The 57,671-nt window shown below is 49.0% G+C and carries 47 protein-coding genes and 1 pseudogene (2 of these 48 only partly in view); 30 read left to right on the top strand and 18 right to left on the bottom strand.

Annotated features, from left to right (window positions below):
- Both B160_RS0123635 and B160_RS0123640 read left to right on the top strand, forming a co-directional pair.
- A protein-coding gene (locus B160_RS0123635; protein WP_018630431.1) for a LutC/YkgG family protein crosses the window boundary here: on the top strand, window positions 1-136 show its 3' portion. It extends 506 nt beyond the left edge of the window; only the last 136 of its 642 coding nucleotides appear in the window; its start codon lies beyond the left edge, outside the window; it ends in the stop codon at window positions 134-136.
- Between the two features lie 9 nt (window positions 137-145).
- Complete coding sequence (locus tag B160_RS0123640; RefSeq protein ID WP_018630432.1) at window positions 146-562, top strand: gamma-glutamylcyclotransferase family protein; 417 nt, start codon at window positions 146-148, stop codon at window positions 560-562.
- An 86-nt stretch (window positions 563-648) separates the two neighbouring features.
- On the opposite strand, the gene B160_RS0123645 is transcribed toward B160_RS0123640, so the two are convergent.
- Complete coding sequence (locus tag B160_RS0123645) at window positions 649-2,172, bottom strand: sulfatase family protein (protein ID WP_040680370.1); 1,524 nt, start codon at window positions 2,170-2,172, stop codon at window positions 649-651.
- Between the two features lie 210 nt (window positions 2,173-2,382).
- On the opposite strand from B160_RS0123645, the gene B160_RS0123650 reads away from it, so the two are divergent.
- From B160_RS0123650 to B160_RS0123660, 3 genes are all read left to right on the top strand, one after another.
- Window positions 2,383-3,231, top strand: coding sequence for a UDP-2,3-diacylglucosamine diphosphatase (locus B160_RS0123650; protein WP_018630434.1), 849 nt, complete (start codon window positions 2,383-2,385; stop codon window positions 3,229-3,231).
- Window positions 3,228-4,037, top strand: a complete 810-nt coding sequence (locus B160_RS0123655) for a hypothetical protein (RefSeq protein WP_018630435.1) — start codon at window positions 3,228-3,230, stop codon at window positions 4,035-4,037. Before B160_RS0123650 ends, B160_RS0123655 begins: the two co-directional genes overlap by 4 nt.
- Before the next feature lie 88 nt (window positions 4,038-4,125).
- Window positions 4,126-5,232: a mechanosensitive ion channel family protein gene (locus B160_RS0123660; RefSeq protein WP_018630436.1), complete on the top strand. Its 1,107-nt coding sequence runs from the start codon at window positions 4,126-4,128 to the stop codon at window positions 5,230-5,232.
- A gap of 154 nt (window positions 5,233-5,386) precedes the next feature.
- Here the strand turns inward: B160_RS0123660 and B160_RS0123665 are convergent, their stop codons facing one another.
- Together B160_RS0123665 and B160_RS31430 are read right to left on the bottom strand one after the other, a co-directional pair.
- Entirely contained in the window at window positions 5,387-5,911 is a 525-nt protein-coding gene (locus tag B160_RS0123665) for a thioredoxin family protein (RefSeq protein WP_018630437.1), read from the bottom strand.
- A gap of 122 nt (window positions 5,912-6,033) precedes the next feature.
- The gene (locus B160_RS31430; RefSeq protein ID WP_018630438.1) at window positions 6,034-6,735 is read right to left on the bottom strand and encodes a MerR family transcriptional regulator; all 702 of its coding nucleotides are present in this window, start codon (window positions 6,733-6,735) and stop codon (window positions 6,034-6,036) included.
- A gap of 628 nt (window positions 6,736-7,363) precedes the next feature.
- Between B160_RS31430 and B160_RS0123685 the strand changes: the two genes are divergently transcribed.
- From B160_RS0123685 to B160_RS0123700, 4 genes are read left to right on the top strand one after another with little or no spacing between them, the layout of a single operon-like run.
- Window positions 7,364-8,071 carry a hypothetical protein gene (locus B160_RS0123685; RefSeq protein WP_018630441.1) on the top strand — a complete coding sequence of 236 codons (708 nt, stop codon included), beginning with the start codon at window positions 7,364-7,366 and terminating at the stop codon, window positions 8,069-8,071.
- Window positions 8,072-8,099: 28 nt separating this feature from the next.
- Complete coding sequence (locus B160_RS0123690) at window positions 8,100-8,744, top strand: hypothetical protein (protein WP_018630442.1); 645 nt, start codon at window positions 8,100-8,102, stop codon at window positions 8,742-8,744.
- On the top strand, window positions 8,726-9,535 hold the full coding sequence (locus tag B160_RS0123695) for a sensor histidine kinase (RefSeq protein ID WP_018630443.1): 810 nt from the start codon (window positions 8,726-8,728) through the stop codon (window positions 9,533-9,535). Before B160_RS0123690 ends, B160_RS0123695 begins: the two co-directional genes overlap by 19 nt.
- Entirely contained in the window at window positions 9,525-10,157 is a 633-nt protein-coding gene (locus tag B160_RS0123700) for a response regulator transcription factor (RefSeq protein ID WP_018630444.1), read from the top strand. Before B160_RS0123695 ends, B160_RS0123700 begins: the two co-directional genes overlap by 11 nt.
- A gap of 37 nt (window positions 10,158-10,194) precedes the next feature.
- Here the strand turns inward: B160_RS0123700 and B160_RS0123705 are convergent, their stop codons facing one another.
- The 3 genes from B160_RS0123705 to B160_RS0123720 form a co-directional block, all read right to left on the bottom strand.
- Window positions 10,195-11,685, bottom strand: coding sequence for a S41 family peptidase (locus B160_RS0123705; protein ID WP_018630445.1), 1,491 nt, complete (start codon window positions 11,683-11,685; stop codon window positions 10,195-10,197).
- Window positions 11,686-11,952: 267 nt separating this feature from the next.
- A complete protein-coding gene (gene polA / locus B160_RS0123715; protein ID WP_026309982.1) occupies window positions 11,953-14,787 on the bottom strand; it encodes a DNA polymerase I in 2,835 nt (944 codons plus the stop codon).
- Window positions 14,788-15,071: 284 nt separating this feature from the next.
- On the bottom strand, window positions 15,072-15,872 hold the full coding sequence (locus tag B160_RS0123720) for a TapB family protein (protein ID WP_040680374.1): 801 nt from the start codon (window positions 15,870-15,872) through the stop codon (window positions 15,072-15,074).
- Window positions 15,873-15,923: 51 nt separating this feature from the next.
- Here B160_RS0123720 and B160_RS30870 point away from each other — a divergent pair, with 51 nt between their 5' ends.
- A complete protein-coding gene (locus tag B160_RS30870; protein ID WP_018630449.1) occupies window positions 15,924-17,969 on the top strand; it encodes an OmpA family protein in 2,046 nt (681 codons plus the stop codon).
- A gap of 864 nt (window positions 17,970-18,833) precedes the next feature.
- Window positions 18,834-19,712, top strand: a complete 879-nt coding sequence (locus B160_RS0123745) for an alpha/beta fold hydrolase (protein WP_018630453.1) — start codon at window positions 18,834-18,836, stop codon at window positions 19,710-19,712.
- Between the two features lie 478 nt (window positions 19,713-20,190).
- Here B160_RS0123745 and dinD read toward each other — a convergent pair whose 3' ends face one another.
- The 3 genes from dinD to B160_RS0123765 all read right to left on the bottom strand — a co-directional run bounded on the left by dinD (window position 20,191) and on the right by B160_RS0123765 (window position 22,340).
- Window positions 20,191-21,033, bottom strand: coding sequence for a DNA damage-inducible protein D (dinD, locus tag B160_RS0123750; RefSeq protein WP_018630454.1), 843 nt, complete (start codon window positions 21,031-21,033; stop codon window positions 20,191-20,193).
- Between the two features lie 266 nt (window positions 21,034-21,299).
- Window positions 21,300-21,716, bottom strand: coding sequence for a hypothetical protein (locus B160_RS0123760; protein WP_018630456.1), 417 nt, complete (start codon window positions 21,714-21,716; stop codon window positions 21,300-21,302).
- Between the two features lie 87 nt (window positions 21,717-21,803).
- Window positions 21,804-22,340 carry a helix-turn-helix transcriptional regulator gene (locus B160_RS0123765; protein ID WP_018630457.1) on the bottom strand — a complete coding sequence of 179 codons (537 nt, stop codon included), beginning with the start codon at window positions 22,338-22,340 and terminating at the stop codon, window positions 21,804-21,806.
- Window positions 22,341-23,561: 1,221 nt separating this feature from the next.
- On the opposite strand from B160_RS0123765, the gene B160_RS0123780 reads away from it, so the two are divergent.
- Both B160_RS0123780 and B160_RS0123785 read left to right on the top strand, forming a co-directional pair.
- On the top strand, window positions 23,562-26,075 hold the full coding sequence (locus tag B160_RS0123780; RefSeq protein ID WP_018630460.1) for a P-loop NTPase fold protein: 2,514 nt from the start codon (window positions 23,562-23,564) through the stop codon (window positions 26,073-26,075).
- A gap of 31 nt (window positions 26,076-26,106) precedes the next feature.
- Entirely contained in the window at window positions 26,107-27,534 is a 1,428-nt protein-coding gene (locus B160_RS0123785) for a hypothetical protein (protein WP_018630461.1), read from the top strand.
- Between the two features lie 6 nt (window positions 27,535-27,540).
- Here the strand turns inward: B160_RS0123785 and B160_RS0123790 are convergent, their stop codons facing one another.
- Both B160_RS0123790 and B160_RS0123795 read right to left on the bottom strand, forming a co-directional pair.
- Entirely contained in the window at window positions 27,541-27,762 is a 222-nt protein-coding gene (locus B160_RS0123790) for a helix-turn-helix domain-containing protein (RefSeq protein WP_018630462.1), read from the bottom strand.
- A 31-nt stretch (window positions 27,763-27,793) separates the two neighbouring features.
- A complete protein-coding gene (locus B160_RS0123795; protein WP_040680376.1) occupies window positions 27,794-28,009 on the bottom strand; it encodes a helix-turn-helix transcriptional regulator in 216 nt (71 codons plus the stop codon).
- Window positions 28,010-28,743: 734 nt separating this feature from the next.
- Between B160_RS0123795 and B160_RS0123805 the strand changes: the two genes are divergently transcribed.
- The 8 genes and pseudogenes from B160_RS0123805 (at window position 28,744) to B160_RS0123845 (ending at window position 36,996) form a co-directional block, all read left to right on the top strand.
- A complete protein-coding gene (locus tag B160_RS0123805; RefSeq protein ID WP_245562276.1) occupies window positions 28,744-29,361 on the top strand; it encodes a hypothetical protein in 618 nt (205 codons plus the stop codon).
- A gap of 64 nt (window positions 29,362-29,425) precedes the next feature.
- Window positions 29,426-29,938 (top strand): hypothetical protein, encoded by a 513-nt coding sequence (locus tag B160_RS30875; RefSeq protein ID WP_018630466.1) that lies wholly within the window; start codon window positions 29,426-29,428, stop codon window positions 29,936-29,938.
- A gap of 157 nt (window positions 29,939-30,095) precedes the next feature.
- Complete coding sequence (locus tag B160_RS30880; protein ID WP_071597070.1) at window positions 30,096-30,422, top strand: four-helix bundle copper-binding protein; 327 nt, start codon at window positions 30,096-30,098, stop codon at window positions 30,420-30,422.
- A 55-nt stretch (window positions 30,423-30,477) separates the two neighbouring features.
- A pseudogene (locus tag B160_RS32620) lies at window positions 30,478-30,576 on the top strand (DUF4253 domain-containing protein); the annotation flags it as partial.
- A 302-nt stretch (window positions 30,577-30,878) separates the two neighbouring features.
- Complete coding sequence (locus tag B160_RS30025; protein ID WP_018630469.1) at window positions 30,879-32,276, top strand: sulfatase family protein; 1,398 nt, start codon at window positions 30,879-30,881, stop codon at window positions 32,274-32,276.
- Between the two features lie 649 nt (window positions 32,277-32,925).
- Complete coding sequence (locus B160_RS0123835; RefSeq protein WP_211218108.1) at window positions 32,926-34,983, top strand: TonB-dependent receptor plug domain-containing protein; 2,058 nt, start codon at window positions 32,926-32,928, stop codon at window positions 34,981-34,983.
- 11 nt (window positions 34,984-34,994) lie between these two features.
- Complete coding sequence (locus B160_RS30030; RefSeq protein ID WP_083927753.1) at window positions 34,995-36,074, top strand: HmuY family protein; 1,080 nt, start codon at window positions 34,995-34,997, stop codon at window positions 36,072-36,074.
- Window positions 36,075-36,093: 19 nt separating this feature from the next.
- Window positions 36,094-36,996: a DUF6607 family protein gene (locus tag B160_RS0123845; RefSeq protein WP_018630472.1), complete on the top strand. Its 903-nt coding sequence runs from the start codon at window positions 36,094-36,096 to the stop codon at window positions 36,994-36,996.
- Window positions 36,997-37,175: 179 nt separating this feature from the next.
- Here B160_RS0123845 and B160_RS0123855 read toward each other — a convergent pair whose 3' ends face one another.
- The 6 genes from B160_RS0123855 to B160_RS0123880 form a co-directional block, all read right to left on the bottom strand.
- Window positions 37,176-38,360, bottom strand: coding sequence for a glycoside hydrolase family 76 protein (locus tag B160_RS0123855; RefSeq protein ID WP_018630474.1), 1,185 nt, complete (start codon window positions 38,358-38,360; stop codon window positions 37,176-37,178).
- Window positions 38,361-38,387: 27 nt separating this feature from the next.
- Window positions 38,388-39,521, bottom strand: a complete 1,134-nt coding sequence (locus tag B160_RS0123860; RefSeq protein WP_018630475.1) for a SusE domain-containing protein — start codon at window positions 39,519-39,521, stop codon at window positions 38,388-38,390.
- Window positions 39,522-39,547: 26 nt separating this feature from the next.
- A complete protein-coding gene (locus B160_RS0123865) occupies window positions 39,548-41,161 on the bottom strand; it encodes a RagB/SusD family nutrient uptake outer membrane protein (RefSeq protein ID WP_018630476.1) in 1,614 nt (537 codons plus the stop codon).
- A 7-nt stretch (window positions 41,162-41,168) separates the two neighbouring features.
- Complete coding sequence (locus B160_RS0123870) at window positions 41,169-44,534, bottom strand: SusC/RagA family TonB-linked outer membrane protein (RefSeq protein WP_169540126.1); 3,366 nt, start codon at window positions 44,532-44,534, stop codon at window positions 41,169-41,171.
- A 193-nt stretch (window positions 44,535-44,727) separates the two neighbouring features.
- The gene (locus tag B160_RS0123875) at window positions 44,728-45,837 is read right to left on the bottom strand and encodes a FecR family protein (protein ID WP_018630478.1); all 1,110 of its coding nucleotides are present in this window, start codon (window positions 45,835-45,837) and stop codon (window positions 44,728-44,730) included.
- Between the two features lie 81 nt (window positions 45,838-45,918).
- Entirely contained in the window at window positions 45,919-46,482 is a 564-nt protein-coding gene (locus tag B160_RS0123880; protein WP_018630479.1) for an RNA polymerase sigma factor, read from the bottom strand.
- Window positions 46,483-47,169: 687 nt separating this feature from the next.
- Here B160_RS0123880 and ileS point away from each other — a divergent pair.
- The 3 genes from ileS (at window position 47,170) to B160_RS0123905 (ending at window position 52,180) form a co-directional block, all read left to right on the top strand.
- Window positions 47,170-50,592, top strand: coding sequence for an isoleucine--tRNA ligase (ileS, locus tag B160_RS0123895; RefSeq protein ID WP_018630482.1), 3,423 nt, complete (start codon window positions 47,170-47,172; stop codon window positions 50,590-50,592).
- 5 nt (window positions 50,593-50,597) lie between these two features.
- Window positions 50,598-51,560, top strand: coding sequence for a TraR/DksA family transcriptional regulator (locus B160_RS32160; protein WP_018630483.1), 963 nt, complete (start codon window positions 50,598-50,600; stop codon window positions 51,558-51,560).
- A gap of 140 nt (window positions 51,561-51,700) precedes the next feature.
- A complete protein-coding gene (locus B160_RS0123905) occupies window positions 51,701-52,180 on the top strand; it encodes a YcxB family protein (RefSeq protein ID WP_018630484.1) in 480 nt (159 codons plus the stop codon).
- 61 nt (window positions 52,181-52,241) lie between these two features.
- Here B160_RS0123905 and B160_RS0123910 read toward each other — a convergent pair whose 3' ends face one another.
- A complete protein-coding gene (locus B160_RS0123910; RefSeq protein WP_018630485.1) occupies window positions 52,242-52,670 on the bottom strand; it encodes a GNAT family N-acetyltransferase in 429 nt (142 codons plus the stop codon).
- Between the two features lie 166 nt (window positions 52,671-52,836).
- On the opposite strand from B160_RS0123910, the gene B160_RS0123915 reads away from it, so the two are divergent.
- The 6 genes from B160_RS0123915 to B160_RS0123940 form a co-directional block, all read left to right on the top strand.
- On the top strand, window positions 52,837-53,073 hold the full coding sequence (locus B160_RS0123915) for an acyl carrier protein (RefSeq protein ID WP_008587437.1): 237 nt from the start codon (window positions 52,837-52,839) through the stop codon (window positions 53,071-53,073).
- A 115-nt stretch (window positions 53,074-53,188) separates the two neighbouring features.
- The gene (gene fabF / locus B160_RS0123920; protein ID WP_018630486.1) at window positions 53,189-54,439 is read left to right on the top strand and encodes a beta-ketoacyl-ACP synthase II; all 1,251 of its coding nucleotides are present in this window, start codon (window positions 53,189-53,191) and stop codon (window positions 54,437-54,439) included.
- Window positions 54,440-54,445: 6 nt separating this feature from the next.
- Window positions 54,446-55,174, top strand: a complete 729-nt coding sequence (gene rnc / locus B160_RS0123925; RefSeq protein WP_018630487.1) for a ribonuclease III — start codon at window positions 54,446-54,448, stop codon at window positions 55,172-55,174.
- Between the two features lie 100 nt (window positions 55,175-55,274).
- Window positions 55,275-55,790, top strand: coding sequence for an LIC11966 family surface protein (locus tag B160_RS0123930; protein WP_157558206.1), 516 nt, complete (start codon window positions 55,275-55,277; stop codon window positions 55,788-55,790).
- Between the two features lie 59 nt (window positions 55,791-55,849).
- Window positions 55,850-57,028 carry a cysteine desulfurase family protein gene (locus B160_RS0123935; protein WP_018630489.1) on the top strand — a complete coding sequence of 393 codons (1,179 nt, stop codon included), beginning with the start codon at window positions 55,850-55,852 and terminating at the stop codon, window positions 57,026-57,028.
- A gap of 38 nt (window positions 57,029-57,066) precedes the next feature.
- Window positions 57,067-57,671: the 5' portion of an aspartyl protease family protein gene (locus B160_RS0123940; RefSeq protein WP_018630490.1), read on the top strand. 595 nt of this gene lie beyond the right edge of the window; the window shows 605 of its 1,200 coding nt (coding positions 1-605); it begins with the start codon at window positions 57,067-57,069; its stop codon lies off the right edge, out of view.

The raw sequence follows: 57,671 nt of genomic DNA on the forward strand, positions 1-57,671 counted from the left end.
TGGAAATACCCTTCCGTCCCTGATCACCTTTGCTACCGGACCCAGCCGTACAGCGGATATTGAGAAAACGCTTGTGGTGGGGGTGCATGGCCCAAAAGAAGTATTCGTTTTTTTAATTGATGACACCTCTGAATAACACCCTTTTATGCAAAGCAATTATCTTTTTGTGTACGGCTCTTTACTGAGCGGGTTCAAAAGTCCGGCGTACGAGTATATTACCCGTTATTTTGAATTGCTGGGATCTGCAACAGTACCCGGCACCTTATATGACCTGGGCGATTATCCCGCAGCCCTGCCGGATAACAGCGGTCGAAAAATCATCGGGGAGCTTTACAGGATACGTAACAGCAACCAGCTCTCCTATGCTGTTGCCCAGCTGGACGGGTACGAAGGGCTGAACCCCGAGGCCGGAGAGATTTCGGATTACAGACGTGAACTATCTGCCGTCCATCATGACCAGGAACAGGTCCATGCATGGGTGTACTGGTACAACCATTCCATACAGGACAAACCCGTAATCGAGTCCGGGGACGTGCTGGAATACCTGAAAACCCGGAAATAGGTTTTGGAGCCGGTCAAAAAGCGGTCATTTATCTTACCAATTGGCAGCGCCTGACCAGGTACACCATCACCCTTTCAGCTAAAGCCCTATTTTGTAGCATATACTTTCTTCCAGAGATCCACGGAGGTGTCATTTTTCTGGCGCTTGCCGGGAGTGCTCCTTCCCTCATTTACATATTGCTGCAGCAGTGCCATCAGCCGCTTTACCACTTCGGGGTGCTCCGCCTGCACATTGTGCTGCTCCCCGATGTCGGCCTCCAGGTCATACAGCTGCACAACAGGTAACCCCTGTTTAAACGCTTCCGCATTCCTCGGTTTTGCCCATCCACCGGAACCGGGACAAAGCTCCAGCTTCCATTTTCCCTGCCGGATGGCAAAATTGCCATCAATAGAATGATGAATGGTCGCTTCCCGGATCTCCCCGGATGATTGCCCGGTAAGATAGGGCAGTATATTATAGCTGTCTTCAGCTGCATTATCCGGCAATGGCTTATGAAGCATGCCTGCAACCGTAGCCATAAAATCGCTCAGGCAAACCGTATGGCCACTGGTTGAACCCGGAGGCACATTTCCGGGCCATTTTACAACAAACGGAATGCGGTGGCCGCCCTCCCATATATCCGCTTTATATCCTTTGTAGTGCATGCTCGGATAATGCCCCCGGGCTTCTACATCCCATGTTTTTAATACATACGGGGCAAATCCATTATCACTGGTAAATACGATCATCGTATTCTCTGCGATCTTTCCTTCATCAACAGCTTTCAGCAACTGGCCAACAGCCCAGTCTGTTTCCATTACATAATCCCCGTACTCCGTTACACCGCTCTTTCCTTTAAATGCAGCAGACGGTACAATGGGCGTATGCGGCGACGGCAGGGTAAAATACAGGAAGAACGGGCGCTGTTCCTGCGATTTTTCGCGAATGTATGCCACCGCTTTTGATGTGAGCTCCGGCAGGCAGTTGACCGCCTCAAAGTCGGCAGCAGCAGGTCCTTTGCGTCCCCATTTTTTAACCGTGGCAGGCTGCCCCACGGTATGATCGTTTTCGATAAAGATAAAGGGCGGCATATCCAGCGAAGCGGCAATGCCGTAAAAATAGTCAAAGCCCAACGCATTGGGACCGCCGGTAATGGGGCTGCTGTAATCGATCACCGGTTCCTTACCGGGCGTGATCACCTTCCACCCCAGCCCCAGGTGCCATTTACCGATACAGGCAGTGGCATAGCCGTTCTGCTGTAAAAGACGGGCCACCGTTAAACGCGAAGAGTCGATCAGCGGTTTATCATACCCATAGAGCACCCCCTTTGCCAGGCGGCTGCGCCAGGCATATCTTCCGGTTACAATGCTGTAGCGGGAAGGGGTGCATACTGCAGACGATGAATGCACATCGTCAAAGCGCATTCCTTCCCGCCCGATCCGGTCGATATTAGGCGTACGGAGCTTACCGTTCGTATTATACAGCTTCACATCACCAATTCCCAGGTCGTCGGCGAGGATATAGATGATATTGGGAGCCGTATGTTTCTTTTGTGCAGCAGCCGTTCCTGCGGTTATCAGCACTAAAACCAGTGCAGCAGCATTTTTCATCAACCTGTTGAAAACATTCATTGAACCTGGATTATAATTGTTAAAGAAGATCATGTATTTTCTGCCGAAGTGCATTCAATTTTCCGGATCACAGCATATGGAAAAGCCTGAACAATTTCTTTTATAAAAATAGAACCTAAAAACGCACGGTCGTCAACTTTTCTTTACCAATGATTCAATTATTTTACCCCCCGGGCCGCCCGGTCATACCCGGCCGTTTTCCCCGTAAACATGGAACCGTCTATCGGTCAGGCTGTTATTTTCCGGTTTAAGAACTACCTTTGCTCAAATTCATATGTCAATTTGCAAACGGGGAACCATATCTATTTTCTTTCTGATTTCCACCTGGGTGTACCCACCTATGAAGCCAGCCTGCAGCGGGAAAAATTGCTGGTCCGGTTCCTGGATGAAATAAAGGACCAGGCAGCGGAGATCTTTATTGTAGGCGATATGTTCGACTTTTGGTATGAATACCGCCATGTGGTACCCAAAGGATATGTACGCATCCTGGGAAAACTGGCAGAACTGGCCGACAGGGGCATCCAGCTTCATTTTTTTGTAGGCAATCATGACATGTGGATGAAAGATTATTTTCAGCGGGAGCTGAAAATGCCCGTTTATTTTGAGCCCAGGGCATTTGAGTGGAACGGCAAACGCTTCCTGATCGGCCACGGGGACGGATTGGGCCCGGGAGATCATGGTTACAAGCGGCTGAAAAAAATATTCCGGAATCCCGTCTGCCAGTGGTTGTTTGGGATCCTGCCTCCGATGGTCGGTATCGGCACCGCCAATTATATGAGCCGCAAAAGCCGGGCAAAGACCGGCAGCACCGAAGAAACATTTTTGGGTGCCGATCGCGAATGGCTCATCACCTACTGTAAAGAACAACTGCAGCAGCAGCATTACGATTTTTTTATCTTCGGACACCGGCACCTGCCCATCGACTTCCGGCTTACAGCAACGAGCCGCTACATCAACCTGGGCGACTGGATCAGCTTTTTTACCTACGCTGTTTTCGATGGCACGGACGTACAGCTGATCTCCTATTTAAACAAAGAAGAAAAAATAGTTCGCGGATGAGCCTTCGATCTTTCATACTGCTGTGCGTTTTAGGCCTGCCGGTGATGGCAAACGGCCAGCTAACGACCGAAAAGCTGAAGACCATACCGGGCAGCTACACCTCCGTGGCCGTGGATAACCTGGAGAGCATCTACCTGCTGAGCACCAATAACCAGCTGAAAAAACTGGATGAAAAGGGAGACTCTGTAGCCGTGTACAACAATGTAAAGAAACTGGGCACGGCCTCCATGCTGGATGTATCCAATCCTTTAAGAGTGCTTTTGTATTACAGGAATTTTGCAACACTTGTAATGCTCGACCGGCTGCTTACGCCGGTCAATATCATCGATCTCCGCCAGCAGCAGATCTTTAATGCAAACGCAGTGGGCCTTTCTTATGACGGCAAAATATGGCTGTACGACAACATGGAGGGCGTACTCAAAAAAATCGACGATAAAGGCAATATCCTGTCAAAAACGCCGGACTTCCGCCAGCTCTTTAATGCCCCGCCTGCCCCTCAGCAGATCATCGACCGGAACAAGCTGATCTATCTCTATGATACTGCCCGCGGCATTTATACCTTTGATTATTACGGCGCCTATAAAGGAAAAATAGCCATCACAAACTGGCAGAACCTCCGCATTACTGATAAATACATTTACGGAAATGATGCCGGGCGGTTCTACCGTTATACCCTCAATTCCCTGAAATTTGAAGAATGGCCCATCCCCGAAGGACTGAAGAATAAACGGCAATATATTTTTGAAGACGGTCTCCTCTATGTCCTTGACAGGGAAGGCCTCTCTGTTTACACTTACCGGTATTGAGCAGCCTGGCTCCGCGCCGCCGCCCTGCAACAATGCATATCCCCCGATGAAATTTCAAATCCCGGTTTAAATTTTTATTTTTGGTCCTATGAACGAGTTCTTAAACCAGGTCTATTTTAATAATTCAGTAAGGTCTTATGTTGCCGTAGGTACCACCATCCTGATCGTGATCCTGTTTAAACGGTACATTGCGCATTACCTGGCCCTTGTCATTTTCAAGGTCCTGAAGATCCGGTGGAAGAATATCGACTTTCCTGCGTTCCGGTCAATGGCCGCAAAACCGCTGGGGATCTTCTTTGCCGTGTTGATCACCGTAACCGCCCTGGATAAGCTCACGCTTCCTTCAGAGCTGGAATTCAGCCTGTACAAGATCACTTTCCGGGAGCTGCTGCGGATGACCGGTACGTTCCTGATCATCTTTACCTTTTTCCAGTTCATTTTAAAGCTGATCGATTTTGTGATGCTTATGGTGCAGGGTACCTATCTCAAACCGGTTGGCGGCACGGGCAGTCATCAGCTGATCTTCTTTTTTAAAGACCTGATCAAAGTGTTGATCGGGTTGATCGGACTGCTTTTTATTTTGAAGTACACGTTTGGGTACGACGTAAAAGGATTACTTACAGGCCTGAGTATTGTGGGCGCCGCCATAGCGCTGGCGTTAAAAGAGAGCCTCGAAAATCTCATCGCTTCGTTTATCATCTTTTTCGACAAACCTTTCTCCACGGGAGACGCGGTAAAGCTGAACGCTGTTTCAGGAGTTGTAGAAAAAATAGGGCTGAGGAGCACCCGCATCCGCTCAGATGCGAAAACGTATATCACCGTTCCCAATAAACAAATGGTGGACAGCATTCTTGATAACCTCTCAAACCGCCTTCAGTTCAGAGCAGCGCTGAAGCTGGAGATCCCCTCTGCAACCGGTCCCGAACTGGTTGAACAACTGCTGGGCGGCATCCGCAATATCTTAAGTGGAGAGGGGATCATCTCATCATCTGCCTTTGTTACCGGCATTACCGCCAACGCAATCATTATCCAATGCGAGTATTTTACCGGTGGGGATTTCAGAGAGCATAGCCGCATAAAGGAGGGCCGCACACTGAAGATCCTTGAGCTGATGGCAACGCTGAACATTACCACCGCCCAAAGCGTGAGCGATGTCAAGATCATCCGGGACGAGCCGCAAGGTCCGGCTGTTTAAGGATCAACTGCCACAGGTAATGAGCCGCAGATGCGCAGATTAATCGATAGCAAAAACGATCAATCAGCGGCAATCGAAGATCCGGATAGCGCGCCGCAAACGGGGCCCGGCAGTTAAACAGCAGTTATGACAGAAAGTGTCAGGGCTTATATATCTATTTCACCTTTTTTATAATAGCTGCCAGCTCCACATCAAATTTCCCCGTTTCTCCATACTCCACCACGCGGCCCAATTCCGTATCATGATGATAAACGATGATGGTAGGCACATTGGTGACCATCAGGCCTTCCGCAATTTTTCCTTTATCTTTCTTACTGCGGTCAACTGCAAGAAGAGAGACCTTGCCCTTATCAAAGTCCGCTGCTTCCAGTAATTTATAAAAACGGGGAATGATGTAGTGGGAGTCCGGGCACCAGGTGCCCATAAATACCTTAAACCAGATCTTTTCTTTATTCCGTTTGATCGTTTTTACAACCTCCGGGCGGGGCTCATATACCTTTTCTCCTTCCGCAAACCATTTAAAGGCCGTATCTGCCCTTAAGAGACTGTCTGTAATATGCCCCCGGTACATTTTCTGCTGCTTCCCGTTGTGGTCATCCACGATCACTTCATACTGCTGCTGGGCATGGGTTACTACTGCTGCGCACAAAAGCACGCCTGCTAAAATTACTTTTTTCATGCATTTGACAATTTCATCTTACAGAGACGCGCAACGCCGATAGTGCGTTGTACCACAAAAGAATCACAAGCTCCGGGATTCATAAGAAGTTGGGAAGACGGTACGCATTTATACATCGATGATCAGATTCCGGCCTTCAGCTCCAGGAGGAAGCTTTTTATCCGCTGCAGCGATTGCACGGCCGCAAATTTCTCATCCGCCTTTTTATTATTTCTTAAATATTCTTTAGCGCCTTCGATGGTAAATTTCCTGCGCCGCAACAGGTCATAGATCAGGAACAGGTTTTTGACGTCCTGCGGACGGAAAAAACGGTCGCCTTTCCCGTTTTTTTTGGGTTTCAGAATATCAAACTCCGACTCCCAGTAACGGATCAGCGAATGGCTTTCTTTGAACATGGCGGTCACCTCGCCCATGCTGTAATAGTGCTTTTTGAACAGGAGTTCCTCATCCGGCATTTCTACAGCGTCTGCTGCAATACTGTTCTCTTTTACCGATCTCCGGCCCCGGGTACCGGGAGGGCGGCGCTCCGGGGCACCAGCCACCTTTTCGGCCGGCTCCGCTCCATCTGCTTCATCTTCCTGCTCCGGTTCCTCCTCAGTTACTACGGCCACAGGGACCTCCTGTATGTCGTCCGTTTTTACTGTTACTTCCTGTTCCGGTACCGGTTGTGCACCCGTCTCCGCCGCGGGATCCTCTTCAGCCATTTCCAATTCGATATTCGCCGGAGGCCGCAGGACGTTCTTTTTTGGCTTGGGCAATGGCTCTACCTTTTCCACTTCATCCAGAAATGAAAAAGCTCCCTGGGGTTGTGCTGTCTTTGTCATGGGTGGTACAAATCTGGTAAATAAACAAAAAATAAAAGTAATCAATGAAATGTTAAGGCATCACAAAAAATACCACTATTGCAATTTAATCTTAAATACAGGGATATCCAAGTATTTGGATGCTCAACATCGATTCCGTTTCCTGATATCCTATTACCATCAAAAAAAGGGCCATCCCGATAAGCGGGACGACCCTCCGGGGTTTTTAGAGTTTAGCGGCGATTGCATTTCTGATAAGTCAGGTGTGTATTTTCAGTGCCCTTCAGAATCCGGAAATTACCGGTCTCTATTGTTTGTGATGTATGACTGCGAATATTATTTGCCGGACGGTTTCTTCAGTGAATTGCTATTCCGGCTCTCTACCACATTTGCTACACAAAGATGCCCCTTTGCGGGGCGTAAATCAATGTAGTAAATACCCAATTTCAGGGGGATTTTCCCTTTGTGGTTTACCGTATTTTTACGGATCCCGATCCAGGTTTGTTTTTAGAAAAAAATATTTCATGTAATTGATAGCAAGCCCTTTATGAACCGGCCGCGCATTATCTTTCAAACTAATTTTTTATCGTCATTATTTGAATATAGATTTATACTGCCATCCAAACAATAAAAACTAAAACCATTTGTTATGAAACGATTTCCTTCCTTTTTGCTGTTCCTGGTCATGCTTGCCGGTCTGATCTACCTGTTCCTCGAAAACCGGAAACTGCGGGAAGCCGGCAGTAATGATACCCGGTTCTTTGTATCTGAAGGCAGCGTTGATCCCAAGGACATTAAGCTGAACTATGTGCAAATGGATAAAGCGCTGGAGATGACCAAAACATTCCGGGAATTTCAATACCGGTTCATCACCGAAGGGCTCAACCGGTACCTGGGCAACAGGCCGGACAGCATGCAAAAGACGTTCTGGGATTCCCGGCTGACCACTTTTTCGCTGGACAGCATTAAAAAACTGGTATTCACCATGGACGGGCTGGTAAAAAGCGGTAAGCTGGTAAAACCAGACGGCGCCCCGGTAACGAGCTCCGAGCTGGGTATAAAGATCTATGATGCCGCTTATCCGGGCCTCGATCCAAAAAATGCGGACTATGCCAGTCTCAAGGGCCGGCATACCCTCATCCTGGTGCCGGCCTACAAGGATCTGAAAACAGCCGTGTACCACGATTTTCTTCCATCCGGTGAGATCCTGGAAAAAGGAAAGCGCATCCATACCTTGCTGGCGCCTGCACAAAACCGGAAAACCGTAATGACCATGAGCTTTTTTGCGCCTCCTCCAAGCGGCGTGGACGTGGGTTTGAACCAGGGCGGCGCATGCCCTCCTCCCGGTGTAGAGTAGCGATCCGATTCCTTTAATCCCTCTTAAAATGACATTCTTCTATATCCTGATCTTTTTAGAGTGGGCCAGTTTTTTAACGGGATTGTTTTTTTTGAAAAAGGGCAACCGGAGTGGCGCATTGATCGTGGTGTTCCTGGCTTCCGTGGTAACCGCAGAAACGGTTGTGTATTTTGCGCGTATCTTCCTGCGCCCGAACGCGTTGATCGGCTTTACCAATACCTGGTATAACTGCATGCTTCCGGTACAATGCATCAGCCTCTTCCTGTTCTTTTACAGGAAAACAGGACTTGTTTACTGGAAACATGCGATAAAAGGGTTTATCAGCATGGTCCTTTTTATAACCCTGCTGCAGTTCCTGGTAAGCGATGTCAACCGGTTCAATACATTTAATTATACGCTGGAAGCCATTTTCATTGCCGCCTGCAGCCTGCATTACCTGTTTGAACTGATGAACAGCGAGGAAATTGAGGAGGTAACCCGGGATCCGTTCATGTATGTTTCCATCGGGCTCCTGTTATTTTACCTGGGGACGCTTCCTTATAACATTACAAAGTTTTACCTGTTTGATACCTACCCCCGGCTGTTTTATATCTATTATTACCTGTTCTTTGCTTTTAATTATTTTTTATATGGCATCATAACCTTTGGATTCCTATGGGCGAAAAAGAAATAAACGTTTTTTTCCTGTCGGTGATTTTAACCGTATTGCTGCTGGTAATGGCGGTCTATTTCATCATCATCAGCATCCGCCGGCGCAATATCCTCTATAAAAAAGAGCGGGAGGCCAATGCCATTCTGCACAAACAGGAACTGCTGGAAACGCGGCAGGAGGTACAGCAAAAACTGATGCAGAATATCGGCAGCGAGCTACACGATACTATCGGGCAAAAGCTCACACTAACGTATCTGCAAATGGAAAACACGCTGTTATCCGATGACATGGAGGATATAAAAAAAAGGATCGCGGCGCAGAACGTGCTGATCCAGGAGTCGCTGAACGAGCTGCGCAGCATCAGTAAAATGCTGACCACCCAAAATTTTTCCGATTTCAGTTTTGTGCATTACCTGGAAAAGGAACTGGCCAGGATCCATGAAAGCGGGCTTCGTCAGACATTTTTTTCCAGTCCCCGCGAGGCATTTGATTTTTTGAACGAGCATATCAACCTGTCTATTGTACGCATCTGCCAGGAATTTATCCAGAACAGTTTAAAGCACAGCGATGGCACCGCCATAGAGATCCATATCAGCCTGACGGAGGATGCCCTGCAGATTGCATGTGCCGATAATGGCAAAGGCATCGACTGGAACGAGGCTGCTGCTTACCGCATCAGCGGCGGCAGCGGGTTGCAATCCATCGAACGGAGAATACAAAGCATCGGTGCCAGCTTCCAATGGGGCAGCAGCAAGGGTACGCAACTGCACATTTCTTTACCTTTAAACAAAATACCCAACTATGAGGCATAGCATTGTCATTGTTGATGATCATGTCCTGATCGCACAGGCGCTGTCGACAATGATCAGTTCCATCCCCAATTTTGACGTACTGTATGTTTGCAGCAGCGGTAAGGAAATGACCGAACGTTTCCAGCATCCCAAAAATATCCCGGACGTGGTCATTTTAGATGTGCAGATGCCTGTGATGGACGGTTATGCCGTAGCCAAATGGTTAACAGAAAACAAGCCGGAGGTGATCGTGCTGGCATTGAGCATGCAGGACGATGATGAAAAGATCATCAAAATGATCCGCTCGGGGGCAAAAGGCTATCTGCTCAAAAGTATTCAGCAAAAGGAGCTGGCCCACGCCCTCAACACCATTGTAAAAGACGGCATCTTTTACGATGCCAAAGTAAGCAAGGCCCTGGCCAATGACTATATCAAAAAAGAAGTAACCCAGCAGGAGCTGAGCCCGAAAGAGCGGGAGCTGATCCCCTGGCTTTGTTCTGATGCTACCTATAAAGAGATCGCCGCCTCTGTTTTCTTAAGCGCCCGCACGGTAGAAAGTTATGCCACCAATATTATGGACAAACTGGAGGTCCGGAACCGGGTGGGATTGGTTTTGGTGGCCGTAAAAAAAGGGTGGATCTAAACCCACCCTGTAGTTATTTTTATCCTGCAACGATATTCTATTTTTTGTGGTTCTCCCGGGTTTCGATCATCCCTTTAAAATGGATATCCGGCATGGGGTTGCGCAGCAAGAGCTTCCGGTTGTTACGTGGTGCTGCAATTGCGGTCCGGCTCATGAGCGGAGAAGGCAGGGCAATTCCCATGATCTTCAAGGCCCGGCGCAGGTACACTTCATCCAGGTCACCCCAGTCCTTAGAATAATCTTCATATTGGTCATCCGGCGTTGTTGTAGCCGCATCGTTGGGGATCATCCCGTTAAAATAATCGCCATTGGGGGGATTTTCCGCATTTTTTGACCAGAGTGAAACCGCATACATATCAAACTTCCCAATATGCATTCCTACAAAACCCACCGGTTTGCCATAAGTAACATCGCCCACTAATTTTACTTCCATATAGGGTTTCAGCACGTTGATCACCAGCTCGCTGGCTGAAGCCGTTTGGCTGGTGCCGATAAATGCCACCCTGGAAAGATCGAGCGTCTTTGCTTTTTTAAAGGGAACGGCCGCGTACGCAACCCAGGAGTCAAAGAGATCGCCCCATGAGAAATCGTACCCCGGTACTATCCTCGATTTGAGATAATTACTGTACCGGTGTGCAGAAAGATCGGCGTTGAAATAATCCGAGTACATCAACTTGGCATCCGTTCCTACGGAGAAGGGGGCAATAAGATTGGCCAGGTACTCCGCTGTTTCCACAGCGCCACCGCCGTTATACCGCAGGTCCACTACCAGGTCCGTAATGCCGCTGCTGATAAAATGGTCAAACACCGGATCCAGGAACGGCTGGGCCTTATTTAGCCTGATAAACTGGTTAAATACGAGGTATCCGATCTTTTTGCCTCCTACATTGAGCACATTGCTGTATAAAACGGGGTTAATATCGTAACTGGTTGATTCCACACTTACGGGCACCGAGCTGCCATCCGGTTTTTGCAGGGTCAGCTGGGTGCTGTTGCTGTAATAGATGGCGTTGATCACCCTGTTCAGCGTAGTTCCCGGACCATGAACCTGTTCGCCGTCATAGGCCAGATCCGTGTTCCCGTTGATGGCTGTGATCCGCCAGGAACGGCGGATCCCCTGCTGGTAAGCCGGCGAACCGGGATAGACGGATACAACCCGGAGGTCATTGAGCTCATTGTAATTCACATCCATTCCAAACCCTACGGAAACGCCTCCGATCTCCCCGGCAATCGTCCCATCGTCCAGGAAGCTGTATTTATCCATGTTTGCACCGCCCTGCTTCTTAAAGCTGATCAGCGCGTTAAACATATCTTCCGTTTTTGCATAGCTGTTGGGCCTGAAGGTTGCAGAATCGGGGATCACATCATTCCATAAATACTGATCCTTAAAAAGGAAATACATGGAGTCATTCACACTGGGTACCGTGGGTTCCGGTGGTGGTGAAGGTTTGTCATTTTTCCGGCAGGCAACCAGTACCAGGGAAAATAAGGCAGCAATCAGCGCAGTCCTGCTCAATAAGGTGGTCATAAGACATAGTTTATTAAAAGATCAAAAATAGTTGAATTCATTGAAATTTATTGAATGAATCCTCCGGGTGCGTTGGGGGGCCGGCTAAAGACATTTTTTTGGCCGGCAATACGGGGAGGCGGCAAGTCTTGAACGTTTGCCAGACAAAGCGGTTCCGGGCTCCCGGCTTATCTTTATTTCGCAGTTTTTTGATCGGTTCCGGCAGTCTGCCACAGGTGTAGCACAGGTGCCGCGGTTCTTGCCTCCGGGAGCCGAAAAGCTCCGGCCCTAATGTGCTTCCAGCCAGTTGCTGCCCTCCCCGCACTCGGCAATCACCGGTACTTCAAACGGCAGGGGCAGCGCAGCCTGCATGTTTTCAATGATCAGGGGCCGCAGCTCATTCGCTTCCTCTTTTAAAGCGTCAAAGATCAGTTCATCGTGCACCTGCAGGATCATCCGGCTTTTAAAGCCTTCTTTTTTCATGGCTGCATGCACTTTTTGCATGGCCAGCTTGATCATATCGGCGGCCGTTCCCTGGATGGGCGAATTAATGGCATTGCGCTCGGCAAAGCCCCGGACCGTGAAATTGGAGGAATTGATGTCCTTCAGCCAGCGCTTGCGCCCCATCAGGGTTTGCACGTACCCGTGCTCCCGGGCAAAATTGATGGTATCATCCATATACCGCTGGATGCCGGAAAATTCTTTTTTATAGCTGTCGATGATGCCCTTGGCTTCGGTACGGGAAATGCCCAGGTTATCGGCCAGGCCAAAAGCTCCCTGGCCATAAATGATCCCGAAATTGACGCTTTTGGATTTGTAGCGCATCTCCCGGGTAACCGCATCCATTTCTACATTGAATACTTTGGATGCAGTGGCCGTATGAATATCGGTACCCTGTTTGAAGGCCTGAACCATATTGGTATCGCCGCTCATTGCAGCTACGATCCTTAATTCGATCTGCGAATAATCGGCCGAAAGCAATATATGGCTTTCATCGCGGGGAATAAATGCCTTCCGGATCTCTTTTCCGCGTTCCGTGCGCACCGGTATGTTCTGAAGGTTGGGATTGTTGCTGGCCAGCCTGCCCGTAACCGCCACGGCCTGCCCGTAAGTGGTGTGCACCCGCCCTGTTTTGGGATTGATCAGCTGCGGCAGCGCATCCACGTAGGTAGAGCGCAGTTTGGTCAGCTCGCGGAAGGCGATGATCTGGTCGGCGATGGCATGTCCTTTGGCGGCCAGTTTTAATAAGACGTCCTCACCGGTCTGGTACTGGCCGGTCTTTGTTTTTCTTGCTGAAGCATCCAGTTTCAGCCGGTCAAACAATACCTCTCCCAGCTGCTTTGGCGAAGCAAGATTGAATTTTACACCAGCGATCTCAAAAACCTTTTTTTCCGCTTCGGCTGCATCTTTTTCCAGCTCTTTGGAATAGTTCTTCAAAAACTCCTCGTCGATCCGCACCCCTTCAAATTCCATATCGGCAAGCACGCGTACCAATGGGTTTTCTACTTCCTCAAAAACTTTTTGCACCTGCCGTTTTTCCAGCATGGGCGCAAATACTTCTTTCAGCTGCAGGGTAATATCGGCATCTTCTGCCGCATAGTCTTTTGCTTTTTCGATCTCCACATCCCGCATATTCCCCTGGCTCTTGCCCTTCTTGCCGATCAGCTCTTCAATGTGGATGGGCTCATACCCCAGGTATTGGGCGCTCAGCTGGTCCATTCCCCGCTTGCCATCAGGTTCAATAACATAATGTGCCAGCATGGTATCAAAGATCTTTCCTTTCGGTTCCACGCCATACCATTTTAAAACCAGCAGGTCGTATTTCAGGTTCTGCCCGATCCATATTTTACTTTCGTCTTCAAACAGGGGCGCCAGCCCGGCCAGTATGTTTTTTGTGGCTTCCCTGTCTGCCGGGCAGGGAATATAGTAGCCCGTACCCGCCTTTATGGAAAAGCTCAGGCCCACCAGCTCTGCAAGGTTGGCATCAATACCGGTGGTTTCGGTATCAAAGCAAACCTCCGTTACCGGCAGCAACTCACCGACCAGCTTCCTGATGGCGGCCTCATCCGTAACGGCCTTATAATCCGGCAGTGTGTCCTTAATGGTCTTCAGTGATGAAAAAGCCGGAGCCGGTTCTGCTTCCACCGGTTCCGCAATGTCGGCACCGCCGATCACATTCCCAAACAGGTCGATCTGCACGCCCTTATTAGCGGACGTTTTTCCCGCGGGGGCAGCTGCCTGGTCGCCGGCCTCTTCTCCCAGCAAGCGTTTGGTCAGAGTCCGGAACTCCAGTTCCCCAAAGATCTCTTTTAACGCCTCTTTGTTCCAGTCTTTCAGCTGGAAATCTCCTTCATGGAAATCCACCGGCACATCGGTGATGATGGTTGCCAGCTTTTTCGACAGGATGGCCATCTCCTTTCCTTCCTGTACTTTGCGGCCCAGCGCCCCTTTTATATGATCGGCATTGGCCACCACGTTTTCGAGTGTTTCATATTCCGCCAGTAATTTTGCGGCCGTCTTTTCTCCCACGCCTGCAATGCCGGGAATATTATCCACGGCGTCGCCCATCAGCCCCAGCACATCGATCACCTGCGATACGGTCTTGATATTCCATTTGGCACATACTTCTTCAGGCCCCATAATTTCTACATCCCCGCCCTGGTAGCCGGGTTTGTATATTTTTATCTTGTCGCTCACCAGCTGGCCATAATCCTTATCCGGCGTTACCATAAAGACATCATAGCCTTCCGCTGCGGCTTTCTTACTTAGTGTACCGATGATATCATCCGCCTCGTAGCCATCCGACTCAATTACCGGTATATTAAACCCTTTAATAATGCGTTTGATGTCCGGCACGGCAATTAAAATATCCTCCGGTGTTTCCTGCCGGTTGGCCTTATAGTCTGCGTAATCCGTATGGCGTTCCGTAAGGGCATGCGTATCAAAGCAAACCGCCATATGGGTGGGCTTTTGCTTGTTGATCAGTTCTATTAAGGTATTGGTAAACCCAAACTGGGCGTTGGTGTTTTTATTTTTACTGGTAATGCGGGGGCTGCGGATGAGTGCGTAATACGCCCGGAAAACCAGGGCATACGCATCCAACAGGAATAACTTTTTCTCCATTCCGCTAAGGTAGGGATTTTCGGGTTTGAGACCCATGTATGGGTGCCGCTTCCGGAGCGGATGCATAAATTTTTAGCTGCTGATCCGCTGATGGATTTGGCGAAAGCCGGTACAATCGAATCAGTATCTCCGGAACAGATCTGCGCATCTGCGGCAACAGACGCATAAATTTTAGCCGCTGATTCGCTGATGGATTTGGCGAAAGCCGGCGCAATTGAATCAGCACTCCGGTACAGACCTGCGCATCTGCGGCTATTAAACTGAAAACAATCCCGCTGGCCCTTCTACCCGATCGAAAGCAATTCCGTTTTCCCGTACTTCGATTCCGTTCGTACCACGCCGAAGCCCGGCACAAACCACTCGGTCATTTCCATTTTTACCGGGATCCCAAAACCCATATTGATCACCGTTTTTGACAGGGAAGTGATCTTATAGGCCTCCCAGGATCCAGCAGGCGTACTGATCTTTTCCTTTGCAACCACCTTCCGGTCCGTAATGTCCATCGTTACAGAGGCCGGTATGCCGTTGGCCATTTTCATATCCATCGCAAAACTCCCGTCTTTTAGTTCCTGCCCCACAGAAAGCGAGGAGGGATACTCCAGGTACATGCCCTTACCGCTGGCTTCGGCACCCTGCATCTGGCTGCTTTGCTGGGGCGCCAGCATCATTTTCATATCCATCAGCAACATCCCGTTTTTACATGCAACCGTTCCGGATGAAACCGCTACCGACTTGTCCTTCCGGTCAAAGACCTCGGACCGCAAGCTACCATTGCTGATGCCATCTTTAACGGTTACCGTACCGATCTTATAAACAACCTTGCCGTCTGCGTTTCCCTTCCTGTTAAATATTCCAACAGTGATGGTCTTATCACGCTGAAAAAAATAATAACTGCATTGGGCCCGGACGGCACCATAAACCCCCAGCAGCGCCAGCAATATGGCCAGTTTTGATTTCATATATACATATTTAAAATACAGCAGTAAAAATACCCCATCCACCGGAGTGGCACCATCGCCAAAATAAGGGAGTGGCAGCGCGGTGCACTGTTTTTGAAACAGGTTTTTATACATGGGGCTTTTCATTTATATTTACCGCAAATCTGACTTCTGATATAACCGTCTATTCAAACTACCATGAAAAAAAGATCGTTACTGCTTTCCTTTGTCTGCCTTTTAGCTGCCTTTCAACCTGCTTTTGCCCAGGATGATTTTGTTACCAGCACTGCCAGCACGGATGACCCGGGCTACCCTCTGTATCAAAAAGGATTTTATGCCGGGCTGCGTGGCGGCTATCTTTTAAAAAATAAATCCCTGTATGAGAACCCGCTTTACCGTCTGAACAGCGGCCTGTTTGCCGAAATAAACGGTGGCTGGAGAAAAAACGCCTTTGGATGGGAGCTGGCCCTCGGCATGCTCCGGGTTAAAAGAAACCACCCGGATATGCACCGCTTTTCAGCAGCAGCGGAAGATGTGCTCAAAGGCATGGGAAATGCGGCCCAGTTCCAGAATGCACTGGACTCCGGCCAAGCAGGGAACGATTATTTTACCTTCCCGGAAAACACACAGCAGGTAGCGGTCAGCAAGGACCTTAACAGCTACTATGCCCTTACCGGCCCGCGCCTTTGGTTTGGCCGGCAAAAGCTGCAGGGCTCTGTTTATGCGCAGGGTGGTGTGGCAATGACCCGTTTTGGCTATTATTATTTAAAAGGCAGCGGCGCTTCACCGGATAGCTATACCTATAGTATGAATAATGCGCTTGTTTCAAGCAGCCCTGTTGGAAGCGTTGCAGCGGGAAGTCCGACAACCGGTACCGCTACCGTTAATATAGAGGGCAATTACGAAAAATACGGCATGACCAGCGCCTTTTTTGATGCCTATAAAGCAAGCGGCGCCGCAAGCCCGGCAGATGTAAAAGAAAAAAACAAAATGCAGTTTCTGGCCCGTGGTGGTGCCAGCCTGGAGCTTTTCCTTTCGACCAAAGCCTCCTTATCGCTGGGCGTGGACTACTGGTACCTCCCCTCACCGGAAATGAAAGGCCAGTCGGCCTCCGATGGTACAGCAAGCGGCGTCCTCAAGCCCTATATTGTTAAAGACCCCGCGTCTGAGCGCGACCAGCCCTACCAGGACAAATATGCTTTTACAAAACCCTATACAGAAAAGAAGAACCTGGGCTTTTTAAGCGCCAGCCTGGGCGTAAAGATCTGGCTGGGCAAAAAACGGCCCGCGCCGGTGAACGATCGGCCCGTTGTGCAGCAGCCGATACCCCCTGCGGATAAAAACCTGGCGGTAAAAGTCATCGACAAACCCACCGGAAAACCATTGGACGGTGTAAACATCAAAATCGAAAAAGAAGGCGATGAATCCATTATTGAAACCACGACGATGGAAGATGGCAGCATTCCCCTGCAAAGAGCATTAGCTGCGGGCAATTACAAGATCACCGGTATTAAGAATGGCATCAAAACCACCGAGGCTACCGTAGCCGCGGCCGATTTTTCCGCACCTGCCGCCACCATTTACCGGGAGCTGATCCACAACGATATCCGGTTTACCCTGGCGGGTAAGACCATCAATAAAGCCGATATGAGTCCGCTGCCGTTTATCCAGACATCCCTTACCAATTTAAGCAAGGGCAGCGCCGGGCAGAAAGCCTCCGATTCCATCGGCCGGTTCTATTACCAGCTGGATCAGCAAACCGATTATAATGTCATCGCGCAGAATAAAGGCTATTTTTCCAACCGGGAAAAGGTTACCACAAAGGGGCTGAACCGCAGCGAGGTCATCTATGTGAACCTGGCGCTGGAGGTGATGGAGCTGAAAAAAGATGCGTCCATTGTATTAAAAGATATCTATTACGATTATAACAAATGGAACATTCGCCCCGATGCGGCAATGGTGCTGGATAACCTGGTAAAAACACTGGAAGAAAATCCCACGGTTAAAATTGAGCTTTCGTCCCATACAGACAGCCGGGGCGGGGATGCCTTCAATATGACCCTCTCCCGCAAGCGAGCGGAATCTGCGGTGCGCTACCTGGTAAGTAAGGGCATTGCGGCGGACCGGCTGAAGGCGATGGGCTACGGAGAAAGCCGGTTGCTGAACGACTGCGGCAACGATGTACCCTGCAGCGAGGAGCAGCATCAACTGAACCGGCGCACGGAAATAAAAGTGCTGGAGTAAGATTCCTGTTAGGTTTTGTCCGCCGCGGGGGCCGGCCTAACAGGTTCCTTATCCTTCAGTATATTTAGATCTATGCATGCTGATGTTGGGAACAGAGGTGTTAAAAAGTTCGGCCAGTTGTTGCCGGTTCATCCGCACAGAACCGTCTTTGACATATAATACATTTAATTTTTGCAAAAATAAGAAGAGGAACTCTTCGTTTTTGCCTGTCATTCTGACAAAATCGTCCCTTGAAATCGTCCATGTTAATCCCTTAAAAAAGGGATACACGAGGGATACAGGAGCACTGGACAAACACGGGACAAAGGATGCAAATAATGCACAATAGTTCAGCCCTCCCGGTTTGGTTTAAAATAAGGCAATTTGAGGTGTTGGAATGTTGTTTGAATGTTTTATTTAGTGCCGAGCAAATAGCCGCTATGTGGCCTTAAAATCGGCCTGGCGGCCGTTGAAAACTCAACAGATCTTCCAGCTGCTGCAAATCCTGAAAACCAGAAAAATAGCGCCCTGTCATCCTGGCATTGTTTGCAAAAAGGTAAAAAAATGGTTGTTCTTGCCAACCAAATCGGTAACGGTAAGCAACCGGCCCGGCTACCTGTAGAGATGGGTTTACCGCCCATTATTTTTACCAGCCGCGCATCGCCGTTACCCACCCCAGGGAGCCATCAGTTCCCTGCATCTTGCTCCATATACCCGGGGTCAACCGATCCTCCAAACAAGCATCTTCCAAAAAACAAGACCCCTCAAATACCCCCGGCATCATCCACCCCCAAACTTGTCGTTTTTACACGGCTTCCATTCCCCAAAACCACTCCATCTTTGTAGCGTTAAAAAGCAAAAGCACACAACCCTAAAACAGGCGTTATGAACAATAGAACCAACACAAAAAATCTTTTCAACTCCATACGTTTAATCATCATTATTATGCTTACAGCAGCCACCACCCACGCGCAACAACACGGCTCCCCGGCCGATAGCAGCTATGCCCCCGTTAACGGCATCAAGGTTTATTATAAGGTATATGGACAGGGCCAGCCCCTGGTATTGTTACACGGGGCTTTTATGACCATCGATGGCAACTGGGGCCAGCTCATCCCCGAGCTGTCAAAAAACCACAAGGTGATTGCCCTGGAATTACAGGGGCACGGGCATACCCCGTACTCCGACCGCCCGTTATCCCACGCCACCCTGGCCGCCGATGTGGCCGGTGTAATGGATCACCTGCATATAGACAGTGCCGATGTGGTGGGCTATAGTTTTGGTGGCGCCGTGGCCTACCAGTTTGCCATACAATACCCCAGGCGCTTAAAAAAGCTGGTCATCATTTCTGCCACCTATAAAAGCGAAGGCTGGCTGCCCCAGGTAAACGAAGCCTTTAAACAAATGAAGCCGGAACTGTTTGACAACTCACCCATGCAGGCCGCCTACAATGCCGTAGCGCCGGATACCACCAAATGGATCCCCTTCCTGCAGCAGATGATCGCCTCTGCCCGGCAGCCCTTTAACCTGGGCGATGCCAACATTGCCAAAATTACCGCCCCCGTGCTCATCATTGCCGGTGACAATGACGGGCTGGATAAGCTGGAGCTCATCAAAACCTACCAGCTGCTGGGCGGCAATATAATGGCCGGTTTTGGCCCCGCGCCCGCATCCCAGCTGGCCATTGTACCCGGGCAGGGCCACGTAAGCCTTATGGAACAAACCACCGCGCTTTTAAATCTCCTTAACGGTTTTTTAAAGTAGGAGGAGGGGCATCCTCATCGCGTATCATCGTCATCCCCACTGGCCCCCCGGGCGGCGGCGCATCATCGTCATCCTGACCGAGCCTGAAGGGCGATCGGAAGGATATCTCCGGCGGCGGTTTTTATTAACCGAGCTGCAGTGCTTATGGCACCGGTCTGGAGCCTGTCCCACCAACGGCGGGATCGCACTCTTGTGCTGTGGAATATGGAGCGGCAGAATCGCACACTTAAACGCCTCAATATATATCCGCCATCGATACCGGCCGCCTGCGACCGGTTGATGGCGGTTTCTTTGGTTACCTTGGTTTGGTGCCTGCCCCGCAGAAAGCGGGACCGAACTCTTGTACTGTGAAATAAGCATCCGCCATCGCCAACACCTGGGGCCATCGGCCCCATACATAGCACTTCCTGTCTCCCGAAATAGTACCTTTTTGCCCAAGCCGGAAGGCCTGCACGCGTTAGAGCCTGTACTACAAACACTATTTATTTTTTGCACGGGTATCTTTCAATATCTTTTTTGCATCGCCATCCAGCTTTCGTTTCAGTTTTGCTATGTCTTCTGCCGGGGGCAGTGTTTCCGGTTGTACGCCCCGCTCGTTAAGCATATCTCTTACCGCTTTATTATTGTCTACATGCTCTTTTGATATTTGCTGGCCGCCTTTCAGGTCTTTTTCCACCACGTTATGACTGGTTAGCTCCGTAGCAAAATCCTTGGCTTTAATGGTAAGGGTAGGCAAAAAATCTGCCAGGGCACGATTAGCAGGCACGCTCAGCTTCTTTTTCATATCCGCCGTGCTAAAGCCGCCGAACAATGCCTGGTCTCCTTTGGAGCGGATCAGCGCAAAACTTTGCTCATCCACCCCACGCTCGTAAATAATGCCCGACAGTTTTTTCTCCGATTTTGTCAGTTTTTCCCGGGCCGATACTCTTGCTACTTCCAGCAGGCGCTGTTCAATAATTTCCTGCTTGCGGGTTTGTACGGCAAAATAAGTTTGAGCAAAAGCAATGGCCGGTTTGGCCGGGTCGCCGTTCTGCGCTACCAGGTAGCAGGCATAGCGGGTAAGGGCAATGTCCTGAACTTCGCGTTGAGACCCGCTCCCCAATAAGACCATTTTCGTGACATCACGAAAATGGTCCGTCACTGCTTCCCCGGCGGCTTCGCAGGATTTACGTGCTTTATCCAGCGCATTCAAAAAATTTTCCCAGCGGCTATAGCCCAAAATAGGCTGTAGCTCCCGGGCGCTCCAGCATTCCACGCCTTTAACTTCATAGCAGGCTGCTTCAAATTTTTGTAATAATTCGGTGATCAGTTCTTTTTTCATGGTTATACTTTTAGGTAAAGTTAAAAATAAAGCTTGATGAATACTGCAGCAATACCCGGTCATCCCCCCAGCGAGCGGGCGGAGGGATCTTCCCGCTACCTTGTGCCTTCTTGCGCAGGCCTCCCGGCCGGTGTATATGTGGCAGTTTCAGGTAATCCTTGATAATTGGATTTTGGTCTCATTCGTTATCCAAATATTGAAGAGATACCTCTACTGTGGAAGACGAGGCACAAAAAAACCGCCCTTACCGGGCGGCTTTCCTGGGGTTATACCAGACTGTCCTTTTGGGCCTGCACTTCGGCTATAAAGGTGGCGGTCTCCTCCAGCTGCCGCAGCACCTGCTGCAGGTCGTACTCCTTTTCCAGCAGCGCTACCGCGCCGTAGTTGGCCTTGCGGTCTGTAAGCAAAAAAATGCTGTACTCCGCACGCTTGCGTTTTTTAACGTTCTCCTCCTTTAGCTCGCCCTCCGGCAGGCCGGCAATAATGGCATCCAGCGTGGTTAACTCCGCCTGCTTGGCCGCCAGCTCGGTAGAAATTTCAACGGAGTTTTCCGCATAAATTTCCTTTTGCCTTTCTATGGAAAGTTTTTTCCATTCCAGGTCTTTTTGCTCCTTAGTGGCAATGTTCAGCACCGCATTACAGTCGGTAACGGTTGTCAGCTGCGTGGTTGAATAATTTGGCATTTTCTATAAATTTTTAAGTGAAACAATACCGCAAACCTACCCCGCTTTATACGCCACCGCAGCCGCCCGGCCGGTATTTAAAATTGTTTAACAGCCGGTAGCCTTGCTGCAGGTTTGCAGCGCCGCCTGCTGCCTTGCTCTTAAGGTAGCCAGCTTATACTCCGCCACCAGCTGCCTTGCGGGGCCACAGCGGTCCAGCCCATCCAGTATATCCAGCTCCATATTTTGCAGCAGGCTCATTTGCCGGGTAGCGGGGGTGGCCTCCTCCATCAGCCGCTGTACCATGGCCAGCTTTTGGGTAAGCAGGTGGTGGCGTTCCTGCATTTTGCTAAGGGCCATACTTATACGCAGCGCATCCGCCGCCGCCTTACGGGCATGCGCGTTCAGCGCTTTTTGCATCTTTAGCAGGTGTACCTGCTGGCGGGCCTGGGCAGGCTGCCCCGCCACCGCTTTTAGCGGCTGCGGGTGCAGCAGCTGCAATTGCAGCTGTGCCAGCCTTGCAGATGCTTTTTGCGGCAGGTTGCGCTGCCCTCTTTCATACATACAAATAACGCTGGTAGATACGCCTATAAGGGCCGCCAGCTCCTGCTGGGTAAGGTGCAGTTGCGCTCTTAAGGATTTCATAGCTCATATAGATTAACGGTTTTTCAATACATGGTTGTGAATGAGTGCTTCGTAAATTTTTTAAATATTTACACCGCGGCTTTTCACAATTTGTGAAAACGGTTTTTGTAAAAAGCATTTTCATTCACAACTTTTTCATTCACAAAAATTGCTGGTGGGCAGGGCCTGGGCATGGTGGGTTTTACGCGTTGCAGTCATAGCTTTGTTTTTTAAAGGGTTATTAATATAGGGAGCCTGTAGGCCAAAAGCAGCTGTATGGTTCCTGTACTAAAGCTACTACAAATTATTAATATTTAGCATGTAATGGCTTGTTAAAAAGGGCGGTATGGGCCCGGCTTAGTGCTTATAGCAGCGGTGTGGAGCCTGTCCCGCAGAAAGCGGGATCGCACTCTTCAGCGGTGGAATAAGCGTCAGCCAGTGCTACCCGCCCGCAACACCCGGTCATCCCGACCGGCCCCGCCCAGCGGGCAAGCGGAGGGATCTCTCCGGTATCTTGTACCTTCCTGGGCCGTCTTCCCGGCCGGCGTATATTCGTAATTAGGCAGCTGCTTAAAGCGGACTGCTGTAGCTACGGTATCGGCAAAATAGGATAAAGCTTATTAACAACGCCGCACTGGCCGGGGACCTGTGCGAGTTAGATTGCGGGAGCCTGTACATGCTTTTTAGCAAGCCGCACCCGGAACGTTCTCATTGAGGTAAGCGGCCCATCGGCTTCCAAATCGCCGCTCAGGACCAGGTGCTTTAACCGGGAAGAGGCAAATAGCTCGCACAAAGGAGTACGCCCATCGCTGAGTCCCATGGTTTCCCCCAATTATGCGCGCCGCAGGTTTCCACCGCCGGCTGCAGTAACCCAGCACATTGTCGTCGTATACAGAAAGGTCTTTAAACCGCAATATCCCCTTTTCATCGCACTCCCTAAATAATTCCGGCCGGGAGGCGATCTGAGAGTAACAAACAAGAATCAACAATGGTCAAAGATTGTAGAACTATCCAAAAGGGAGTTTGTTAAGGTCGCAGCATAGCGAAAATCTGAAATGCACCCGCCCTAAGGACAAACACATAATTTTAAATAAATTTGCTATATTAGCGACAGCAACTTGTCATGAACAGCATTTGAGTTTAATAACTGCCAAAAAAACTGTCTTAATATTGTGTTGCCATAACTGCTTTTAATGTATTTATTAAAAGTAAAGATATTCTGGAATTAACCTAAACTGTACAATGACCCAAATAGACAATGCAGCCCAAGCTTTCGAACTTTATAAGAGTTTATATCACCGATACCTGCAAACTGACCTAAGCGAATCTGATACCCGATCTAAATTGATAGATGCTATTTTGATAGATGTATTAGGATGGGAGGAGGGCGACATTCAAAGAGAAGGTCATGTTGAGTCGGGCTATTATGATTATCGAATTTCTGTCCCAGGCATTCACTTTATTGTTGAAGCAAAAAGGCAGCTTAAAGAGTTGACCCTTCCCTCGCATCATAAAAGAGCAACTATAAATACTTTGCTAAAAGGCAACAGTGAGGTTATAAATCAAATTAGAAATTATGCTATCGATGAAGGGATACAATATGGTATAATCACGAATGGATATCAATTTGTAGTTCTAAAGATATTTAATAACGATGGCAAACCATGGAAAGATAACTCATGTCTTATATTTCAAGACGTCGATACAATCGAAAGCCGGTTTATTGAATTTTTCGAAAATTTATCAAAGTATTCTGTTGTAAACAATGGGGGTTTCAAATTTGATCTTCCTATAAATAATGTAGAATACAAAACAATCTTATCGACTCTAATTGATAGAGATAAAGAGCTTATTCGAAATTCACTTAGCGGCAGTATAACACCTCTTATTGATACGGTCTTTGGAGAGATTTTTTCTGAGGAGCGAGAAGATGATAAGGAGTTTATAAAGAAATGCTTTGTTGAAAATGAAGAAACAAAAAAGAATAAAGATGAAATTGAGAGATTATTTGGAGACTACGCACCACAACTTTCACAAATAATCCCCGCAGTTAATTCATCAAGTATAGCATCTCAAATCAGTGAGGAATTAAATGCGGAAGAAATCAACATAAAAAATAGTTATCCCCCAAAACCAATCATTATAATTGGCTCCAAAGGGGCAGGAAAAACTTCATTTATAAATCATCTATTTAAATACAAGTTGGAGGATAAGGAATTAGAAAATCACTTTATTGTATATATAGATTTCAGAAAATTCTTTGAAGGTGCTACTAATTTCGAACCTGAAAAAATTGCTAGCGAAATATTGGAGTCGATTTATAACAAGTACGAAACTTTTGAATTTCATTCATTGAAGGTTCTGAAAAGAATCTATTTTAAGGAAATAAAACGAAACGATGATAGTATTTGGTTATATGACAAAACGAACAATGAGGAAGCATATAACACTAAACTTTCAAGTTTTTTGGAAAATGAAAAGAAGAACTCCTTTAGCCATCTTGAAGCTCTTTCAAAATACATTATTAGAGAACGGCGAAAGAGATTAGTTGTTATTATTGATAACGCAGATCAATTTAATGATACTATTCAAGAAAAACTTTTCATTTTCTCTCACTCTCTAACCAAAGCAACTCTTTGCGGATCAGTAATTTCACTTCGAGAAGGGTATTATTATAAATGGCAAAATTCTCCCCCTTTCGACGCGTATGAGAGCAATGTGTATCATATAACGGCTCCTAATTATATGGAGATTTTGCAAAAGCGAATAGATTTTGCGCTAGAAAAAGCGCATCTTTTTGAAACGAAAATTCGTGGAACTAATCAAAAAGGTATTAAGTATGAGTTCCCATCAGGTTATATTGTTGATTTTCTTTCAGGACTTAAGCATTCGCTATTTTCTAGCGCAAACTCTGAGTTAATCAGTTTTTTAAATCATACTACTTATCCAAATATTCGAGAGGGACTAAAGGTCTTTAAATCATTTTTGACATCAGGACATACAAAAGTGCAAGAATATATTTTAAGAGAGCAATATAAAAATGAACATAACAAATTACACTCAATTATTCCAACTCACGAATTTATTAAGTCAATTGCGCTTCAAAACAGGCATTACTATAATTCTCAGATTAGTATCATAATAAATGTATTTGTTCCGCCTATAGATTCGACCGATCATTTTATAAAATTATACGTTTTAAAAGATTTAGATGAGCATATAGAACAACGTAGTTATACTAGTAAGTTTATGTCAAGCAAAACCTTGTCGGAAAAGCTAAATTCACTAGGATATAAGATCAATAGCATTAAATCGGCAATTAGCGAATTACTGAAGCAGTCCCTGATCGATACAGATGAACAAATTTCTGATGTCGAGTGGAAAGATCTGCCCAATGAGTTTAATTTGAGTTTAACTGCTAAAGGACACTATTATTTGAAAGAATTGGTAAATCGCTTTCATTACTACGATTTGATTTTACAAGATTGCCCAATTTTTAATTCAGTGGAATTTGATAAATTAAAAACGGCCTTTCCTCTTTCAAATGAAAATGGGATTAGATATCTTCCAGATAGAAAGCAATGTGTGACAGAATTTATTTCATATTTGCAAAATATGGAACAACGCCAATCTAATCAGGTTAAAACCGTTTACGGCAATTTAATGGACACAATTGGATGTATGGTTCATGGAGAGATCGAAAAGATGAATGGTAATACAAATAAGTATTACCATAACAATACTAGTGCTCGTTAAAATAACAGAAACGGTATGATTCTATTATAATATGAAGATAAGTAAGCTATTCAACCTTGATAAATCTCAAGCTGAACTTGATTTTGTTGATATTGATATAACAAAGGATTTGCCATTATTTCTTGACCCATTTTTTTTAGGTAACCGACAAGATAAGTGGTCTTTAGAGGCAACTTTAACTTTGAAGAGTTTCTTCCAGAAATTAATTGACTTGACAAAGGCCGGCAAAGAAAAAGAGGCGAGAGAACTTTTTGAATTCCTGCATGAACCCAATTCAACATGTTTAGGTATGTCTTTAGATAAGCCTGACGGGAATGGTGTGGGCAAAACGGATACTTCAAAAATTTATAAAAATCTTTTGAAAAGTAGAGCTATACAATCGGGACTTTTACAAGATATAGAGGACAATATTTTATTTGTGGATGGTTTTGGGAAAGATAAGTTATCTGATATGACAACCAATATTATTCGAAAACATCTCATACAATATACCGGAGCCCAGTGCGATCTTCATAACATCCCGCTTACCGATAACGTCCCATCGGAATTTTACTGGAACAGACAGGAAGGTGCATGGAAAGCCGAATATACCAGAATGCTTGTGGTGGAACAAAGGAAAATATTGCTTGTGCCTAAAGGTGTTGTTTCATTTCGTGAATCATATACGCCAGAAAAATATTACAATCACTTTGTTTTGAATTTTCTTCAAAACGAGCATTTAAAGTTAAATACAGCCTTGGTAAAACAAAGGAAAGGCGGTAAGAAATATGTTACAAAAAAGGATATTAAAGAAACCACTCCACAAACGAAAGAATTTTTAAGACAGTTTACTACAAACCACCCGGAGGTTTTGGCAGCGTTCAAGAAAAAGACCAAGAACAATTCAGTAAAAAATATAGAAATATCAGATATAAGTGTTAAAAATGTTTGTAAACTGCTTGGAGAACAATTGGTGAATATCCCAGCTGGAGTTAGGAACGCATCAGCCTTCCACAATAAAATACTTGGAATACTTGAACTTATTTTTTATCCCAAATTGATTTTTCCTATGAAGGAGAAAGGAATTCATCAAGGTAGAAAGCGAATCGATATTACATTTGACAATGCTGCTGATACAGGAATCTTATATAGGTTATCTGAAAAAATGAGATTGCCTTGTCAATATATTTTCATTGAATGCAAGAATTATACGTCTGATCCAGAAAATCCGGAGTTAGACCAGCTGGCAGGAAGGTTTGCCGTTAATCGCGGCACAGTTGGATTCTTAATTTGCAGAAGTTTTACTAATAGAAAATTATTTATTGAGAGATGTAGAGATACATACAAAGATGGACGCGGGTTAATTATTCCTTTAGTAGATCAAGACATTATTAATCTTTTGGATAACCATAATGAATATAATGATTCTTTTTTTGACAAATATCTTTCTGATATTATTAGGGAAATAACGGTTAATTAGAGCATGCTACTTCCGATCTACCAGTTTCACACCCTCACACACATACTCCAATAATTCACCCGGTTTTACACCAATAGCTAAGGCAATCAGATATAATTCTTCAACCCTTAATTTGGCAGTAGAATTAATGGTCAATTCGCTTACTCGCGGTTTGCTTAAACCCGTTTTACGCGCTACTTCCGATTTATTGGTCGATCGGGCCTGTAAATATTCTCCAAGCCTTGTCATTGGATTTCAATAGTTTCAAAAAACAGATTAATTACTTTTTAGGACTTACCAGCAACTCACAAACTTCCACACCCAGCACCTCCGCAATTTTAAACAGCGTTTCAACCGTGGGCTGGTTATCATTCGTGCACCATTTGGATACAGTAGTTCTGCTTACGCCCAATTGTTCCGCCAGCCAAATATTTGACTTTTCATTTTCCAGCAAGACTATTTTAATCCGATTATAGCGTTTCTTTTGTGTAGCCATGGGAAGTTAATTACACTACTAACTAACAAAAAAGCAAGCACTTATCTTTTTTATTAAAAAAATCATGCATAAATTTTTAAATTTGGTGATTTTAAATACATTTATGTTTATATTTGAACTATGAAATCAAATAAATTTTATGCTTTTTGATGATACATAAGGATTAAGTTATTTTGCGAGCACTATTATATAAGTGTTTGCTTTATTGATCTGGCTTTGAGAACTACGACCTTTCAACGACTCCGGAAAAATAAGGTAAACGCTCACGAATGTACTGCGTGGGCGTTCTTATTTGGAGTCGGGGTGTCGTAGCCCTTCAAAGCCAATAAGGACTAACCCACGCTTCTTTTTGCGTGTGGTGGTCCGGCTTAAAAAATTTCCAGTTGCTAAAACCACTACTATGCACGCCGTTACTACACCTATACAAAACACCAACACCACTTTTACTTTTAATAAGCGGCTTTGGCCGGGGGCCGCCGGAAAAGCCGGCAGCTGCCTGCCCGCGCTGCGCTGCAGACCTGTTAGGTCTGTACGCGGCGGGCAACAGACCTAACAGGTCGCTTCCCCATCCGGAGCGGGCAACTGCAAAAAGTAGCATCGGCCCGCCCGTCTCCACAGTCTGCGTGTTCCCCAGGCAGCAGCCTGGGCTGGTAATAATACTTTAGAGATTTCTCCACTACGCTGCGCTCCGGTCGAAATGACAGAAGAAAAACCTTCACCCCCCAAAACAAAAAATGATGAAAAACAAAAATGATAAAGACCCGTTTGAAACCTTCGGCTGGAACTTTGCTGTTGTTACAGACCCTTACCAGGTGTTTGCCGTATGCTTTGTTTTTGCAGACATCGGCGCCTTTCGCAAAACCATACGGCAGGTGCTGCTATCCGCCGCCAGCAATAAAGTGCATAAAAAAACGGAGCCGGCCAATGTGCTTTGCATGTTTAGAGCCATAAGCTCTGTAATGCTGGCCGCGCACCAGCTGTACCGGCAGGGCAAAACCAGCGCGCTGCAAATAGCACCGGGGCAGCTTGCCCAAAAGCAACTCTATGCCCGGCCGGATGGCAGCTGGGCTGCGTGGGAGTACCTGCCCAAAAACCTTTCCACAAAAGACTACCAGGATCCTTACCGCGTGTTTCGCCGTTTTTTTAAACACCAATCCATAGCCGGGTGGCGGCTAAGCCTGCAGCAGGTACTGGATTATGCGCTGGCGGGCTATACGGGCCATAAGGATCTTAATTTGCTAAAGCTGTATTTTCATTTAACCCGGCTAATGGAGGCCGCCCACCTTATAGATGTGCGGGAAGTGCCCTGTGTAGATGGCCAGCTGAAGCCCCGGTGGGAGGAGGAAACATAACGCGCCCATTGCCCGGCCGGGAGCTGTGCTGCTGTTGTTGTAATAACGCTCCAAAATTAAAACCATGAAAACGATAAAAACGCCTGATCCCTTCCATACAGAAAGCTGGTGCCTGGAAGCCACCACCAACCCCCAACGTGTATTTTTTCTTTGTTTTGAGCATGCCGGGGATATTGATGCGTTCCGCAAAATGCTGCTGCACGTAATGCTCTTTATTGAGCAGTTTGAGCCCCAAAAGGAAATACCCGTGTACCGCGTATGCTGTGCCTTTATGGCCCTGCACTCCGTTATAGCGGCCGCCCATTATATTTACCGGCAGGGTGCGCCCCACCCCGGCGGAGAGGAGCAAACAGGTTTTGCCTCCTACTTTATATCCGCAGCCGAGCACGCCAACCTGCATGAAGTACTAAAAACCTTTTTCAGCTACCAAACCCGGCAGGAGTGGATGGCCAATATGCACCTGGTACTATACCATTGTTTAACAGACCGGGCCATTGGTGTGGAAATGGACCTGTTCTCTCATTGGTTTTACCTTACCAAACTGCTGGAAGCGGCATGGTTAATGGCGGCGCGCTAATGGGGCCGTTTTGCCTAATAATGCCGGCACCTCTCAGGGCTTCGGGGCCGGCCCCGCAAAACACCGGTCGGTAAGCCGGTCACCCCCACCCCAAACGGGCATATTGTTTGTGCCCCCTTTACAGGAGTATCGCTTTTTTAAAAAAAACGCATTTATTATGGAAACATTCGGAAACAGAATGGCGGAGCTGCTGAACCGCTGCGCTGCCGTTTGCGATCATTGTGCCGCGGCCTGCCTTAAGGAAAAAGAGGTAGAGCTGCTGGCGGCCTGTATTGAGGCAGATATGGCCTGTGCCGCTGTTTGCCGCACTACCGCCCTACTGCTGGAGCTGGGCATTGGCGAGCAAAACGCCCTGTTGCTGTGCGCAGAAGTATGCAAGCATTGTGCGGATGAATGCAATAAGCACGAGCACGACCATTGCAGGGCCTGCACAGAGATCTGCAACGAGTGCGCAGTGGAGTGCGGCCAGTCTGCCGTGGCATAACACCTGTTGAAAATTTTCCCCGGTCTGTGTATCTTTCTGCCTAAAAGAAGTATATGCCATTTGCCCCGATGCGGTGGAGCAGGGCGCGGGCACACTGGACGCGCTGGCCCGTGAGCTAAAGCAAAGCCAGCGGCTGTATTTTTGGTGGGATTAGCAAGACGTCTTCAAAAAGTATTGTTGGTGTTTCTCACCAACAATAGCTGACTGGGACCTCTGTCATGCTGAACTTGGCTCAGCATCTAAAATAGAATCTGTTCAGCTTATAATACATGCTTCGCCCGAACAAACGGCCTGCCCGGCATTTCAGCATCCAGCAGGGTACTCTTTAATAGATGCTGAAACAAGTTGTCAATAACGATCCTCCATAAACAAACTTTTTTCCATTGCCAGTTTTTCACCGGCAAGAGCCCCCAAATATGAATTATAAACGATATATTGCTTTGTAAAAAACCGACCATGATGCGGCAATATATAACGATGATCCTGCTGTTCTTGCTGCCTTGCCTGCCCTGCGGCGCACAGGAAAAAGCCCCGCAAGCGCGGCCCAACGTACTTTTAATATTGACCGATGACCAGCGCCGGGGCGGTACTTTTTTATCGCCGGAGCTGCTGAGCACCCCGGTGCTGGACAGCCTGGCGCACAGCGGCATCCGCTTTATAAACTCCTATATTATGGGCGGCACCAGCGGGGCGGTATGCGCGCCCAGCCGGGGCAGCATGCTTACCGGGCGCAGCGTGTTTGAAATGGGCGGCAACTACGGGCAAAAGATACCGGAGGCCCTTATAACCCTGCCCCAATACCTGAAGGCCAACGGCTACTATACCTGGATGACGGGCAAGTGGCACAATGAATACAGCTCCTTTGTAAGAAGCTTTAGCGGCGGCGCTTCCCTTTTCTTTAACGGCATGGGCCCGCAGTATGATTTTAAGGTGAACGATTTCCGGCAGGATGGCGCTTACAGCCCGCAAAACAGCCGGCTGGTAAAAGGCATACATGCTACGGACCTGTTTGCAGATGAGGCCGTTCGCTTTTTGGAAAACTATAAAGGCCGCCAGCCCTTTTTTGCTTACGTGGCGTTTAAAACCCCGCACGATCCGCGTACCGTGGCGCCCGCATTTGAACACCGGTACCCGGCAACAGGTGTTCAGCTGCCGCCTAATTTTTTAAAGCAGCACCCGTTTGATAATGGCGATCTGAAGATACGGGATGAAAAGCTGGCAGCTTTTCCCCGCGACAGCGCGGAGATCCGGCAACATATTGCAGACTACTATGCCATGATCACCCATATTGACCAGCGCATCGGCGATATCCTGAACACATTGAAAAAGCAGGGACTGCAAAAAAACACCCTGGTCATTTTTGCCGCCGATAACGGGCTGGCGGTGGGCCAGCACGGCCTGATGGGAAAACAGAACCTGTATGAGCACAGTGTAGGTGTGCCGTTGCTGTTTTCCGGTCCGGGTGTAAAACCGGGGCAAACCAGCAAAGCGCTTACCTATCTTACGGATATTTTTCCCACACTTTGCGCTTACCTGCACCTGCCGGAGCCGCAGGGGATGCTGGGTCAAAGCCTGCTGCCTGCGCTGGGCGGTGCACGGTACAGGGGGCGTAAGTCTGAGTACTATATTTATGCCCACTACCAGCGCGGGCTGCGGATGGGCGCTTACAAGCTGATCGAATACCTGGTAAAAGGCCAGCGGCATACCCAGCTGTTTAACCTGGACAAGGATCCCTGGGAGCAGCGGAACCTGACCGGTGAAAAAAGCATGCAGAAACAAATACGGGCAATGCGCACAGAAATGAAGCGGTGGCACCAGCTGGCAAAGGATCCCATGCCGGTGTTTTATAAGTAACGATAGGATAATAAAAAGAACCTGCTGCCTGCTGCTGGCATAACGTTTTTCAACCGCGCCGTGTGTCTCGCGCGTCGCCTCCGGAGTGTGGTTGCACAGCATTTCTGGTTCATGCGGGCACGACCCGGAGCAGGGCGGATGACACATAGCGCATCAGCACCAGTACAAATACCGGGCACTGCGTTTTCGGCAGCCGGCCACGGTCAGTGTCCGCACTTGCCTTAGAAGAATAACAGCAGACAATGAAGAATGGTACCAAAAGATCTGTGCTTCGGTGTTTCAGTAGCCCCATCGGAAATTTTCCCGATCGCGCAACTTCTTTTCCCGATCTTGAAAACAGGTGCCGGCAACATGCGGCATCTTTACATCTTTGTTAGTGGATCAATATGTCGCAACCTATGCTGCCCATCCGGAGCAACGCATAAAGCATCTCCGGCACTCGTCTCTTTTATAAGCAATCAAGCAGCCGCACGGATCTTTATCGGTGCGGCTTTTTGTTGCGGTTTAATTTTCCTCAACTCATTGAGATCAGTGCTTCCCGTGTTTCAATGGCATGGCCTGGATTTTTCCTGATCGCGCAACTTCTTTTCCCGAATGCGAAAAAGCTTGTCTGATCATTGGCAGACATTTGCTGCCTCAGTACCATAACGTGCATCACAAAACAATACAATATTATCTCACTGCCTGTTTGTTGCTTATGGCCTTTGGGGCACAGGCACAAACGGCAACTGCCGATACCGCGGCATCTATGCTGGATGCAGTAACGGTAACCACGGGCCAGTACCAGCCGCAATCGCTCCGCAAATCGGTTTATGATGTGCGGGTCATTACCGCAGCGCAGATACAGGCGCGGGGCGCGGTAAGCGTGATGCAGGTACTCAACACCCAGCTGGGTATGCGGCTGAGTAATGACAATACATTGGGCGTAACCGATATACAACTGATGGGTATGAGCGGCCGCTCTATAAAAATATTGCTGGATGGTGTGCCGGTAACGGATCGCAACGATACACGGGAAAGCCTTTCCCAGATTGACGTACAGACGATCGACCGCATCGAGATCGTGGAAGGACCCATGTCCGTAGCCTATGGTTCGGACGCATTGGCCGGAGTGATCAACATCATTACCAGGGATCCCGGTGCGGCAACCTACAGCATCCGGGCAAAGGTGCAGGAGGAAACGGCCGGTAATGAATATTACCCGTTCAGCTACCAGGGGCTGCATCAGCAATCGGTAAGCGGCTCCTATAAATTTAAAGCGCCGCTCACCATCAGCGCAGGCATCAACCATATCCTTTTCAATGGCGTTGGCGGCGATGCTTATGGCCGGCAGAAAGCATGGCTGCCCAAAGAGCAATACCTGGGCCATCTGCGCGCGGGATATCATACAGAAAGGAATAAATTTCATTACCGGCTGGATGTGCTGGAGGAGACCATTACAAAAAAAGGCGCGCTGAACCTGAACGTGCGCAAGGCTTTTGACCAGCGGTACCAGACCCGCCGCTATATGCACCAGCTGCAGGATCAGTGGAAGCTGAATGACCGGTTGCATTTTAGTTCGTTCTTGTCTTATACGGATTACCGGCGGCGTACCAAAAGCACCAATCACAATTTTGAAACGGGTGAAGATGTACCGACCACGGGAACGGGAGAACAGGATGTGGCAAAATTTCAAACCCTGTTCTTCAGAACACAGGGGGTCTATGCACTTCATGATAAACTTTCGTTACAGCCCGGCGTGGAAATAAGCCGGGACAATGCATCGGGCAACCGCATTAAAGGCAGCCCGGTGATCACAGACTATGCGCTGTTTGCATCCGCGGAGTATAAACCCTCCGGCCGCATCAACATCCGGCCCGGTTTGCGGATGATCAAAAACTCCATTTATGATGCGCCCCCCGTGGTGCCGGCATTAAACATAAAGCTGGGGATCTCCGCTGCATCGGACCTTCGCCTGTCGTATGCACAGGGCTACCGGGCTCCTGCGCTGCGGGAGCTGTATTTTGATTTTGTGGATGCCAACCATACCATTTACGGCAATCCGGACCTGAAGGCAGAAATCTCGCGCAGCCTGCATTTATCCTGGAACACGTTTTTAAACCGCGCCGCGTGGAAGACCTCCTTCTCACTTAGTGCTTTTTATAATGTATTTGATGACCTGATCGACTATGCGGCCGATCCCAACAATAGTAGGGCTACCATTCTTTTTAATGTAAGCAAGTTTAAAACCGCCGGTATGCTGCTGCAGCAGGGCTTCATCATCCGGCAGCTGCAGGTAGACTGGGGCGTCAGCTATATTGGCCGCTACAACCGGTTGAAGGAAGCGGACGGGGAGCTGCCGGAGCTTAACTGGTCGCCCGAGGCCAATGCAGCTATTTATTACAACATGCATAAACCGAAGCTGCAGCTGGCACTCATCTATAAGTTTACCGGTGCCCGCAAGCAATACCAGTTAAAAAACGGCGCCGACATCAGCCAGGGCGTGCAGCTTACAAAAATGGATGCCTTTCACTGGGCCGACTTTTCCGTTACCAAAAAGCTGTGGAGCCTGTTTGCCGTACAGGCCGGCGTAAAAAATATTCTTAACATCAGCAATATCAACAGCACGATCGGTGGTGATGGCGCCCACAGCAGCAGCGGACCGGTACCGGTAAGCTATGGCCGGTCGTATTTTATAGGACTGGATTTTCGTTTCAATAAACAATAAAAAATACCAACATGAATTGTACAACAATGTTACAAAAAGCAATGGCGGTGGCGTGTATGATCCTCGCTATTGCATCCTGCAAAAAAGATAAAGACCCGGTTATCATCATACCGCCCTCATCCGGCAGCACCCTGCAGCTGGATGGCGGAACGGGAGGAGCCGCTGCAATCAATGCTGTTTTTGTGGATTTCAGTGCAGATAAGCAAACCCCTGTATTAAGGGATAGCTGGGACCTGGGATTTTATTGCGGCAGCGATTTTAAAGTAACCATCAACCTCACAAACGGTGCTGCTGCCGTGGCCGTAAACAAAACGGATATCAATACCGTTACGGCGGCAGATTTTGACCGCGACACGTTGAGAGTAGGCCTGGATGGCATGAGCGTGGTTGGGAGCTTTGCCGTGATCGATGACACCAGGGAACCCAACATCTTAAACAAAACGGTGATTGCTGCTGTATCTGCCAATGATGCCGATAACAAGGTGTACATCCTTAACAGGAAAGGCGGCGATGCTTCGGCAGCCGATGCCAACTTATACAAGATAAGGATCCTCCGAAAAGGAAATGGATATACCCTGCAGTATGCAAAGCTTGCTGAAACTACTTTTAAAACGCTGGAAATAGATAAGGAAACCGATTTTAATTTCCGGTTTGCCTCTTTGGTTTCCGGCACGATCGTAAACGTGGAGCCGGCCAAAGCAAACTGGGACCTGGTATGGAGCTGGAGCATGTATTATACCGGGCCCTTTCCTTATGCGTTCTCCGACTTTGTGGCAATAAACAATATTGGCGGAGCTGCTGCTTTTGAAAGGGTTTACGCATCGGACGAGGCGGCAGCCGATGCCTACGCCAAATTTAACAAAGACAGTGCAGCCCAATACACTTTCTCCTCCAGGAGGGATGCTATCGGCACCACCTGGAGAAGAACCGCGGCGCCGGGAGCTACCCTTCCCGCAGGTGTTTATAAAACAAAATTCTACGTGGTACGGGACGGCAGCGGAAATCTATACAAACTAAAATTCCTGAGCTTTACCAGCGAGGACGGCGGTACCCGCGGCAAACCACAAATTGAATATACATTGATCCATTAGCATTTAAACTCAAATACACATGAAGAAGATCCTTTTAATAGCAGGCGCAGCCATCACAACCACTACATTGATGGCGCAAACAGGAAAAGAAAACATTGACAAGCTCTGCGGCTGTTTTGAAGTAAGCTTTAAATATGCAGAGACCTTTGCACCGGAAAAAGACTATAAGTTTCACGAGCGGGAGCAGATCATCGGCGTTACGGAACTGGCCCTGCCCCTGGTAAACACGGATAAAAAAGTGGTGATCCAGCATTTGCTGGTAATGGGCAGCGGCACCGTTATCAAGCACTGGCGCGAAGACTGGACCTATGAAAACCTGGTGCAATGGGTGTACAAAGGCGATAAGGTTTGGGAGAAGACAACCCTGCCGGCTGCGGATGTAAAAGGGAAATGGTCACAGTCCGTTTGGGAAGTAACGGATGCCCCGCGTTACCAGGGCAGCGCTCCCTGGCAGGTAGTGAACGGGCATACCATTTGGGAGAGTACCACAGACGCGCCCCTGCCCCGGAGGGAATATACCCAGCGCTCCGATTATAATATCCTGAACCGTACCAACCGCCTGGTGATCACCCGTAAAGGCTATGACCACGTGCAGGAGAACAAAAAGATCATCCGTGCCAACGGCGCCGATAAGCTGCTGGTGGAAGAGCGGGGACTGAACGGTTATGAAAAGCTGGATAAGGAAGACTGTGCAGCGGGTGCCAGGTACTGGGAGGAGCACAAAGGCTTTTGGCTGGCGCTGGAGCAGGAATGGGATAAGCTGCTGGATGCAAAGAGCCGCATAAAACTTACAGAGAAGGTGGGCAACCAGGAGCTGATGCCTACATTATTTGCCATGGCGGATGAATGGAAGGAAAAAAAGCTGACGGCAGCGGATGTCAACGGCAGGATAAAGACCATACTGGAAAAACATATCCAATAACGCTTTCTTCATGTATCTGTAATGCCGCTCCGTAATTGTACGGGCGGCATTTTATGCTTTTGCTTCGTTGCCTGTGCGATCTCCGGCAGTGGATAAGAGTTTAATGATAGGCTATAAAATCCCTTTTGACAGCCACTTTTTCTGAACCTTCTTTTGTATTCGCCCTTGCGGCACCCCATTCATTCAATCACACTGTTTTTCTTTAACAATGCCGCCGCCTCTATCATCATCATACCGCTGAGCTGGGTAGAGAGGTCGATGCTGCCCGGAGGCCGCGCCGTCCAGTCGGAATTGATCAGCAGCCCGGGCCGGGCCATCCCCTTTTGATAGATGGATACCGCATTGGCCTTTAAAAAAGCAATGATGGTGGCCTTGTCAGCATCGGCAACAGCGGTATTCAACGCCAGCCGGGTAAAATAGCGCACCAGTATGCCTTTAAACAAACCACCATCTCCCTGGCCCTCGCTTTTTAGAATACCGGAGGGTGTAATGGAGGTATTGCTGATGGCTGCTTTTGCCGTGCGGACGGCATCATTTAAATAAGCCGCGTTCTGCGTGGCATTGTACAGCTCCAGGGCAGCGCCCACAAACGTGCCCTGGTTGTAAGTAAACAGGTTCTTGTCGATGGCTTCATCATTCTTTGAGTTGATGCCATCCCAGGCCAGGCCGCTTACGGGGTCCAGCAGGGTTTGCTTTAACCAGGTATAAAGCCGTACTGCCGCATCCAGGTCCTCCTGCTTCTTATCCAGCTGGTACAGCCTTGCTGCAAGGATGATGGCCGGTGCATTGGCGGGTGTATTCTTGTAATAGAGCTGGTTCTTGTTCCAGGCAATGCCGCCGCCCATGGTAGTGTTCTCCCCGGTTTTGATGTCGTTCCACAACAATACCGCCGCATCTTTAAACACGGGGTCCTGCGTGCTGCCGAAGGCCCGCAGCGAAGAGAGGGCCAGCCACTCCATGTCATCATAAAAATTATTGACAAGGCTGTTACCGTTCTTGTTTTTTATGCCGCTGAGCAGGGCCTGCATGCGGGTTTTATAGCTTTCAGCCCCGGTGCGCTCGTGCGCATCTGCCAGTACATCCATCGCATGGGCATTCCACCAGTAGTGAAAGGTTTGGTTGCCGGTATTGTTCTGCATAAAGTACCGGCCGTCGGGCGACCGGTAGGTCTGGTACAATACATCCTGTAAAGAATCGGCCAGGCCGCTCCAGTCATGGTTTTCTTTAACGCCGGAGCCCGGTTCCGGCGGGTAAAGCGGAAACTGCTCCTTAGCGCAGGATTGGAGCAGGCCTGCGATGATCAGTGCAATGCAGCTGATGGTATAGTTGATCGAAAAGGTCAGGGACCGGTAATTTTGTTTCATTGCCTCATGGTTTGTTTTTCCGGATGTTTATTTTATCACAATGGTATGGGTGTACTGCTCCAGCGCGGGGCTGAAATCGGCCGTTACATCAATGTTCTTGCCATCTACTTCCGTGGCAAACTTGAAGGTGTAATCCCATTGAGAGGTATCCCCGTTTTCTGTAAGGAAGTAGTAAGATGCAGGTGTGGTATTGGTGGGGCGGCTGTTGTCCCTGCTGGAGCTGTTGAAATAGATCATGCCATCCGAGCCGTCTGCATTTTTTACCGTAACCTTGAATTTGTACCGCTCATCGCGTCCCCAGCTTTCCTGCTTAAAGACAACCGGTATGTTCTGGCCCAGGAATTTACCAGCGCCGCTGTAGGCCAGGGTGCCCAGCACCTTATTGTCCGGCGCAAAATAGAGGTCGAATTTGATGATCTCGGTAAGGGTAACTGCTGCATTGTTGAAGTCGATCACGATCCGGTACACACCGGCTTTGTCCTGTGTGGTTGCGCCGTTCTCCTTCAGCTCGCTGCCTTCCACGTGATAAACGGCGGGTGTGCCCTGGTTGCGGTCGGCCACCTGGTAACTGCCTGCACGCAGCGAGGTAAAGGCCTCAAATACGCCATTGGCGATCATTTTCATTTTAACAGCTTTGGAAAGATCATCGCCGCCCTCTGTTGCCGTTCCTGTAAGGTAAGCGTCTACCGGCGCTTCAAAGCCTGCGGGCCGCTCCAGCTCCAGCACACGGCTTTCGGTGGCTTTTTGAGCGTTGATGCCCTTGGAGGCGTAGACCGTCCATTTTAATTTGCCGGTTTGCCGGGAGCCGATGCCGGCCAGGGCCGCAATGCGGTTGAGCACTTTATGGGTAAGCGTAGCTTTATTATACAGGCCGTTGTTGTTGGACGGCATTTTATAAATGGGCTTTGAAAAATCGCCCGCCTCGGTATCAAACGCAATTTCATAGATCACCACACCACCATCTTCGGCCCGCGACTGTTCCCATTCAAAATCAACGGCCGCGCTGGTGGAGGGCTGCAGTTTTACAAAGGCCTGGTCGTTGGGCCCGTACAAGGTGGTTACGGGGCTTACGTTCAGGTGCTTTAGTTCTTTATCCTTATTACATCCGGCAAGGGTAAGCAGTGCTGTAAAAAATGCCAGGATCGCTATTGTTTGTTTCATGCTGTTTCTTTTTGGGGGTTTAAAAATTACCATCCGGGGTTTTGGGTAAGGTTGCCGTTGGCCTCGCGTTCGCTCCTGGGTATGGCCCAGAGGTATTGGCGGGTGGCATTGAATTTCCGCTCGCCTACGCGCAGGTACCCGTTGTCGATATCCGGTGTGCCGTACTTTGCTCCGTGCACCCAGCCGTTGAGCACTTCAGGGCCGGTCTTCCAGCGCTTGATATCGTAAATGCGCAACGATTCAAATGCAAACTCCGAGCGGCGTTCGTTCCGGATGCGGTTCTTTATGTCGCCACCGGGGTAGCTGAGCGCACCGGCATCGGTAAAGCCCGCCCGGATCCGGATGGGGCGGATGGTTTGGTCCCATACCGCAGCACTCATCTGGCCAAGCTCCGCTTTGGCTTCGGCATGCATCAGCAGGATGTCTGCATAGCGGATCAGGATGAGGTTCAGCCCCGAGTTGAAATTGCCGGTATAGGTAGGATCGTAATACTTCCTGAAATAGTACCCGGTACGGGAGCTGATGCCGGCGGAGCTGTACTCATCCGCAGCATCTTCCCCTGCAGGTGTGGAACCCGGCTGGGTATAGATGGTAACGGTGGTGCCGTTGGTCAGGGTCCAGGGAGAGCGGTGATGCACCAGGGTAGCATCCATACGCGGGTCGCGGTTCTTATAAGGATCGGTTTCATTATAGCCCGATCCGGCTTCGGTAATGGCTTTCCCGTTGAGCATAAGGTAGCTGTTCACCAGTTCCTGTGTAGGCGCCAGAGCGTTCAGCCGGGCCTTGGCCGTCATGGGCACAAAGTCAAAATGCTCGCTGTGGGTCCTTTTTACCGGCACAAATCCATTATCCAGGATCACTTCCCTGTTGTATTCATTGTCCGGCAAGAAAAGTCCGGCATAGGAAGGAAAGAGCCCATAGGTACCGTATTCGCTGCCGGTCATAAACTTATCCGTAACATTGATCACCTGCTGCCATTGGCCTTCATACAGGTACACCCGGGCCTTGAAGGCCATTACAGCTCCGCGGGTGATGCGGCCGCGGTCGGCCACGTTGAGCGCTGTATTCACCGGCAGGTCGGCTGCCGCTGCATCCAGCTCCGACAGCACAAAGTCCATCACCTGCGCCCGTGGCGTGCGCGCAATGGACCGCGATTCTTCGATGGTAAGGGTTTTGGTCACCAGGGGCACATCGCCGTAATAGTTGATGAGGTAATAGTGCTGGTAGGCCCTGATGAACCGTACTTCTGCGATCCGGGTTTTCTTTATGGCCGCATCGTAGTCGGGTACCTCCTCCACATGCTCTAAGAACGTGTTGCAGGTACGGATGCATTTGTACATGTCGTTCCACTGGTTCTTAAACCGGTCGCCGGAGGCATCGGCCAGCCCGGCGGGTATGGAGTTGGAGCCGGAGGCATCGCCCCGGGAGGTATAGGCATTGTCCGACAGGGCTTCGTCGTAAAAGAACGACCCGGACTGGATCATCTGGTTGTAGATCGTATTTACAAACAGGTCGGCCCGCTCGGCGGAGGTCCAGAAGGTAAGTTCTGAATACCGGTCGATGGGCGAGAGGTCCAGCTTTTTACAGGCCGGAAGGGCCAGTAGCAAGCCGATAAAAATATAGAGATGAATTTGCTTCATGTGTTCGCTATTTAAAAGTGATATCTAAACCAACACCGTAGTAAACCGGCGTGGGGTAGGCGCGGCCGCTGTTGGCGCCGGAGTTGGAAAGGTTGCCGTTAAACTCGGATACTTCGGGGTCCAGGAACTTCAGCTGCGAAATGGTCAGCAGGTTTTGCCCCACCAGGTACAGCCTTGCTTTTTGCAGACCGGCCCTGCCGGCCCAGGAGTCGGGAACCGTAAAGCCCAGCTGGATGTTCTTTAACCGGGCATAGGCCGCATTGAAAAGATAGAGGTCGGAGCCCCGCCGGAAATTATTGGTATTGGACGCGCTGCCGTTGGAAGCCAGCCGTGGATAAGTGGCATCCGGGTTGGTGGGCGTCCAGTAATCCAGCTGATGCTGGTACATTACCTGTGCGTAGTTGTAGTGGAAGGGCTCCACCAGCTCGCCGCGGATGAACTGCGACCGTTTGCCAACGCCCTGTATGAACAGGGACAGGTCCAGCTGTTTCCATTTTACCGTATAATTAAACCCGAATGTATATCTTGGAAAAGGGTGCCCCAGCACATAGCGGTCTTTATCGTCGATGACGCCATTTTTATCCACGTCCACAAAACGGAGATCGCCGGGCTGCACATCCACCCCCGCAGGCTTGGTTCCGTTCTTTACCTCGTCGATGTTCTGAAAAATACCATCGGTCTTTAAACCCACATAGGAGTTGAAGGGCAGGCCTTTCCTGAGGATGAACTGCATTTCATCGGAACTGCTGATCTTTTCGCCCCCCTCGATATACACCACTTCATTTTTGGTATCGCCTACATTGAGTGTTATTTCATGGCGCAGGGCCGCCCCCTGTACAGTGTAGCTGATATTGGTTTCCCAGCCCCGGTTCCTTAATTTGCCCGCGTTATAGTCGGACACGCTGCCGCCGTAAAGGCCGGGCACCACGGGGTTTACAAGGATGTCGCGGGTAAGCTTGCTGAAATAGTCGAAAGACAGCGACAACCGGTTGTTAAAAAGACCTGCGTCGATGCCGGCGTTAAAGGAAGAAGCGGTTTCCCAGCGGATATCCGGGTTGGCCAGGTTGTAATAGGCACCGGAAACGGCCGTATTGTTAAAGCCATACAGGTTCGGATCCGTATAATAGGTGGTCAGGTACTGGTAGTCGTTCACGTTCTGGTTGCCGAGGTTACCATAGGAGGCTCTTAGCTTCAATGTATTCAGCCCCTGCCACCTGTTTTTCATGAATGGCTCGCTGGTTATGTTCCAGGCTGCGGAGGCGGAGGGAAAGAAGCCCCAGCGCAGCGCTTTCCGGAACCGGGAAGAGCCATCGTACCGGAAGCTGAATTCCGCCATATAGCGGTCGCTGAAACCATAGCCCAGCCGCCCGTAAGCAGAATTCAGGCTGCTTTCGCGCGTGCCGTTGATGGAGGTTTTGCTGGACTCATCGATGATGGTTTCGGAGGTATTGGCCCCTGTTTCGTTGTCCACATACTTTTTCCTCAGCTCCGACTCTTTGCCCGTGTACGATTCATTGGTGTAGCCCGCCAGCGCGCTGATGCGGTGGTCGTGGATCGTTTTGGTGTAATCCAGCTGTATCCGCGGGTTCAAAAAGAGGTTCTTTGTGTTCCTCTCATTGAGGTTGCGTTCCGATCCGTAAGAGCCCTTTTCGCGCCCGTCCATATAGAACTGCACAAATTTCCGGTGCTCCAGCATATGCCCCAGGAACATGGTAGAACCCAGCGAACCGGTGAGCTTAAGATTGGAGGTAAAATTGTATTCACCGGTAATGCTGCCAAACAGGTCGTCGTCATCATACTGGCGGGTGCCGCCTTTTTCGAGGATGCCCAAAGAGTTCAGTTCGCTGGATGTTTCATTGGTCAGGTAACGGCCCAAAGAATCTTTGATCTTATAATAAGTAGGTACGCGGGAACCATCTACAATGAGGGTTCCGGTTGATGAGCTGTGATCGGTGATCCGGCGTTTGGCATAGGCAAAGGTTCCGGTTACTTTTAGCCGGCCTACTTCGGTGGTCAGGTTCATACGGAAATTATAACGCTTCAGCCCCAGGTTGGGACCCATCAGGTTGCTGCGCTGGTTCACGTAGCCGCCGGAAATAAGGTAGGTCGATTTTTCGCCACCGCCGGAAATGCTGAGGTTATGATTTTGCTGCATGGCAGTCTTCAGGATGGCATCCAGCATCCACTCTTCGCTGCCTTTGTCTTTAAACGCCTGTATCTGCGATGCGGTGTAAACGGGATTGCCTCCGGCATTTACATTGGCCTCGTTCCGGAGGATGGCGTTCTCAAAACTTTGTACGGGCCGGAACCAGATCTTCGGCTGCTGCACCCCTACGATGCCGTTGTAGCTGAGCCGGGCGCCGGTATTCCGGCGACCTTTTTTTGTGGTTACCAGCAGCACTCCGTTTGCAGAGCGGGAGCCATAAATGGCGGCGGCTCCTGCATCTTTCAGCACCGAAATGCTTTCGATATCGGAGGGATTGATCATGTCGAGGTTGCCCCCGGCCACCCCATCCACCACAATAAGCGGGGCATTGTTACCCATGGTTCCCACACCGCGGATGTTGATATCGAGGCCCTGCCCCGGCTCAAAATTGCGTTGCTGGATCACCAGGCTGGGGGAGGTGCCCTGCAATGACTGCACCAGGTTTACACTGGGCCGGTCTTCCAACGCGCCGGAGCGGATCTTGTCTACCGCGCCGGTCAGGTTGGCCCGGCGCTGTGTGCCATAGCCGACCACCACCACTTCGTTCATATCCTGTATGGAGGTAGACAGCTGTACGTTTACGATGCCGGATGCGGTTACCGGAAGCTCTTTTGTCTGGTAGCTCACATAGCTGAATTCCAGCACGGCATTGTCTTCCACGCTGAGGGTGAAGCGGCCCCCGGGGTCGGTTACCGTTGCGTTGCGGGTGCCTTTTTCCGTTACCGTGGCCCCGGCTATCGGCGCACCTTTATCATTGGTAACGGTTCCCGTAACGTCTTTTTTGATCAACCGGTTCCGGAGCTTTTCGCTTTTCCGTTCCCGGGCGGCAGTAGCGGGGCGCGGGGCCGGCGCATCTGCAAACAACACGATCTGCTCATCAATAACCCGGTAATGGATGCCGTAGTCTTTCATGGCATCCAGGAAGGCATAGATCCGCTCATTGCGGGCGGTATAGCTGATCTTCCGGGTGGTATTGATGGCGTTGCCGCTGAATACGAACTGCGCGCCGGTCTGCTTTTCGATCTGCCTGAACAAGCTGTTCAATGATGTGTTCTGAACGGTAAGATTGAATGTTTTGTTCAAAACATTCTGACTGTTCACCTTTGTTGCGTACAGGTTGACGGTGAATATCATACACAGCAATACTTGTGTAACCGTTGTTTTCATCAGAACTATAATTAGATTAAGCAGGGTATGCTTATTTGTCATAAATTAGTACTGTTTCTGTTTAATAATCGGATTTATGGACAGAGGCGCCACTCATATTTGAGTAACCCGGGTTGGTTATGTTGCAGCATGATCAACCCATTTTTTATGGACTACGATGTATCTGTGGCAGGTACTTTTGTATGGGATCTTATCATGGCGGGCATCCTTTTCCTTTAATTAAAATTTTGGTTCCGTTGATCTCATAGCTTGCGTTAATGGAGAGGCAGATGACCCGCAGCAATCCAAACAGGTCCTTATTGCTTACATCACCGGTAAACAGGCAATGGTACAGGTTGGTATTTTCGGCCTCCATATCGATCCCGTAAACGGCCTTTATATCATCAAATACGCTTTCGAGCCTTGTTTGGTCATACACGAAGGGAACCCGGGCCGCCGCAGGTGCGGCTTTTACGGCTGATGAGTCGGGCGCATGCTGCCGGCTGTGATCGATCGGTACCGGGTGCACCACCAGTGTGGCCGTTACCGTTTCTGCCGTTTCGTTATAAACCGCTTTTTGATTGGCCGTGAGGATCACCGATTTTTCCACATCTTTTTCTGCCTCCTTGCTGCTTTTGTTTTTATACACCTGTACCTTCCCGTAAATAACGGCTACTTCTACATTCTTTTCTTTTTCGTTGGTGATGATGTTGAACTTTGTGCCCAGCACCCGGGTAACCGTATTGCGGCAATACACCAGGAAGGGCTTGGAGGCATCGGGCTTCACTTCAAACAACGCGTTGCCCTCCAGGTACACTTCGCGCAGCGAATCATTGAACTGAACCGGGTAATGGATAACGGCCCCGGGCTGCAAGGTGATCGATGATCCGTCTGCCAGCGTAAACTGCTGTACGCCGGAGGTATTGTTCTTTACGGTTCTGCTGTTGGAAGGGATCTCCGGCTCATATACCCCGCCGGTGCGGGTAAGGACGGAGAAGAAATACGCGCCCCCTGCCAGCAGGGCAGCCATACAGGCAGCGGCCCACCAGAAGCGGGAGGTTAAACGGCGCCGGGCGCGGAGCACCTGCCGGGTGCTTTTGTCGGCGTCCAGGATATTTTTCATGATGGTATGCGCCGTGGAAGGTGGCAGGTCGTCGATCAAAAGCTGGTGCGCGTGCTCGTAATCCTGCCCGATCTTTTCTTTCAGCAGCGCGTCATACTCATGCGTGAGCAGCATTGCAAAAAATGCATCGTATTCCTCCGTGGAGGCGGTCTGCTCCAGGTATTTCTTTAATAAATACGCAAATCGTTGTGCTGGTTCCATATTTTCCGGCAAGCGAAACAATCGCTTCTATGGGTATATACCGCAAAAAAAAGCGACCGGAGTACAGGGCGGTAAAATTTTTTACAGCAGGATCAGTAAAAAACGGGAATTGTTGCGGAGCAATTGCTGCTTGATGGATTTTAAAGCGCGTGCCATATGGGTTTTAACGGTCAGGGCAGACAGGTTCAGCCGGGCACCGATCTGCGCGTAGGTAAGACCGTCTTCCTTTGCCAGCAGGAATACCTGTTTCTGCTGAGCGGGCAGTGTATCGATGATCGCCGCAAGTCTTGCCTTGCTTTCTTTTAGCTCCAGCGACAGGAGGCCGTCCTCACCGGAAGCAAGGTCCTTTTCATCGATGGTCACCCATTGATGGGCCACTTTTTTCAGCTGGTTGATGAGGTGGTTTTTTGTTACGGTCAGCAGCCAGGGCTCCAGCGGCTGATCGGTAAGCAGGTTTTTACGGGAGAACCAGAGTTTTAGAAAAATATCCTGCACGGCTTCCTGGGCAGGACCGGGGGCTTTCAGATAAAGAACGGAAAGCTTGTAAATGCGGGGCCGGTAATGATCGTAAAGCAGCTGAAAGGCGTACTCGCTGTCATCAGACAGCAGCTTCAACAACTTTTTTTCGTCATAAACCGGTTTCATACGCAAATCATGGCAAGTGCCACAGCAAGGTACAACAATAAATGAAAATAAATGTTCCCCGCCTTTGCGGGTTGAATGTGTGGCCGCGCAAATTGAGCGCATGCATACATATAGCCGCAGATGCGCAGATTGATTTGCCGGTCTGTGGATCTGCCACGTATAGGCGGAGCCATCTTATTGGAACTTTATAGAGATATATAAACCGGTTCGACCCGGAAAGGGTCGGATAATTATTGAGCATTGTAGGGAGAGGGTGTGCGACCCCGAAGGGGTCGTATCTAATGCAGGAATGCGTCGGCCCACTGCTCTATGCCCGCTGAGTAACCAGGCGGGCATCTGTGGTAAAAACCCGAACAACCCCATTGAACTTATCGGCACGAATAAACCGGTTCGACCCTGAAAGGGTCGGATGATTATTGAACATTGTAAGGGACGGTTCTGCGACCCCGAAGGGGTCGTATCTTATACAAAATGCATCAGCCCGCTGACCTGAACCCGCCGGATAACCAATCTGTGCATCTGCGGCAATTGAACCCAAAGCAATTGCGCCCACCGCCGGGGCCGATAACCCGGTTTTGGCCGTTTGCGGAGCGGCCAGGTGATTTCAAATAGTCGCCCCGGCCCATAAACTTACCACAGGTATAAACGCGGCAGATTTCGTACCTTTGCACTCATTTTTTACTTACTATGAGCGTAAAATACAGAGAATATCCGGGGCTGAACCTGCCTGCGATCGAGCAGGAGATATTAGCGAAATGGAATGAGCAGCAGGCTTTTGAAAAAAGCGTATCCCTGCGCGAGGGCGCACCATCCTTCGTTTTTTACGAAGGTCCGCCCAGTGCCAACGGCATGCCCGGTATTCACCACGTCATTTCCCGTACGCTCAAAGACCTGGTTTGCCGGTATAAGACTATGCAGGGTTTCCAGGTAAAACGCAAAGGCGGCTGGGATACCCATGGCCTGCCGGTAGAGCTGGGCGTGGAAAAAGAACTGGGCATCACCAAGGAAGACATCGGCAAAAAGATCTCTGTAGAAGAATACAACCAAAAATGCCGGGAAGCCGTATTGCGCTTTAAGGATAAATGGGACGACCTTACCCGCAAAATGGGATATTGGGTAGACCTGAAGGATCCCTATATCACGTTTAAGAATGAATACATTGAAACCCTCTGGTACCTGCTGAAACAGCTTTATAATAAAGGATTGCTGTACAAAAGCGTCAGCATACAACCCTATTCACCGGCTGCGGGCACAGGTTTAAGCTCCCACGAGCTGAACCAGCCGGGTACCTATAAGGATGTAAAGGATACCAGCGGCACAGTGTTGTTCAAAGCTGTGCGTAATGAAAAAAGTGAATTCCTATTTGAAGCCCTTGCAAGGGCGGCCAAGACTGAGCTTGCCGAAGTTGAGCCTGCCGGGACTGAGCTTGCCGAAGTCTTCTTCATGGCCTGGACCACCACCCCCTGGACCCTGCCTTCCAACCTGGGGCTGACCGTAGGGGGCAATATCGGCTATGTGCTTGTAAAGACGTTTAATCCATATACTCATCTGCCTGTAAATGTGATCATTGCAAAAGCACTGATATCGAAGTATTTTAAGGCAGAGGGAGAGAACGGTGACTTTGAAAATTATACCGCCGAAACCAAGCTGTTACCCTGGAAGATCCTCGCGGAGTTTAAGGGAAGCCAGCTGGAAGGCTTAGAATACGAGCAATTATTGCCTTTTGAATCCAATTCCCTGGAAAAAATACAGGAGATCACACCGGGTGCCACTCCGTTTAAAGTAATGGTAGGCGATTTTGTGACCACCGAGGACGGAACGGGTATCGTGCACACCGCCCCTGCCTTTGGTGCGGATGACTATAAAGTCGGAAAGAAGCACAATATCGGCATCCTGACCCTGGTAGACCGTGAAGGAAAATTTATTGAGGGTACGGGCGAATTCAGCGGGCGCTATGTAAAAGACTACAAGGATGAAAAGGATTACGTGGATGTGAATGTAGACATCAGCGTAAAGCTGAAAAAAGAGAACCGCGCCTTCAAAGTAGAAAAATACGAGCACAACTACCCGCACTGCTGGCGTACGGACAAGCCCATCCTGTACTATCCGCTGGATGCCTGGTTCATAAAGACCACGGCGCTGCGCGACCGGATGGTAGCATTGAACAAGACCATCCACTGGAAGCCAAGGTCTACCGGCGAAGGACGTTTTGGCAACTGGCTGGAGAATATGGTAGACTGGAACCTGAGTCGCAGCCGTTTCTGGGGAACCCCCCTGCCTATCTGGGCAACAGAAGATGGCGCGGAAATGAAATGCATCGGCTCGGTGGAAGAGCTGAACAACGAGATCCGGAAGGCCAATGAAGTGCTGGGTGGTGAGGTAAATAAAAACTACCTGCATGATGGTATCCTGGATCTGCACAAGCCTTATGTGGATGAAGTGGTGCTGGTGAGTGATTCCGGCAAACCCATGCACCGGGAGCCGGACCTGATCGATGTTTGGTTCGACAGCGGCGCCATGCCCTATGCCCAATGGGGCCTGAATTATGAAAAGCTAAAAGCGGGCGATCCGCATCCGTTCAACCAGCCTTTTGATACCAATTTCCCCGCAGATTTTATCTGCGAAGGCGTGGACCAGACCCGCGGATGGTTCTATACCCTGCATGCCATTGCGTCCCTGTTATTTGACAGCGTAGCCTTTAAGACTGTGGTGAGCAACGGGCTGGTACTGGATAAGAACGGGAACAAAATGAGCAAGCGCCTGGGCAATGTGGTGGATCCTTTCAGCACCATCGAAACCTTTGGTGCCGATGCTACCCGCTGGTATTTGATCACCAATGCCTCCCCCTGGGACAACCTGAAATTTGACATCGACGGGATCAAAGAAGTGCAGCGTAAATTCTTTGGTACCCTGTATAATACCTACCAGTTCTTTGCCCTGTATGCCAATGTGGATGGTTTTACGTACAGCGAAGCCCCCATCCCGGTGGCGGAGCGTCCGGAAATTGACCGCTGGATCATTTCTTCCCTGAATACACTGGTAAAAGAGGTAACAGCGGCTATGGACGATTATGAGCCTACCCAGGCCGGCCGGCTGATCGAAGATTTTGTAGACGAACATTTAAGTAACTGGTATGTAAGGCTTTGCCGCCGCCGTTTTTGGAAAGGGGAATATGAAGCGGACAAAATAGCTGCCTACCAGACCCTGTTTGAGTGCCTGGAAACCGTGGTACGACTGATGGCGCCCGTGGCCCCCTTCTTCAGCGATGCCGTTTTCCGCAACCTGAACGAAGTAGCGCACCGCGATGACCTCCAATCCGTGCACCATGCCTTATTTCCAAAGGCCGCAGAGACGCTGATCGATCAAAAGCTGGAGGAACGGATGCAGCTGGCGCAGGATGTATCTTCGCTGATCCTCTCCCTGCGTAAGAAAGTGAACATTAAAGTGCGTCAGCCGTTACATAAAGTATTGATCCCTGTTTTGAACCCGGAAATGAAAGCGCAGCTGGAAAAAGTAGCAGGGCTGATCAAATCGGAAGTGAATATCAAGAATATTGAATACCTGGTTGATACCGAAGGGTTTATAAAAAAGAAGATCAAGCCGAACTTTGTAGCGCTCGGTAAAAAGCTGGGTGCTAAAATGAAAGCGGTTTCCGGGGCCCTGGCCGCTTTTACCCAGGAAGACATCAGCAACCTGGAGCGGAAGGGCCTGGTGGAACTGGATATTGACGGGGAAAAAGTACCCATTCAGTTGAATGAAGTAGATATCAGCAGTGAAGACATTCCGGGCTGGACGGTGGCCAACAAAGGGGCACTGACCGTAGCACTGGATATTACCATAACCGAGGACCTGAAACAGGAAGGAGATGCCCGTGAATTTGTAAACAGGATCCAGAAAATCCGGAAGGACAGCGATTTTGATGTAACGGACCGGATCGCAGTACAAATTGACACAAATCCTACATTAAAAAATTCGTTAACCGCGTATAAAGACTATATTTGCGCAGAAATTTTGGCAGATGAGCTGGAATTTAGTCCAATTTCAGCAGGCGGAACCGAAATTGAAGTGAACGAACATAAGTTATATACGATTGTAACAAAAAAAGGGTAACAACAATGGCTACAAAGAAGAAAACCGCAGCAAAAACCGCCCGCACTACCGGCAGCAAAGCCGTTTCTGCAAAAGCGCCTGCAAAGGCAGTTGGTGCAAAAGCGGTAAAGGCCCCGGCAAAGAAGTCTGCAAGCCCGGCAAGTGGAAAAGCCAGCAAACCTAAGACTCCGGCAAAGGCCGCTGCAAAACCGGCGCCCCGCAAGGCAACACCGAAAACCACTGCTGCGCGTGGCAGCGCAACCGCCCGCCCGGCAGCAAGTAAAACGGCAAAAACACCAGCAAAGCCGGTTAGCACTACCAACGGAAAGTCGACCGCAAAGGTTGCTGCAAAAAAAACGGTAAAAGCGGCTCCCAAACCGGTCAGCAAGGCGAACCCGGCAAATAATAAGAAAGCTGCAGCAAAAAAGCCCGCAGCTAAAGAATTGGTACCAGTAATAGAAAAAAGCGTGGCAAAGAAAGAAACAAAAGAAGATAAAAAAGCAGCAAAAGCTCCCAAAAAAGTAGTGGTTCCCAAATTGTCTACAAAAAGTGCGGTAAAATATCAGCCGGATTTTACAAAGAGCGTGCTGGATACCCCGGCAATTGTAAAAGCAAGCTCCGTAGTGCGGTATTCCGATAGCGACCTGACTGAATTCAAAGAGATCATTTTGAGGAAGCTGGATGCTGCAAAAAAAGAACTCGCATACCTGCAGGGACTCATTACCCGCAGGGATGAGGGCGGCGATATGGATGAAGGCCGCTACATGACCATGGAAGACGGCAGCGTGAGCATGGAGCGGGAGCAATTAAGCCAGCTGGCCAGCCGCCAGATCACGTTCATCGATCACCTGGAAAAAGCATTGATGCGCGTAGAGAACAAGACCTACGGCATCTGCCGGGTAACCGGTCACCTGATCGACAAAGCCCGCCTGCGTGCGGTGCCCCATGCTACCTTAAGCATTGAGGCAAAATCGATGATGAACCGCTAATTTTATCAGATCTCAATAGGATAAAGGGCGAACCTGTACATGGGTTCGCCTTTTATTTTAAAACGATTGGTGAACCTGCGTGCCGGTTTTTCTGTTTAACACTTATCTTTAGCCCCGGCAAGACCCCCAAAAAACAGATCATGACAATACATTTTGGTTACGATAAAAAGCAGGTGATCCAGGCATTGCGCTACCACTTTATTTCAAAGAAAGAGATCAGGATCATGATCATCCTGGTAAATGTATTTGCCCTCCTTTCCCTGGTATTGTACGCACTGCATAAGATCACCCCGGTAGCCTTTCTGATCAATTCCTTCCTCTGGCTGCTGCTAATGATCAGCCTCTGGTTCATCCTGCCCGGAGTGGTTTACCGCAAGGCGGAAACCTTCAAGCACCAGTTTACCATGTATTTCAGCGATGTGGATTTTACCCTGGAACACACCAAGGGAAAAAGAAGCTGGCCTTATACAGCCCTGCACTCTTACCGCGAAAGTCCTCATTTCTTTCATCTGTATTTTGACGAACGATCGTTCTTACTGGTGCCAAAATCGGCTTTTGCAGACAGCGATGCCACATCAACCTTCCGGAATCTGCTGATTGATAAAACGCGGACAAAATAACCCGGTGCGGTAAGAAGCATCCGGCCCGGGCGGGAACGCAAAGAAATTGTACAAATTCCCGTCAAATGTATTTTTTCATCACAATATGGGGGATGGTAAGATTGGTGAATTCATTGCTGGATTCCTGGTAGCCCATTTTTTCATAGAAACCGGCGGCGTTTTTCCGGGCATGCATCGATATTTCGCGGTAACCCATATCCCGGGCAATGTTTTCGGCAAACTGCATCAATGCCCGGCCGATCCCCTTTCCCTGCAGGTCAAAAATAACCGCCATCTGCCGCAGCAGCACCACCTGCCCCTGTTGTTTTACCAGCATACAGCAACCCAGCATTTTTTCATCTTCAAAAGCCCCGATCAGGATATTGTTCTTATCGGCATTCAGATCTTCTTCAGTCAGCAGCAGCCCTAATGGTTTTCGCAAAATTTCATTGCGGAGGTCTACCATTTGCTGGTATTCTTTTGAACCATGATCTATAATTTTTAAAGCCATAAAACGGTTTAAGATTTGATAAAAATCATAGGTGGCTAAAAGCTGGAATTTGTATCGTAAATTAAGGATTTTTAGGTGTTCTGGAGCATTTTTAGTTTTTTTTTTCTTTCCGACGCAATTTTGGTCAAAAACTCTATTTTTGCACCAATAACTAAATTAATAAGATATGTCAGACATTGCATCAAGAGTTAAAAAAATCATCGTTGACAAACTGGGCGTTGACGAAGCAGAAGTAACTAATGAAGCTTCTTTTACAAATGATCTCGGTGCCGATTCATTGGATACCGTAGAACTGATCATGGAATTTGAAAAAGAATTCAATATTTCGATTCCGGATGAGCAAGCCGAAACAATTACTACTGTTGGTCAGGCTGTATCTTATTTGGAAGAGCACGCCAAGTAGTTTATTGGCACGCCAACTTGGCTTTGGTAAAGTAAAACAACAAATACACCGCCTTTGACTGTGGTCTTCCATATACAAAGGCGGTTTTATCATAAAAAATAAGGACAACCAATTTATGGAGTTTAAAAGGATCGTTGTAACCGGAATGGGTGCATTAACACCGTTGGGCAATACAGTAGACGAATATTGGAGCGGGTTGATTCATGGAGTTCCGGGCGCAGCGCCCATCACCTTATTTGATGCCAGTAAATTCAGAACACGATTTGCCTGCGAAGTAAAAAATTTTGACCCCACGCAGTTTCTTGATAAAAAAGAAGCACGGAAGGTAGACCGGTTCACCCAGTTTGCTTTAGTAGCCAGCGACCAGGCTGTAAGCGATGCCGGCCTTACCAGGGAAAATATCAACCCGGACCGCATTGGTGTGGTGCTGGGAAGCGGTATCGGAGGGCTAATCACCTTCCAGAATGAAGTAGTGGATTTTGCAAAAGGCGACGGAACTCCCCGTTTTAACCCGTTCTTTATCCCGAAAATGATCCTGGACATCGCCGCCGGGCAGATCAGCATGCGGCATAATTTCCGGGGGCCCAACTATGCGGTGGTAAGCGCCTGCGCCAGCAGCACCAACGCAATGATCGATGCCATAAACCTCATTCGCCTGGGCAAGGCCGATATCATTGTAACCGGAGGAAGCGAAGCCGTGATCAGCGAAGCCGGAGTAGGCGGGTTCAATGCCATGAAGGCCATGAGCGAGCGCAATGATGACCCCGCCACGGCCAGCCGCCCTTATGATAAGGACCGGGATGGCTTTGTGATGGGAGAAGGCGCTGGCGTATTGATCTTTGAGGAGCTGGAACACGCAAAAAAACGCGGCGCTAAAATTTATTGTGAAGTGATCGGCGGTGGCGCTACCGCAGATGCCCACCATATTACAGCCCCGCATCCGGACGGACTGGGGGCCAAGAATGTAATGACAGAAGCGTTGAAAGATGCCGGCATTCAGCCCGCTGACGTGGATTATATCAATACACACGGAACCTCTACCCCCCTGGGTGATATTGCAGAAACAAAAGCCATCATTGAAGTATTTGGCGACCATGCGTATGAGCTCAACATCAGCTCCACAAAGAGCATGACAGGCCACTGCCTGGGCGCTGCCGGGGTCATAGAGGCCATTGCCTGTATCAAAAGCGTGGTGCACAATATGGTGCCCCCTACCATTAACCATTTTACGGACGATCCTGAGCTGGACCCGCGATTGAACTTCACCTTCAACAAAGCGCAGGAACGCCCGGTAAATATCGCATTGAGCAATACCTTTGGATTTGGCGGCCATAACGCCTGTGTAATCGTAAAAAAGTATTCATAGTCATCTGTGAATTTTATAAAAGAGATTTTTAGAGAGAAAAACGATGCCGCTTTAAAAAAGCAGTTACGAAATATATTGGGATTTGCACCCGATAATATCTCTTTATACAAAACCGCGCTGACTCACCGCTCCCTGAGAGAAAACGTAGATGAGAACAACGAACGGCTCGAGTACCTGGGCGATGCGGTCCTGAGTGCATTGGTAGCGGACTATCTTTTTAAAAGATATCCTTACCAGGGAGAAGGTTTTTTAACCGAGATGCGCAGCAAAATGGTAAACCGGCAGCAGCTGAATGAAGTAGCCCTGAAAATGGATCTGAAAAAGATCGCCCATTTCAACAAACAGGATCATACGCTCAGAGGCAGCCATATTTTTGGGAATACGCTGGAAGCCCTCGTGGGCGCTATTTACCTGGACCTGGGTTATAAAAAAGCCAGCAAATGGGTGTACAACTATATTATAGCCCCGCATATGTTTATGGACGAGCTGGAGTCCAGGGAGATCAATCATAAAAACAAGCTATACGGCTGGGCCAACAAGCTGGGAAAATCACTGGAATTTGTAACCATCGAAGAAAAACTGGAAAATGGCCGCCGGTTATTTACAATTGGTGCAGTTGTTGATGGAGAAATAATAGCACAGGGAAAAGCCTTCAACAAAAAAGACGCCTCCCAGATAGCGGCAAGCCTTGCTGTCAGTTCCCTTGGGATCAATAATAGCGAGGAAGGAATATAGCCGGTACGTGCATACACATGGAACGTCCTTTATAACATTTTTTCTATGTTATATCGGGCCTCCCGTTCCGGGAGATCAAAAAAAACACAAAATAATGCAGATGAAACATTTTTTAATGATGGCAACGCTTTTTACCGGTCTTATTGCCGGCCTTACCGCCTGTGGCGGAACAGATAAAAAAGGATTTGCCAAGGCAGAAGACTATGATCAGTATATAACTTCCAGCATCACCCGTATGCAGCAAACATTGTTTGCCGTTCAGAAAGTTACCGGCAGTGAAGAACAGGGTACCACCGACCTGGGAAAATTTGCGTCGCAGATAGACTCCGCAACAACAGGCCTCAAACAGCTGCCGGATTATAACGGAAATACCAGCTACCGCGATGCGGCCGTACGGCTTGCCGAGTTTTATAAACGGTCCGTAAGCGGGCCGTATGCAGAAATAGCAAAGATCTATAAAGAGGTAAAAGATTCCGCCCTTGCAGACAACCGGGTAAATGAGCTGATCATTAAACTGCAGGAAGAAGAAACGCTGGCCGATGATGCGTTCATTAAAGAACGGGAAGCGTTTGCTGCAAAAAACAAGATCGCGCCGGAGGAAGTTCCTGCTAAATAATTTTTTCTTAATTTAGTGAAGGCGCTGTTGAAACCCGGCAGCGCTTTTTTATTTGATCCATGCTCCGGCTTCCCATATATCTTGATAACTGCGCTACCACAGCCTGCGATGCCCGGGTAGTAGCGGAGATGCTGCCCTATTTTACCCAACATTACGGGAACGCCTCCAGCCGGAACCATTCCTTTGGATGGAAGGCCCAGGCTGCGGTGGAGGAAGCACAGGAACAACTGGCCGCGCTGATCGGCGCAGCGCCCGGCGAGATTGTTTTTACATCCGGGGCTACGGAAAGCTGCAATCTGGCATTAAGAGGCATCAGTGCATTGTATGCCGGAACGGGTAACCACATCATTACCGTAAAAACGGAGCACAAAGCCGTATTGGATACCTGCGATGCGCTGGAAAAAAGTGGTATGGAGATCACCTACCTGGATGCCACACCAGACGGCCGGATCAGCCTGCCGGCACTCAAAGCCGCGATCAAACCGGCCACCATCCTCATCGCTGTTATGTGGGCCAATAACGAAACCGGTGTCATCATGCCCATAAAAGAGATCGGGGCCCTTGCCCGGGAACATGGCGTTCTGTTCTTTTCGGATGCCACCCAGGCGGCCGGTAAGGTTCCCATAAATGTAAAGGATGCAGGGTTGGGTCTCATGGCATTCAGCAGCCATAAGTTATACGGACCCAAGGGAATGGGCGCCCTGTACATCAGCCGGAAGCACCCGCGGGTAAGGCTGACCGCCCAGATCACCGGGGGCGGGCAACAGCAGAACATCCGGAGCGGTACGCTCAATGTGCCGGGGATCGTCGGTTTTGGCAAGGCCGCTGCGATCTGCCGGGAGGAAATGCAGCAGGAATCAATTCGTCTCCGTACACTCCGGAACAAGCTGGAAGCGGAACTGTTACAACTCCCGGAAGTGTTGATCAACGGGCTGGCTGCGGAGCGGTTGCCGCATGTATGCAATGCCTCTTTTGCCTACCTGAACAGTAATGAAATCCTATCCGCACTGAACAAAGACATTGCGCTTTCTTCCGGGTCGGCCTGTACCTCGGGTTCGCTGGATCCGTCCTATGTTTTAAAAGCCATGCAGCTTCCGGATCCCCTGGCAAAGGCGGCCATCCGTTTCAGCCTGGGACGGTTCACCAATGACGAAGAAATCACCTACACCATCCGGCACACCACCGACGCCATTCAAGCGCTCAGAAAGAGCAGTCCTGCCTGGCAGCTTCGTGATTGATTTTTTAGTAACTTTAAGAACCTCGTTAATCTTTATGAATGGTACGGTTGCGCGTTGCAGGTATGCTCATTTGTGTGTGCTGCTTCTTCCAGGCAGGGGCGCAGGAGGAGTTTATTGACCCGCCCAGTAAGCACCTGTTCACCATTCCTTTTGTACAATTCACCGGCGGGGTGATCGTGTTTAAGGCGCTGCTCGATGATTTTAAAGACTCGCTCAACTTTATCCTGGATACCGGAAGCGGCGGCATCTCACTGGACTCCACCACCGTAAAAAACCTGCAGCTGAAGCCCGGTGCGCCCGAACGGATCATCCGAGGTATCGGAGGCGTAAGAAAAGTAAGCTTTTTAAAGAACCGGAGCCTGCACCTGGCGGGCTATGAAATAGACAGCCTGAATTTTCATGTCGTCGATTACGATGTGCTGACCGCGCTGTACGGACAAAAAATTGACGGGATCGTCGGCTATTCTGTTCTGAAACGGTATATCCTGAAGATCAACTATGAAAAGCAGGAGATCGGCTTTTTTTCAAGGGGTTCCATAAAATACCCCAGGGGCGGCTATATGATGCGGCCGTATATACGGATGTTGCCGTACTCAAAGTCAACGATCGCCGATAACAGAAAAAGAGAGTTCAATTATTTATT

The sequence above is a fragment of the Niabella aurantiaca DSM 17617 genome (genome assembly GCF_000374125.1).
In the GTDB taxonomy this organism is placed as follows: domain Bacteria; phylum Bacteroidota; class Bacteroidia; order Chitinophagales; family Chitinophagaceae; genus Niabella; species Niabella aurantiaca.

Excerpts from the sequence above, each read along its gene's own strand:
- B160_RS30875 (WP_018630466.1), top strand. The coding sequence starts at position 29,426 with ATGAAAACGATAAAAACGCCTGATCCCTTCCATACAGAAAGCTGGTGC.
- B160_RS0123785 (WP_018630461.1), top strand. The coding sequence starts at position 26,107 with ATGAAGATAAGTAAGCTATTCAACCTTGATAAATCTCAAGCTGAACTT.
- B160_RS0123695 (WP_018630443.1), top strand. The coding sequence starts at position 8,726 with ATGGGCGAAAAAGAAATAAACGTTTTTTTCCTGTCGGTGATTTTAACC.
- B160_RS0123865 (WP_018630476.1), bottom strand. The coding sequence starts at position 41,161 with ATGAAGCAAATTCATCTCTATATTTTTATCGGCTTGCTACTGGCCCTT.
- B160_RS0123915 (WP_008587437.1), top strand. The coding sequence starts at position 52,837 with ATGTCAGACATTGCATCAAGAGTTAAAAAAATCATCGTTGACAAACTG.
- B160_RS0123870 (WP_169540126.1), bottom strand. The coding sequence starts at position 44,534 with ATGAAAACAACGGTTACACAAGTATTGCTGTGTATGATATTCACCGTC.
- B160_RS0123760 (WP_018630456.1), bottom strand. The coding sequence starts at position 21,716 with ATGCCAAATTATTCAACCACGCAGCTGACAACCGTTACCGACTGTAAT.
- B160_RS0123875 (WP_018630478.1), bottom strand. The coding sequence starts at position 45,837 with ATGGAACCAGCACAACGATTTGCGTATTTATTAAAGAAATACCTGGAG.
- B160_RS30025 (WP_018630469.1), top strand. The coding sequence starts at position 30,879 with ATGATGCGGCAATATATAACGATGATCCTGCTGTTCTTGCTGCCTTGC.
- B160_RS0123780 (WP_018630460.1), top strand. The coding sequence starts at position 23,562 with ATGACCCAAATAGACAATGCAGCCCAAGCTTTCGAACTTTATAAGAGT.
- B160_RS31430 (WP_018630438.1), bottom strand. The coding sequence starts at position 6,735 with ATGACAAAGACAGCACAACCCCAGGGAGCTTTTTCATTTCTGGATGAA.
- B160_RS0123845 (WP_018630472.1), top strand. The coding sequence starts at position 36,094 with ATGAAGAAGATCCTTTTAATAGCAGGCGCAGCCATCACAACCACTACA.
- B160_RS0123805 (WP_245562276.1), top strand. The coding sequence starts at position 28,744 with ATGATGAAAAACAAAAATGATAAAGACCCGTTTGAAACCTTCGGCTGG.
- B160_RS0123860 (WP_018630475.1), bottom strand. The coding sequence starts at position 39,521 with ATGAAACAAACAATAGCGATCCTGGCATTTTTTACAGCACTGCTTACC.
- B160_RS0123685 (WP_018630441.1), top strand. The coding sequence starts at position 7,364 with ATGAAACGATTTCCTTCCTTTTTGCTGTTCCTGGTCATGCTTGCCGGT.
- B160_RS0123905 (WP_018630484.1), top strand. The coding sequence starts at position 51,701 with ATGACAATACATTTTGGTTACGATAAAAAGCAGGTGATCCAGGCATTG.
- B160_RS0123640 (WP_018630432.1), top strand. The coding sequence starts at position 146 with ATGCAAAGCAATTATCTTTTTGTGTACGGCTCTTTACTGAGCGGGTTC.
- B160_RS0123910 (WP_018630485.1), bottom strand. The coding sequence starts at position 52,670 with ATGGCTTTAAAAATTATAGATCATGGTTCAAAAGAATACCAGCAAATG.
- B160_RS0123650 (WP_018630434.1), top strand. The coding sequence starts at position 2,383 with ATGGAACCGTCTATCGGTCAGGCTGTTATTTTCCGGTTTAAGAACTAC.
- B160_RS0123700 (WP_018630444.1), top strand. The coding sequence starts at position 9,525 with ATGAGGCATAGCATTGTCATTGTTGATGATCATGTCCTGATCGCACAG.
- B160_RS0123790 (WP_018630462.1), bottom strand. The coding sequence starts at position 27,762 with ATGACAAGGCTTGGAGAATATTTACAGGCCCGATCGACCAATAAATCG.
- B160_RS32160 (WP_018630483.1), top strand. The coding sequence starts at position 50,598 with ATGGCTACAAAGAAGAAAACCGCAGCAAAAACCGCCCGCACTACCGGC.
- fabF (WP_018630486.1), top strand. The coding sequence starts at position 53,189 with ATGGAGTTTAAAAGGATCGTTGTAACCGGAATGGGTGCATTAACACCG.
- B160_RS0123795 (WP_040680376.1), bottom strand. The coding sequence starts at position 28,009 with ATGGCTACACAAAAGAAACGCTATAATCGGATTAAAATAGTCTTGCTG.
- B160_RS0123765 (WP_018630457.1), bottom strand. The coding sequence starts at position 22,340 with ATGAAATCCTTAAGAGCGCAACTGCACCTTACCCAGCAGGAGCTGGCG.
- B160_RS0123720 (WP_040680374.1), bottom strand. The coding sequence starts at position 15,872 with ATGAAAAGCCCCATGTATAAAAACCTGTTTCAAAAACAGTGCACCGCG.
- B160_RS30870 (WP_018630449.1), top strand. The coding sequence starts at position 15,924 with ATGAAAAAAAGATCGTTACTGCTTTCCTTTGTCTGCCTTTTAGCTGCC.
- B160_RS0123935 (WP_018630489.1), top strand. The coding sequence starts at position 55,850 with ATGCTCCGGCTTCCCATATATCTTGATAACTGCGCTACCACAGCCTGC.
- B160_RS0123655 (WP_018630435.1), top strand. The coding sequence starts at position 3,228 with ATGAGCCTTCGATCTTTCATACTGCTGTGCGTTTTAGGCCTGCCGGTG.
- B160_RS0123645 (WP_040680370.1), bottom strand. The coding sequence starts at position 2,172 with ATGAATGTTTTCAACAGGTTGATGAAAAATGCTGCTGCACTGGTTTTA.
- B160_RS0123705 (WP_018630445.1), bottom strand. The coding sequence starts at position 11,685 with ATGACCACCTTATTGAGCAGGACTGCGCTGATTGCTGCCTTATTTTCC.
- B160_RS0123660 (WP_018630436.1), top strand. The coding sequence starts at position 4,126 with ATGAACGAGTTCTTAAACCAGGTCTATTTTAATAATTCAGTAAGGTCT.
- B160_RS0123930 (WP_157558206.1), top strand. The coding sequence starts at position 55,275 with ATGAAACATTTTTTAATGATGGCAACGCTTTTTACCGGTCTTATTGCC.
- B160_RS0123665 (WP_018630437.1), bottom strand. The coding sequence starts at position 5,911 with ATGAAAAAAGTAATTTTAGCAGGCGTGCTTTTGTGCGCAGCAGTAGTA.
- ileS (WP_018630482.1), top strand. The coding sequence starts at position 47,170 with ATGAGCGTAAAATACAGAGAATATCCGGGGCTGAACCTGCCTGCGATC.
- B160_RS30880 (WP_071597070.1), top strand. The coding sequence starts at position 30,096 with ATGGAAACATTCGGAAACAGAATGGCGGAGCTGCTGAACCGCTGCGCT.
- B160_RS0123880 (WP_018630479.1), bottom strand. The coding sequence starts at position 46,482 with ATGAAACCGGTTTATGACGAAAAAAAGTTGTTGAAGCTGCTGTCTGAT.
- B160_RS30030 (WP_083927753.1), top strand. The coding sequence starts at position 34,995 with ATGAATTGTACAACAATGTTACAAAAAGCAATGGCGGTGGCGTGTATG.
- B160_RS0123690 (WP_018630442.1), top strand. The coding sequence starts at position 8,100 with ATGACATTCTTCTATATCCTGATCTTTTTAGAGTGGGCCAGTTTTTTA.
- B160_RS0123745 (WP_018630453.1), top strand. The coding sequence starts at position 18,834 with ATGAACAATAGAACCAACACAAAAAATCTTTTCAACTCCATACGTTTA.
- dinD (WP_018630454.1), bottom strand. The coding sequence starts at position 21,033 with ATGAAAAAAGAACTGATCACCGAATTATTACAAAAATTTGAAGCAGCC.
- B160_RS0123855 (WP_018630474.1), bottom strand. The coding sequence starts at position 38,360 with ATGAAACAAAATTACCGGTCCCTGACCTTTTCGATCAACTATACCATC.
- polA (WP_026309982.1), bottom strand. The coding sequence starts at position 14,787 with ATGGAGAAAAAGTTATTCCTGTTGGATGCGTATGCCCTGGTTTTCCGG.